47 protein-coding genes (1 of these 47 running past the window's edge) are annotated in these 57529 nt (G+C 67.9%); 18 read left to right on the top strand and 29 right to left on the bottom strand.

Annotated features, from left to right (window positions below):
* Window positions 1–61: 61 nt before the first annotated feature.
* The 3 genes from MRBLWO13_RS07910 to MRBLWO13_RS07900 form a co-directional block, all read right to left on the bottom strand.
* On the bottom strand, window positions 62–1825 hold the full coding sequence (locus MRBLWO13_RS07910) for an iron ABC transporter permease (protein WP_341977700.1): 1764 nt from the start codon (window positions 1823–1825) through the stop codon (window positions 62–64).
* 185 nt (window positions 1826–2010) lie between these two features.
* Entirely contained in the window at window positions 2011–3060 is a 1050-nt protein-coding gene (locus MRBLWO13_RS07905; RefSeq protein WP_341977698.1) for an aminotransferase class I/II-fold pyridoxal phosphate-dependent enzyme, read from the bottom strand.
* 105 nt (window positions 3061–3165) lie between these two features.
* Window positions 3166–3846, bottom strand: a complete 681-nt coding sequence (locus tag MRBLWO13_RS07900) for an FCD domain-containing protein (protein ID WP_341977696.1) — start codon at window positions 3844–3846, stop codon at window positions 3166–3168.
* Between the two features lie 159 nt (window positions 3847–4005).
* On the opposite strand from MRBLWO13_RS07900, the gene MRBLWO13_RS07895 reads away from it, so the two are divergent.
* On the top strand, window positions 4006–5217 hold the full coding sequence (locus MRBLWO13_RS07895) for a M20 family metallopeptidase (protein ID WP_341977694.1): 1212 nt from the start codon (window positions 4006–4008) through the stop codon (window positions 5215–5217).
* 57 nt (window positions 5218–5274) lie between these two features.
* On the opposite strand, the gene MRBLWO13_RS07890 is transcribed toward MRBLWO13_RS07895, so the two are convergent.
* The gene (locus MRBLWO13_RS07890) at window positions 5275–6891 is read right to left on the bottom strand and encodes a thiamine pyrophosphate-binding protein (RefSeq protein WP_341977692.1); all 1617 of its coding nucleotides are present in this window, start codon (window positions 6889–6891) and stop codon (window positions 5275–5277) included.
* A 143-nt stretch (window positions 6892–7034) separates the two neighbouring features.
* On the opposite strand from MRBLWO13_RS07890, the gene MRBLWO13_RS07885 reads away from it, so the two are divergent.
* On the top strand, window positions 7035–8201 hold the full coding sequence (locus tag MRBLWO13_RS07885) for a helix-turn-helix domain-containing protein (protein WP_341977690.1): 1167 nt from the start codon (window positions 7035–7037) through the stop codon (window positions 8199–8201).
* Between the two features lie 105 nt (window positions 8202–8306).
* Window positions 8307–9683: an aldehyde dehydrogenase family protein gene (locus MRBLWO13_RS07880; RefSeq protein WP_341977689.1), complete on the top strand. Its 1377-nt coding sequence runs from the start codon at window positions 8307–8309 to the stop codon at window positions 9681–9683.
* A 66-nt stretch (window positions 9684–9749) separates the two neighbouring features.
* Here the strand turns inward: MRBLWO13_RS07880 and MRBLWO13_RS07875 are convergent, their stop codons facing one another.
* From MRBLWO13_RS07875 to MRBLWO13_RS07835, 9 genes are all read right to left on the bottom strand, one after another.
* A complete protein-coding gene (locus tag MRBLWO13_RS07875; protein WP_341977687.1) occupies window positions 9750–11414 on the bottom strand; it encodes an FAD-dependent monooxygenase in 1665 nt (554 codons plus the stop codon).
* A 9-nt stretch (window positions 11415–11423) separates the two neighbouring features.
* Complete coding sequence (locus MRBLWO13_RS07870; RefSeq protein WP_341977685.1) at window positions 11424–12068, bottom strand: 4-carboxy-4-hydroxy-2-oxoadipate aldolase/oxaloacetate decarboxylase; 645 nt, start codon at window positions 12066–12068, stop codon at window positions 11424–11426.
* Window positions 12065–12718, bottom strand: coding sequence for an RraA family protein (locus tag MRBLWO13_RS07865; RefSeq protein ID WP_341977683.1), 654 nt, complete (start codon window positions 12716–12718; stop codon window positions 12065–12067). The genes MRBLWO13_RS07870 and MRBLWO13_RS07865 overlap by 4 nt, the downstream gene beginning before the upstream one ends.
* Window positions 12715–13401: a 4-carboxy-4-hydroxy-2-oxoadipate aldolase/oxaloacetate decarboxylase gene (locus MRBLWO13_RS07860; protein ID WP_341977681.1), complete on the bottom strand. Its 687-nt coding sequence runs from the start codon at window positions 13399–13401 to the stop codon at window positions 12715–12717. The genes MRBLWO13_RS07865 and MRBLWO13_RS07860 overlap by 4 nt, the downstream gene beginning before the upstream one ends.
* Before the next feature lies 1 nt (window position 13402).
* A complete protein-coding gene (locus MRBLWO13_RS07855; protein ID WP_341977679.1) occupies window positions 13403–14419 on the bottom strand; it encodes a hypothetical protein in 1017 nt (338 codons plus the stop codon).
* A gap of 55 nt (window positions 14420–14474) precedes the next feature.
* Window positions 14475–15476: an amidohydrolase family protein gene (locus MRBLWO13_RS07850; protein ID WP_341977677.1), complete on the bottom strand. Its 1002-nt coding sequence runs from the start codon at window positions 15474–15476 to the stop codon at window positions 14475–14477.
* Between the two features lie 154 nt (window positions 15477–15630).
* Window positions 15631–17511, bottom strand: coding sequence for an FAD-dependent monooxygenase (locus MRBLWO13_RS07845; RefSeq protein ID WP_341977675.1), 1881 nt, complete (start codon window positions 17509–17511; stop codon window positions 15631–15633).
* Window positions 17512–17701: 190 nt separating this feature from the next.
* Window positions 17702–19150 carry an aldehyde dehydrogenase family protein gene (locus tag MRBLWO13_RS07840; RefSeq protein WP_341977672.1) on the bottom strand — a complete coding sequence of 483 codons (1449 nt, stop codon included), beginning with the start codon at window positions 19148–19150 and terminating at the stop codon, window positions 17702–17704.
* A gap of 214 nt (window positions 19151–19364) precedes the next feature.
* A complete protein-coding gene (locus tag MRBLWO13_RS07835) occupies window positions 19365–21893 on the bottom strand; it encodes an ATP-dependent Clp protease ATP-binding subunit (RefSeq protein WP_341977671.1) in 2529 nt (842 codons plus the stop codon).
* Between the two features lie 195 nt (window positions 21894–22088).
* On the opposite strand from MRBLWO13_RS07835, the gene MRBLWO13_RS07830 reads away from it, so the two are divergent.
* Complete coding sequence (locus MRBLWO13_RS07830) at window positions 22089–22697, top strand: hypothetical protein (protein ID WP_341977669.1); 609 nt, start codon at window positions 22089–22091, stop codon at window positions 22695–22697.
* The gene (locus MRBLWO13_RS07825) at window positions 22694–22927 is read left to right on the top strand and encodes a helix-turn-helix transcriptional regulator (protein WP_341977667.1); all 234 of its coding nucleotides are present in this window, start codon (window positions 22694–22696) and stop codon (window positions 22925–22927) included. The genes MRBLWO13_RS07830 and MRBLWO13_RS07825 overlap by 4 nt, the downstream gene beginning before the upstream one ends.
* Window positions 22928–22939: 12 nt before the next feature.
* Here MRBLWO13_RS07825 and MRBLWO13_RS07820 read toward each other — a convergent pair whose 3' ends face one another.
* Together MRBLWO13_RS07820 and MRBLWO13_RS07815 are read right to left on the bottom strand one after the other, a co-directional pair.
* The gene (locus MRBLWO13_RS07820; protein WP_341977665.1) at window positions 22940–23521 is read right to left on the bottom strand and encodes a hypothetical protein; all 582 of its coding nucleotides are present in this window, start codon (window positions 23519–23521) and stop codon (window positions 22940–22942) included.
* A gap of 90 nt (window positions 23522–23611) precedes the next feature.
* Window positions 23612–23944: a YbjQ family protein gene (locus MRBLWO13_RS07815; protein WP_341977663.1), complete on the bottom strand. Its 333-nt coding sequence runs from the start codon at window positions 23942–23944 to the stop codon at window positions 23612–23614.
* A 101-nt stretch (window positions 23945–24045) separates the two neighbouring features.
* Here MRBLWO13_RS07815 and MRBLWO13_RS07810 point away from each other — a divergent pair, with 101 nt between their 5' ends.
* A complete protein-coding gene (locus MRBLWO13_RS07810) occupies window positions 24046–24387 on the top strand; it encodes a hypothetical protein (protein ID WP_341977661.1) in 342 nt (113 codons plus the stop codon).
* 138 nt (window positions 24388–24525) lie between these two features.
* Complete coding sequence (locus tag MRBLWO13_RS07805) at window positions 24526–25968, top strand: dicarboxylate/amino acid:cation symporter (RefSeq protein WP_341977659.1); 1443 nt, start codon at window positions 24526–24528, stop codon at window positions 25966–25968.
* 316 nt (window positions 25969–26284) lie between these two features.
* Here the strand turns inward: MRBLWO13_RS07805 and MRBLWO13_RS07800 are convergent, their stop codons facing one another.
* A complete protein-coding gene (locus MRBLWO13_RS07800; protein WP_341977657.1) occupies window positions 26285–28012 on the bottom strand; it encodes a sodium:proton antiporter in 1728 nt (575 codons plus the stop codon).
* Window positions 28013–28051: 39 nt separating this feature from the next.
* Window positions 28052–28675: a phosphoribosyltransferase family protein gene (locus tag MRBLWO13_RS07795; protein WP_341977655.1), complete on the bottom strand. Its 624-nt coding sequence runs from the start codon at window positions 28673–28675 to the stop codon at window positions 28052–28054.
* A gap of 126 nt (window positions 28676–28801) precedes the next feature.
* Here MRBLWO13_RS07795 and MRBLWO13_RS07790 point away from each other — a divergent pair, with 126 nt between their 5' ends.
* Window positions 28802–29842 (top strand): LLM class flavin-dependent oxidoreductase, encoded by a 1041-nt coding sequence (locus MRBLWO13_RS07790; protein WP_341977653.1) that lies wholly within the window; start codon window positions 28802–28804, stop codon window positions 29840–29842.
* A gap of 16 nt (window positions 29843–29858) precedes the next feature.
* On the opposite strand, the gene pheA is transcribed toward MRBLWO13_RS07790, so the two are convergent.
* Window positions 29859–30809: a prephenate dehydratase gene (gene pheA / locus MRBLWO13_RS07785; protein WP_341977651.1), complete on the bottom strand. Its 951-nt coding sequence runs from the start codon at window positions 30807–30809 to the stop codon at window positions 29859–29861.
* 77 nt (window positions 30810–30886) lie between these two features.
* On the opposite strand from pheA, the gene pgm reads away from it, so the two are divergent.
* Window positions 30887–32530 carry a phosphoglucomutase (alpha-D-glucose-1,6-bisphosphate-dependent) gene (gene pgm, locus MRBLWO13_RS07780; protein ID WP_341977649.1) on the top strand — a complete coding sequence of 548 codons (1644 nt, stop codon included), beginning with the start codon at window positions 30887–30889 and terminating at the stop codon, window positions 32528–32530.
* Between the two features lie 104 nt (window positions 32531–32634).
* Here pgm and MRBLWO13_RS07775 read toward each other — a convergent pair whose 3' ends face one another.
* From MRBLWO13_RS07775 to MRBLWO13_RS07765, 3 genes are all read right to left on the bottom strand, one after another.
* The gene (locus MRBLWO13_RS07775) at window positions 32635–33738 is read right to left on the bottom strand and encodes a glycerate kinase (RefSeq protein ID WP_341977647.1); all 1104 of its coding nucleotides are present in this window, start codon (window positions 33736–33738) and stop codon (window positions 32635–32637) included.
* Complete coding sequence (locus MRBLWO13_RS07770; protein WP_341977645.1) at window positions 33735–34832, bottom strand: LacI family DNA-binding transcriptional regulator; 1098 nt, start codon at window positions 34830–34832, stop codon at window positions 33735–33737. Before MRBLWO13_RS07770 ends, MRBLWO13_RS07775 begins: the two co-directional genes overlap by 4 nt.
* 104 nt (window positions 34833–34936) lie before the next feature.
* Window positions 34937–35965: a hydroxyacid dehydrogenase gene (locus MRBLWO13_RS07765; protein ID WP_341978323.1), complete on the bottom strand. Its 1029-nt coding sequence runs from the start codon at window positions 35963–35965 to the stop codon at window positions 34937–34939.
* 114 nt (window positions 35966–36079) lie between these two features.
* Between MRBLWO13_RS07765 and MRBLWO13_RS07760 the strand changes: the two genes are divergently transcribed.
* From MRBLWO13_RS07760 to MRBLWO13_RS07735, 6 genes are all read left to right on the top strand, one after another.
* Window positions 36080–37417 carry a sugar ABC transporter substrate-binding protein gene (locus MRBLWO13_RS07760; RefSeq protein WP_341977643.1) on the top strand — a complete coding sequence of 446 codons (1338 nt, stop codon included), beginning with the start codon at window positions 36080–36082 and terminating at the stop codon, window positions 37415–37417.
* A complete protein-coding gene (locus MRBLWO13_RS07755) occupies window positions 37414–38385 on the top strand; it encodes a sugar ABC transporter permease (protein ID WP_341977641.1) in 972 nt (323 codons plus the stop codon). Before MRBLWO13_RS07760 ends, MRBLWO13_RS07755 begins: the two co-directional genes overlap by 4 nt.
* Window positions 38382–39248 carry a carbohydrate ABC transporter permease gene (locus MRBLWO13_RS07750; protein WP_341977639.1) on the top strand — a complete coding sequence of 289 codons (867 nt, stop codon included), beginning with the start codon at window positions 38382–38384 and terminating at the stop codon, window positions 39246–39248. The genes MRBLWO13_RS07755 and MRBLWO13_RS07750 overlap by 4 nt, the downstream gene beginning before the upstream one ends.
* 25 nt (window positions 39249–39273) lie before the next feature.
* Complete coding sequence (locus MRBLWO13_RS07745) at window positions 39274–40029, top strand: tyrosine-protein phosphatase (protein WP_341977637.1); 756 nt, start codon at window positions 39274–39276, stop codon at window positions 40027–40029.
* On the top strand, window positions 40026–41309 hold the full coding sequence (locus MRBLWO13_RS07740) for an alpha-L-fucosidase (protein WP_341977635.1): 1284 nt from the start codon (window positions 40026–40028) through the stop codon (window positions 41307–41309). The genes MRBLWO13_RS07745 and MRBLWO13_RS07740 overlap by 4 nt, the downstream gene beginning before the upstream one ends.
* 91 nt (window positions 41310–41400) lie before the next feature.
* Window positions 41401–42888 (top strand): polysaccharide lyase 6 family protein, encoded by a 1488-nt coding sequence (locus tag MRBLWO13_RS07735; protein ID WP_341977633.1) that lies wholly within the window; start codon window positions 41401–41403, stop codon window positions 42886–42888.
* A gap of 242 nt (window positions 42889–43130) precedes the next feature.
* Here MRBLWO13_RS07735 and MRBLWO13_RS07730 read toward each other — a convergent pair whose 3' ends face one another.
* Together MRBLWO13_RS07730 and MRBLWO13_RS07725 are read right to left on the bottom strand one after the other, a co-directional pair.
* Window positions 43131–44177: a LacI family DNA-binding transcriptional regulator gene (locus tag MRBLWO13_RS07730; protein WP_341977631.1), complete on the bottom strand. Its 1047-nt coding sequence runs from the start codon at window positions 44175–44177 to the stop codon at window positions 43131–43133.
* 2 nt (window positions 44178–44179) lie between these two features.
* Window positions 44180–45511 (bottom strand): mannitol dehydrogenase family protein, encoded by a 1332-nt coding sequence (locus tag MRBLWO13_RS07725; RefSeq protein ID WP_341977629.1) that lies wholly within the window; start codon window positions 45509–45511, stop codon window positions 44180–44182.
* Window positions 45512–45654: 143 nt separating this feature from the next.
* On the opposite strand from MRBLWO13_RS07725, the gene uxaC reads away from it, so the two are divergent.
* Window positions 45655–47070 carry a glucuronate isomerase gene (gene uxaC / locus MRBLWO13_RS07720; RefSeq protein ID WP_341977627.1) on the top strand — a complete coding sequence of 472 codons (1416 nt, stop codon included), beginning with the start codon at window positions 45655–45657 and terminating at the stop codon, window positions 47068–47070.
* Window positions 47071–47183: 113 nt separating this feature from the next.
* Here the strand turns inward: uxaC and MRBLWO13_RS07715 are convergent, their stop codons facing one another.
* Both MRBLWO13_RS07715 and MRBLWO13_RS07710 read right to left on the bottom strand, forming a co-directional pair.
* A complete protein-coding gene (locus tag MRBLWO13_RS07715; RefSeq protein ID WP_341977625.1) occupies window positions 47184–49136 on the bottom strand; it encodes a chondroitinase-B domain-containing protein in 1953 nt (650 codons plus the stop codon).
* Between the two features lie 62 nt (window positions 49137–49198).
* A complete protein-coding gene (locus tag MRBLWO13_RS07710) occupies window positions 49199–52684 on the bottom strand; it encodes a discoidin domain-containing protein (protein WP_341977623.1) in 3486 nt (1161 codons plus the stop codon).
* 197 nt (window positions 52685–52881) lie between these two features.
* On the opposite strand from MRBLWO13_RS07710, the gene MRBLWO13_RS07705 reads away from it, so the two are divergent.
* Both MRBLWO13_RS07705 and MRBLWO13_RS07700 read left to right on the top strand, forming a co-directional pair.
* Window positions 52882–53013, top strand: coding sequence for a hypothetical protein (locus tag MRBLWO13_RS07705; protein ID WP_341977621.1), 132 nt, complete (start codon window positions 52882–52884; stop codon window positions 53011–53013).
* Between the two features lie 26 nt (window positions 53014–53039).
* Window positions 53040–54521, top strand: coding sequence for an oligopeptide:H+ symporter (locus MRBLWO13_RS07700; RefSeq protein WP_341977620.1), 1482 nt, complete (start codon window positions 53040–53042; stop codon window positions 54519–54521).
* Window positions 54522–54564: 43 nt separating this feature from the next.
* Here MRBLWO13_RS07700 and MRBLWO13_RS07695 read toward each other — a convergent pair whose 3' ends face one another.
* The 4 genes in view from MRBLWO13_RS07695 to MRBLWO13_RS07680 are tightly spaced (at most 12 nt apart) and all read right to left on the bottom strand, a layout consistent with a single transcriptional unit that may run on beyond the window.
* Complete coding sequence (locus MRBLWO13_RS07695) at window positions 54565–55323, bottom strand: TIM barrel protein (RefSeq protein ID WP_341977618.1); 759 nt, start codon at window positions 55321–55323, stop codon at window positions 54565–54567.
* Window positions 55324–55335: 12 nt separating this feature from the next.
* Window positions 55336–56202: a sugar phosphate isomerase/epimerase family protein gene (locus MRBLWO13_RS07690; protein ID WP_341977616.1), complete on the bottom strand. Its 867-nt coding sequence runs from the start codon at window positions 56200–56202 to the stop codon at window positions 55336–55338.
* Window positions 56199–57371, bottom strand: a complete 1173-nt coding sequence (locus tag MRBLWO13_RS07685; RefSeq protein ID WP_341977614.1) for a dihydrodipicolinate synthase family protein — start codon at window positions 57369–57371, stop codon at window positions 56199–56201. Before MRBLWO13_RS07685 ends, MRBLWO13_RS07690 begins: the two co-directional genes overlap by 4 nt.
* Window positions 57371–57529, bottom strand: the end of a protein-coding gene (locus MRBLWO13_RS07680) for a Gfo/Idh/MocA family oxidoreductase (RefSeq protein ID WP_341977612.1). The gene runs 1002 nt beyond the window's last position; 159 of the gene's 1161 nt are visible here — the last part of the coding sequence; its start codon lies beyond the right edge, outside the window — the gene reads right to left on this strand; its stop codon occupies window positions 57371–57373. The genes MRBLWO13_RS07685 and MRBLWO13_RS07680 overlap by 1 nt, the downstream gene beginning before the upstream one ends.

Below are 57529 nucleotides of genomic sequence, written 5' to 3'. Positions count from 1 at the left end.
GGATTGCAGTGGTGCGCAGGTGTTCGTCGGGTTACGGAGGGGGCCTGTGCGCCGAAGGGGGTCAGGATGCTATGTGGGTGAGGGAGGTACGGGAGCGGCCCGCTCTGGCCTGAAGTGTCGAGACGACCTTCAGGCAGACCGCACCGACGATGACGACGACAGTCGCCGCGAGCAGGATGATCATGAACAGCGCGGCACCGGTACTCATCTCGCCGGAGAGGAACAGCTCGTAGGCCGCCATCGCCACCGGTGTGACCTTGGGTGGTGCGAGCAGAAGCGGAACGGCCAGGTTCCCGACGATGAACAGGGCGGCGAGGAACCACCCGGCGAAGAAGCTCGGAAGCACGAGCCTCAGCACGATGCTGACCAGCACGCGCAGGCGATTCGCCCCGGAGATCGCGCCGGCTTCTTCGAGCTCGGGCGAGAGCTGAGCGAGCGCTCCCTCGGCGATGCGACTGGACACCGGGATGGTGGCCACCACGAGCACGATCGTCATCAGGGTCGCAGTTCCGTAGAGCGGCCGGAACGCCGGCACGTACAGGATGGCGAACATGTACGCCAGGGCGAGCACGAGTCCGGGGAGCGCCCAGGGAATCCACACGGCGAACGATGTGTACGACTTGAGGAATCCGCCGCGGCGGGCGACGACGTACGTCGTCAGCAGCGCGACCGCCATGGACCCGAACCCGCCGAGGATGGCCAGTTGGGCTGTCGTCACCAGCGTCCCGCTGAGCTTGGGGTCGGCCAGGATCGCCGCATAATTGTCGAGTGACAGCCCGAGGCTCATCACCCCGTAGATCTTCTGCATGCTGCCGATGATCATCGCGATCAGCGGCAGGATCAGGTTCAGGAGCATGAAGATCGCGATCAGCACGGCGAAGACCCAGCGGACCGGGCCGAGCTCTTGCGGCTCGCGCCTCGAGGTCTTCCCGGTCAGCGTGGTGAAGCTCCGCCCGCGCAGCATCGCCCGCTGCAGCAGGAAGAGAATCAGGACGAGGACGATCAGGATGAGGGCGAGGGCGAAGGCGCGGGTGTATTCGGCGGGGACCGAGTCCCGGATGTAGCGGTAGATCTGCGTGGAGAACACATAGATGCCGGCCTGACGCCCGATCATCTGCGGGCTGTCGAACGCCTGGAACACCAGCACCGCGATGAGCAGGGCAGCACCCGTGATCGCCGGCCCCACCGACGGCAGAGTGATCGTGAAGAACGTGCGCAGTGTGCTGGCGCCGCTGATCGCGGCCGCCTCGTCGAGCGACTGGTCACGGTTCTTGAAGGCGCCGAGCATGAGCAGATACGCGAACGGCATGTAGCCGAGCGAGAGCAGCATGATCAGTCCCGGCCAGGACTGGATATTGATGAAGCCTTCCGGGAGGCCGATCATCTGACCGAGCTGATTGAGCAGTCCGTTCTGCTTGTTCCCGAGCATCAGCCATCCCATGGTGTGGAACAGCGGTGGGATGAAGAGGTTGATCACCATGAGCGGCGTCAGCCACTTGCGCCCGGGGACATTGGTGTTGGCACCGACCCAGGCGAACATCGCTCCACCGGCGACGGCGATCGTGCCGCAGACGACGACCAGGATCGTCGAGTGCAGAAGTGTGTCCCAGGTCATCTCCGAGGCGAATGCGTTGATGAAGCCCTGGAGGGTGAAGGGCGCATCCGACGTGGGAAGACCGTCCCGGAAGGTGCCGATGATGATCATCGACACGGGGTAGATGAACACGAGTGCCAGCACGGCGACGAACACGGCCCAGAGGCCGCGGCTCGTGATGGAGCGTCGCAGCGATGCCCGCCGATCGCGCTCGAAATCCGTCGCAGTCACTGCCAATCCCTTCACGCAAGCTGTCTGGGTGTTCGACGCGGGCCGTTCGGGTACGAACCGCATCGTTCGTGATGTCTGTCAGCGTACGAACCGAAGTGCTGACGCTTCATCGGTGCCGACTCTGAAGTCCTTCTCCGAGCATCCGACACAGTGTCGGATGCTCGGGCGGATGCTGTGTCGGATGCTCAGAGAAGGGCGGACAGTGCCGCGTCGTTCTCGGCGGGAAGCCCCACAGTGACGCGGACCCCTCCCGCATGCGGGAACGGGCGGGCGAGCACACCGTGTTGTTCGAATCGGGCGAGCATCGCGGGAGCGTCGCCGTGCAGGAAGAGGAAGTTCGACTGGCTCGGCAAGAACGAGACGCCGGCGGCGCGGAGCGCTTCTTCCATGCGGGTGCGCTCTGTGACGATCGTCGCGATCCGCCCCGCGGCGACGGACTGCCCCTCCGGGCTGAAAGCCGCGATCACCGCGGCCTCTGCGACGCTGTTCAGAGCGAAGCCGACGGACGTCCGCCGCAGCGCCTCTGCCGTGCGTGGCGTCGTCGCCGCGTATCCGGCACGCACCCCGGCGAGGCCGTGGGACTTCGAGAGGGTGCGAAGGATGACGAGGTTGGCGAACTCGTCGAGGAGAGCGATCGTCGCGTCCACGGGTTCGTCGGTCACGAATTCGCGGTAGGCCTCGTCGAGAACGACCAGGACGTTCGAGGGAATCTCACGCAGGAAGGCCCGGATGCCGTCGACTCCGACCAGGCCGCCAGTGGGATTGTTCGGGTTGCACAGGTAGACGATCCGCGTCTCCGACGTGATGGCCGCAGCCATTCGCGGCAGATCCATCGCTCCGTCTTCGGCGAGATCGACCGCGGTGCTCTGGGCACCGGCGAGCGCGAGCGCGGCCGGATACGCCTCGAAAGAGGGCCAGCAGTAGACCCCGTGCACGCCGGACTCGCAGACGAGGCGCGCGAGACCGTGCAGCAACGAGCCGGAACCGTTGTCGATGGCGATCCGCCCGACGTCGAGGCCGAGCGAAGCGGCGATGGCCGCGCGCGCCTGGGTCCGGTGATAGTCGGGGTATCGATGCGTGGAGCGAGCGGCCTTCTCCATCGCCTCGACGATCACACCTGCGGGCTCCCACGGCATCTCGTTCTGGGAGAGACGGATGGGGGGCGGATTGTCTCTGCCAGGTCGATTCGGGGTCGCGAGCATCGTGTCGACCACACTGCGGAATTCAAGCGTCATGAGGTTCCTCCTCGGGCGAAGGCTATTGTTAATAATGAATATGATCATTATTCATCGAAGGCGCTCCTGTCAACCCGAAACACCGAAGCGGAGGCCGCCGGGGGCTCAGGAAAGGACAGCCGCCATCGAGGACCCGCGGTGACGCTCGACAGCCGACGCGGCCAGCACATGGTCGCGGCGGACCACGGCGGCGGCGAAATCGAGGTGGGTCTGCAGGCGCTCAGGGGTGCTCGGCGCGGTCGCCCCATCGAGTTCCTCGACGGTGATGTAGTCGACCAGGTTCGTGTACAGACTGCGCAGTAGTTCGTTCGGCGTGATGCGTGCGATTCGCGCATGCAGCGCCCAGATCGCGGCCGGGCCCTCGGGCGTTCCCCAGACCGATTCGACGAGTTGCCCCGAACGACGGACGTCGGCGATATCCGCATCGTTCGCGAACTCGATCGCGTCGTGCAGCACGGTTCCATCGAGCGCATCGAGTACCCGAAGGCAGTTGGTGACTGTCGCCGTTCCCTCACGCAGGCTCAGCAGTTGGTCGCTCAGCTGCGTGAACGGCGAACGATCGGCGACGAAGATCCCTCCACCAGGGCCGGGCTTGGCGTCGACGATCCCCCGTGAGCGCAGGAGCTGGATGGCTTCGCCGAGCGTGGCCGGCGCGACGCTGAAACGGGCGGCCAATTCCTGCCGACGCCCGATGAAGTGCCCCGACTTCCAGCCCTCGGCCGTGATCTCCGCCTCCAGCGCCCGAGCAACCTGAACGGCGACAGCGGCGTTCGTGATCGGCGCCATGGTTCTTCCCTTCGATTCCTGCAACGACGCACCACCCAGGGTCCGCGTGCCTCTCACATTAGACATAGATCGTGAGTTCAGCGCCCTTCGCCTATTGATTATATTGATATATGTTAATCGGTCGAATGTCGACGCAGATCCGTCATGAGGGAGTATCGAATGCCCGAAACCCGCCTTCGCGCCGACGCCGCCGCGCTGATGCCGGAGCTCAGAGATCTCCGGCGCATCCTGCACCGACGGCCGGAAACGGGCTTCGCACTCCCCCGCACCCGCGCTGTCGTCGTTGCAGCCCTGGACGGGCTCGGCCTGCAGATCACCACCGGGCCCGATGATTTCACGTCGGTCGTGGCCGTGCTGCACGGATCGCTTCCCGGCCCGTCGGTGCTGATCCGCGCCGACATGGATGCGCTCCGGATCGACGAGTGCACCGGGCTCCCGTTCGCCTCCGAGGTCCCGGGAGCGATGCATGCGTGCGGCCACGACCTCCACACGGCGGCGCTGGTCGGAGCGGCACGGCTGCTCAGCGCGAGACGGGACGAGATCCGCGGGTCCGTGGTCTTCATGTTCGAACCGGGCGAAGAGGCCGGCGGCGGCGCGCGGCGCATGATCGACGATGGCGTGCTCACGGCCGGAGGCACGCGCGTCACTGCGGCCTACGGCATTCACGTCCTGCCCGGCGTGAGCGGCGTCTTCTCCACCCGACGAGGCGCCTTGATGGCCGGCGCGAACACCCTCACCGTCCGCGTGATCGGACGAGGCGGCCACGGATCACGGCCGCACCAGGCCGTCGATCCGGTACCGGCCGCCGCGGAGATCGTGCTGGCCCTGCACGCGTTCGCGACGCGCCGCTTCTCCCCGTTCGACCCGGTGACGCTCTCGGTGACGAAGATGCGGGCCAGTGACGTCGTCAACGTCATCCCCGACGAAGCGAGCCTCGGCGTCACGATCCGCACCCTCTCGACGCGAAGTGTGGACGTGCTCGCCGACGAGCTCCCCGTGCTCGTCGAGGGCATCGCCGCCGCACACGGATGCCGCGGAGAGGCGGAGTTCCGCGCCGTATATCCGGTGACCGTCAACGACCCGACGGCGGCGACCTACGCCCTCACCGTTCTCGGCGACCTCTTCGGCCCGGCGCGCGTGGAAGAACTGGAGCATCCGGCGATGGCATCGGAGGACTTCTCGTACGTGCTGAACGAGGTGCCCGGCGCGTTCATCTTTCTCGGCGCGACACCGGAGGGCACCGACCCCGCAACCGCCGAGATGAATCATTCGCCGCGCGCGATCTTCGACGACGGCGTTCTCGGCGAGCAGTCCGCCGCCCTCGCCGCGCTGGCGCTGAGCCACCTCGGTGCATCCGCGGACCGCGACTGAGGCCGAAGAGCGCGCCCGACCTTGACAGGTTGAACGCGCCCTTCTCCGGACGGGCCGCTAGTGCTTCTTCGGCTCGTGGATGAACGGCCAGGGCGACGGGAAGACGTCGACCGGCACCTTGATGATGGCCGGCTGGCGGGCCGCGATCGCGGCGGCGATGCCGCGCTGCACGGCATCCGCATCGTCGGCGAGGGTGAAGTCGATGCCGAAGGCCTGTGCCAGCAGCTCGAAATCCGGGTTCGTGAGATCGGATCCGATGAATCGTCCTCCGTAGGTGTCTCGCTGGATGCGCCACACGTTTCCGAACCGGTTGTCCTCGAACAGCACCGTGATGAGCGGGATGCCGTATTTCTTCGCCGTGGCGAACTCCTGCAGCGACCAGCCGATGCCACCGTCGCCGGTGACCACGACGACCGGGCGGTCTCCGGCGCCGACGGCGGCGCCGAGTGCGGTCGGCATCGCATAGCCGAGCGTGCCCTGGTAGCCGGGCCAGACGTAGGATCGCGGCGCCTGCACCGGGTAGCCGTAGGTGGAGACGTACCCGATCTGGGTGAGCTCGTTGACGAAGATCCCGTCGGCGGGAAGCGACGCGCGGATGGCGTCGACGAACGCCATCTGCGGAGCGACCTGAGCGCGCACCCGCGCGTCACCGTCTTCGCGGAGGCGACGCAGCTCCGCCCCCCAGCCCTCCTGCCGCCGCACACGGGCGACGAGCGCCTCCAGGACGGCGGTGGCGTCTGCATTCACAGCGATATCGGGACGACGAGGTGCAGTCAGATCGGCCGGGTCGACGTTCACCAGCGCGAGCCGCGCCTCACCGATGTTCAGTTGCTGACCGAAAGGCGTCAGGAAGCGGCTGCCGAAGGACACCACGGCATCTGCCGTCTCCCGCAGTTCCCACAGGGAGTACGCCGAGAGCGCGTGCGGGTCGCGGGCGTCGATCGCGCCTCGCCCGTTCTCACTCATGACGACCGGCGCGTCGAGCAGGTCCGCGAGGCGAGCGAGCATATCGAAAGCCCGCTGCCCCTTGACGCCGCCGCCGACGTGGATCACCGGACGGGAGCTGGCGGCGAGGAGCTGGGCGATCTCCGCAACCTTGTCTTCGGGCGCGACCGGAGCGTCGACGGCGAAGGGCGTGCCGACCTCGAGGTCGGCGACGGCGTGCAGGATGTCCGGCCCGAGTTCGAGCGCGACGGGCCGGGGGCGGCCGGTTCGCATCTGGCGGAACCCCTCGTGCACCAGGTCGGGGATCTCTTCGACACGGGTCGGCCTGGCCGTCCACTTCGTGAGTCCCTGGATCGTTTCGGTCTGCTTCGGAATCTCGTGGAGCGCACCGAGACCCGCTCCGACGAGCGTGCTCGGGATGGTCCCCGCGAGGAGCATGACCTGCGACGAGCAGGCGTATGCCGTCGCCATACCGGCACCCGCATTCAGCACGCCGGGGCCGGGAACGACCATCGCGACACCGGGCTTGCCGGTGACCCGGTGATACCCGTCTGCCATGTAGGTGGTGCTCTGCTCGTGTCGCGGCACCATCAGGTGCACCTCATCCTGACGCCGATACATGCCGTCGGTCAGCCCATCGAGCTGCACGCCGGGGATGCCGAAGACTGTCTCGACCCCCTCGCTGATCAGAGCCTGGGTGAGCGCGTCGCCGCCTGTCATCTTTGCCATACTGGCCGCCTCTCTAGAAATTGACTATATTGAATATAGGTCGAACTTCATGGCGGTCACAACTCCGTCGTGAACATGTCCGCCGCAACTCGAGCGTTTGGCGGATATGAAGGCACTCGTGGGTGAGCACAGAGAGGTGAGCGATGAATCTCGAGGGACATGTCCAGGCGTACGCCGACCGATTGAGTCGGCCGATCATCGTCTTCGACGTCGATTTCAACGTGATCGCGTTCAGCATCCACGACCGAGATGTCGACCACGCGAGACTCGCGATCATCCTGTCCCACAAGGGTTCCTCGCGAGCGCGCGAGTCGATCAAGGAGTACCGGGTCGGGCATGCAGACGGCCCTGTGCGCATCCCGCCTCTGGACGGCGGGCAGACCCGGCACGTCGCACCTGTGCGCCATGAAGGGCACCTCGTCGGCTACGTCTCCTCGACGATCCCGGAAGACACCCCCGACGAGCACCTCATCGAGGATGACGCGATCCGGGAGTCTCGTGCGCAGATCGGCGTCATCCTCGCCGCCATGGCGCTCGGCAACCGCGAAGACGAGGATCGTGCCCTTCGTCTGATCACCGCTCTCCTGGACGGCGATCGCGATCAGCGCACTCGAGCCGCCGACGAGCTCCTGACCGGCGGGCTCGTCTCCCCGGTGCCCCACTACAGCGTGATCACGCTGGCGGCGCCGTCCGGGTTCGACCCGAGTTCTGCGGCGCTGCGTCTCGTCATCGATCGCGCGCTCTCGGCCATCCCGGTGTTCCCCGCTCTCAAGGCCGTCGGCACCGTCGTCGACGGCGAGGCCGTGCTGGTCGTCCCGTACGAGATCGATCGCGACCGACTCGTCGGTCTGCTCGACCTCCCCGCCTTCGCGTCGCTGCGAGCAGGCATCGGCGGGGCGCACGCTCCCCTCGCGGACGCCTACCGCTCACGGAGAGAAGCGCGCATCGCCGCACGAGGTGCCGCGATCGACCCGACCAGGGATCGCGTCGTGCACTGGGAGGACCTGGGTCTTGACCGCATGCTCCTGCAGCTGCCGCTCGAGACGTTGACCCGATCCGACCTCCCCGGCTCCGTGCAGCGGCTGCTCGAAGCCCAATCCGGCCCGGATCTGGCGCACACGCTCGAGGCGTACCTCGATTGCGGATGCGATGCACAGCGCACCGCTCTGGAGCTTCACGTCCACCGGAGCACTCTCTACTACCGACTCGATCGAGTGCGAGCGATCACCGATGTCGACCTGTCTGACGGCCTCATCCGGCGCGAACTGCACACCGGCCTGCGCGTCGCGACACTCGCGGGGCTTCGCTGAGCTGCGAGCCGCCGCCCATGGCTTCCCCTGACAACTGAATATCCGGAATCGACTCCGAGGCCGTTCGGGCTCGCCCGATCTGCCTCCTCAGCGGAAGGACCCGCAATGAACGAACTCCTGGCCACGGTCTCCCTGGATGCCGACAGCGGTCGGCCGATCCTCGACGCGGCGACCAGGGCGGTCATCGGTCACGCACCGGTGCAGACCGTCGCCGACCTCGAGGTGGCCGTCGCCGAGGCATCCGCTGCCCAACCCGCGTGGGCGGCTCTCGGGCACGCGGAGCGCGCCCGCCTGATGCGTCTCGTCGCCGATGACATCGATGCACACGCGGAAGAACTCGGCGAGATCATCACCCAGGAGCAGGGCAAGGTCGCCGGAGCCGGCGAGGCTCACGGCGCGGCGCACTGGCTGCGCGGAGCCGCTGACACGATCCTCGAACCGCAGAAGCTCGCCGAGGGCTCGGAGCTGCACTACGTCCCGCTCGGTGTCGTCGCCTCCATCGGCCCATGGAACTTCCCGGTGATGATCGCGGTCTGGCATATCGCTCCTGCTCTCCGGATGGGCAACACGGTGGTGATCAAGCCCTCCGAGAACACTCCGCTCAGCGTTCTCGCGCTCATCGAGATCTTCCGCCGGCACCTCCCCTCGAGCGTGGTCACTGCGGTGTCCGGCGACCGCGAGGTGGGTGCCGCCCTCGCTGCGCACCCCGACATCGCGAAGATCGTGTTCACCGGATCGACGGCCACCGGCCGACGGATCGTGGAGAGCTCATCGGCGAACCTCGCCCGCCTCACTCTCGAACTCGGCGGCAACGATGCGGGCATCGTGCTCCCCGGGACCGACGTCGAAACCGTCGCCGACAAGCTGTTCTGGGGCGCCTTCATGAACACCGGGCAGGTGTGCGCCGCCCTGAAGAGGCTGTATGTGCACGACTCGGTGTACGAGGAGACGGTGGCAGCCCTCGCCGCGCGAGCGGAAGCAGCACCGCTGGGCTCTGGTCACGACAAGACGAATCGCCTCGGCCCGGTGCAGAACCCGGCTCAGTTCGACATCGTCGCGCGTCTCGTCGATGACGCCAGGACCCGCGGAGCCCGCATCGTCACCGGTGGAGAACCGGCGGCAGACCTCGGACCGCTCTTCTACCGACCCACGATCATCGCCGACGTCGAAGACGACGCCGCGGTCGTCTACGAAGAGCAGTTCGGCCCGGTACTGCCGGTCATCCGCTACTTCGACGTCGACGATGCGGTGCGCCGCGCCAACGGCACGGAGCAGGGACTCGGCGCGTCGGTCTGGGGCGCCGACACGGATGCTGCGACAGATATCGCACAGCGCCTCGATGCCGGCACGGTGTGGATCAACCAGCACGGCGGCGTCGACCCGCAGGTGCCGTTCGGCGGCACGAAGGCGTCGGGGTACGGTCTGGAGTTCGGCGTCGAAGGGCTGAAGGCGATGGCGGCCACCAAGGTCATCCGGTTCTGAACGCAGAAGGGGGCCGGTCGCATCTCGCGACCGGCCCCCTTCGTATCGAATCCGACGTGTACGGATTCAGACCGCGGCCGCGACGAGGGCACCGCGGAGCAGCTCCCACAGATGAGCCGCCGTCTCGGCGTCCGCGGTATCCCCCCGCCAGACCACGTGCTGGTCCTGACGGACGAGTGTGAGCGCACACCGGTACTCCACGGGGAGGAACTCGGCATCTGCCTCGACGAGGGCGAACGGGATGCCACGGCTCTCAGCGGCGGCGGACAGCGCCGCGCCATCGCCTCCGTCGCGCACCACGAGCGTGTATCCGGCCGAGAGCCGGTCGTAGAAGGACGAGCCGTCCGGCAGCGTGAAGTGCGGGGCACGGCATCCGGGAACCGTCGAGGGCGTGTACTCCCCCATCGAATAGCCGGGAGCCTGCTCGTCGTCGTACGCGATGATCGGCGAGGCACCGTAGACATAGCCGTAGTTGAGTCCGGCCGCGGCGAACTGCGGCTCGTTGAGCGCGTGCACGGCGGCTCCGAACTCGGCACGAGCCGCGTCGCCCGCATCCGAGTCATCTTCGAGCGCGTCGGGCAGGCCGGGCCTGGCGAGCTTCCGCTGGTGATTCATCGCGAAGTGCGACACCTGTTCGGTGATCGGTCGACGCTCCGCCTCGTACGCGTCGAGGATGCCTTCCGCCGCCCACCCGTTCAGATGAGCGCCGAGCGACCAGGTGAGATTGAGAACATCGGCGATCCCCGCGTTCATGCCGAAACCGGCGAACGGCACCCACAGGTGCGTCGCGTCTCCGGCGATGAAGACGCGCCCGTCGCGGAAGCGGTCGGCGAGCAGCCGCCTGGCCACCCAGTCCTCCCGAGACACGACCTCGTAGGGGAAGTCCTCGTCGACACCGAGGATCGCCTGGATGGCGGCGTCCCGGTCCACGGCGCCTTCGTGCGCCGCTTCCTCCGGGGAGAGGTAGGTGTGCACGAGGAAGGTCTCTCGACCGTCGATCGCGTAGACGTGACCGAGTCGGCGCGCGTTGAACGTGTAGTAGCCCCAGGCTCGCGGCTCCGCGGCAGTCATCTGCTCGTACAGGTCGACAGAACGGATGCACGTCGACTGCACGTGCTGCAGCACGGCATCACCGCTGAGTGTGGCGCCGATCTGCTTGCGGACGTTCGATCGCCCGCCGTCCGCACCGATGAGATAGCGGCCGCGCAGGACACGCTCGTTCGATCCGTCGAGGTCGGAGATCACGACGGAGACCGACTCCTCGCCCTGCGACAGGGAATGGAACAGCGTCCGATTGAGCAGCGTGATGTTCGGTGACGCTGCGGCGTTCGTGGCGAGGATCGGCTCGAGGAAGGTCTGGTTGATCCGGTGCGGGGGTTCCGGAGTATTCCAGGAGGTGTCAGGTCCGGTGCGCGAGGTGTAGCGCTCGCCGCTCGCCGGAATCGGGATGCGCGCGAACTCACGTCCGGTCAGCGAGGTGCGAAACGCCACGTCCTGCGGGTAGTCCGTCGGTAGACCGGCAGCACGCACCTCGTCGGCGAAGCCGAGTCGGCGAAAGCTCTCCATCGTGCGTGAGGCGACATGGTTGCACTTCACGTTCGGCGGCTCGAGGTACTCCCGCTGCTCGACGACGACGGTGGAGATTCCGCGGGAGGCGAGATCGAGCGCGGCGACGAGCCCGACGGGGCCCGCGCCGATGATGAGGACGTCCGCGTCCAGGACCTGGGTCATGTCTCCCTCTCAGGGGGTCGTGTCGCTGCTCGGCGAGCCGAGGCGACGGAGGTCGTAGACGTCGAGGGTCGTTTCGCCGGCGCGGAGCCTCGCCATGTACGCATCCTCTTTGTCCGCGCGTTCGCGAGATGCGGCGAGGACGTCGTCGTAGCGTTCGGCGGGGAGGACGGCGATGCCGTCACGGTCTGCCACGATCACGTCGCCACGTCGGATGACACGTCCGCGAAGCGTGACCGTCTGACCGACCGTGCCTGGCCACTGCTTGATCGTGCCGCGGATCGAGATCGACGTGCTGAAGGCGGGGAAGCCCAGGGCGGCCAGCTGCGCCGTATCGCGCACGCCGCCGTCGATGACGAGCCCACGGATTCCGCGGGCCTGGGCGGCGACGGTCATGACCTCACCCCAGTACCCGTAGGCGGCGCCGCCTCCGTCGACGACGAGCACGTCGCCCGCGGTCGCCGTTTCGATCCCGTGATGCAGAGCGAGGTTGTCGCCGATCTGCGCCGACACCGGGAATGCCCGTCCGACGAGCTGAGCGCCCTCCCAGGCCGGGTGGAATGCGGGGTCGAGAAAGCAGTCGCTGCGCGACGCCTCGTACAGCGTGGCACTGCCCAAGCGCAGCAGTTCGTCTGCATCGCGATCGAGGTCGCTCACGCGTCGGCCCTCTGCAGATCGTGGTAGCCGAAGCGGGCACGCGCTTCGGCGATCGTCGCCCCGCCCAGAGCCGCGGCGAGGATCGATTCCTCACGGACATGGATCATCTCCGCGGTCTCGAGCACCTGCTCCTCGATGTCTTGCGGGATGGCGACCACACCGTCCGAGTCGCCGAGCAGGATGTCGCCCGCGCGCACGGTGACACCGCCGATCGTGACCGGCCCCTGTTCTTCGGCGACCTCGACGCGGTCCTTGCCCGTGCGCATGAAGCGGCCTCGGCTGAAGATCGGATACCCGATCGACAGCGCGCGGTGCGTGTCACGGCAGACGCCTTCGATCACGGTCCCGGCGATGCCGCGGTGGTGAGCGACCGCCGTGAGGATGTCGCCCCACACCGTGCAGTCGACCCTGCCGTCGTTGTCGAGCACGACGACCTGGCCAGGCTCGACCTGGTCGATGAAGTCGCCGACGGTTCCCGCTGGCACCTGCGCGCTGACGTAACGGACGGTGAACGCCCGGCCGACCATGTGCTGGCCGTCGGCGAGCGGGGCGATGCCGAGGAGGCTGCCGGGTCGGCTGTGCTTGTCGAGCGCGTCGGAGACGGTCGCGGTGCCGAGGGCGGCGAAACGCTCGGTGAGAGTGTCGGTCATTTCTCCTCCGCGGAGTCTGGATCTGCGGTGACGGTGGGGAATCGGGAGTCGTGCATGACCTCGCTGACATCTTGGCCGGCGCGCACGGCCTCGGCCATCCGGGCCTCCCGGTCGGCGATGCGTTGCGCGAGGGCGACTACACGAGCAGCGTCGGATGCGGCTACGAAGACGACTCCGTTGACGTCGGCGACGACATAGTCGTACGACGCGACGGAGACTCCGGAGACCTGGATGCGCTCGTCCATGGCCTGTTGCACGATGCGCCCGCGTGCGCTGACGGGAACGGCAGCGCGCGCGAAGACGGGGAGGCCAAGCGCCTCGCTCTCCTGCACGTCGCGGCACGCGCCGTCGACGATCACCCCGGCCACACCCCGCTGGATCGCGGCCTCGGCCAGCAGACCGCCCCAGCAGGAGACGTCGGTGTGGCCGTGGTTGTCGATCACGACGACGTCATCCCGCTCGGCGATCGCCACGAGCGGCGTGGCGATGTGGGTCACGGGACCGGATGACGCCTTGGGGGCGGCGGTCACGGTGCGCACCCGCCCCGCGACCGTGCGACCAGCCGGCCACATCGCGCTCAGCTCGATCACCGCTCCGGGCAGACCCAGCGTGTCAAGAGCATCCGAGATTGCGCAGCTGTCCAACGCCCGGAGTGCCGCGATGATCGCTGTGGGATCGGTCATCTCAGGCGCGCTCCCAGGTGACGAAGCCCATCGCGTTGCCGGTACCCGCCTCGGTGCGGTAGCAGGGCTCGTAGTCGACGTTGGTGACGGTGAGACCGACCTCGTCGGCGATGCCGGCGACCGCGATCCAGTTGCGGAGCTCTGATGCTCCCGATTGCATCTCGGCTGCCGGAACAGAGGAGAGATATTCGGCGTCGTGGTCCTTCATCGCCTGGAGGAACTCGCTGTCGAGCTTCTCGTCGATCACGAAGTGGCTGAGCCCTCCGGAGGCGACGATGCCGACGCGCAGGTTGCCGGGGAACGACGTGATCGCCCTCGCCACCGCGCGGCCGAACTCGTAGCAGCGCTTCGCGCTCGGCGGATTGGGCTCCCAGAACGTGTTGATGAAGATCGGCACCATCGGCACCGTCGACTGCTCACCCATGAAGCGCTGGTAGATGAAGCCGAAGCCGTGCGGGATCGAATGGTTGTCGTAGCGCCCTGCGGGCACGATCTCGGTCGCGCCGGTATCGAAGTCCTCGGCCTGCGTCGACTGGATGATGTGCTTGCCGAGAGCGCGGTGCGTCGGACGGATGATCGTGTGATCCGGAACGTCTCCCTTCGCCGCCTCGGCGAGCCCCGGCGCCATCTCGTCGAGCTGCGCCTGCGTGAACGGCACGTGCGCGACCTCGTCGCCCCAGAACACCGAGAACGGAGCGAGCCACTCGTCGCCATAGGTCTCCTTGTGGTCGCTGGAGACGATGACGAGCACGTCGACGTTCTGCTCGGCGATGAAACGGGAGAGGTCATCCATCGACGACTGGCAGCTGTCCCAGCGGCGCTGCATCACGTCGTGTGAGATCTCTTCCGAGAAGTCCTCGCGCAGCGCGCTGAGCTGGTCGAACGTGTAGTTGCCTCCGCGGAACTTGAGGCCTTTGCTGCGGCGGTCGGCGACGCCTCGCGTCTCCCACGCCGCAGGGGGCGCGGCCTTCAGCTGCGGTCCGTGCGAGGTGCCGAATCCGGCGACGATCTCGGTCATGGTGGATCCCTTCTCGGTGTTCGGTGTGCGATGTTCGTTGTGCCGTGTGCCGCGCTCAGAGCCGGAACAGGCTGCGGGCGTTGTTCTCGAGCACGTCGGCGCGACGATCGGCGTCGAGCCACTCGATGTCGTCGATGAGCAGGTGGATGTCGTCGAACCAACGGCCCGTGTCCGGATCGATCTGCGAGCCGGTGCCCGGCTTCTCCGATCCGAACAGCACCCGGTCGGTGCCGACGGTCTTCATCAGCAGCTCGAGGCTGTCCTGCGTGTAGAGGCACGAGTCGAAGTAGAACTTGCGGAGCTTGTCGAGGTACGAGACCCCGGTGCGCACGACCGACGGGAGGAAGCGCCCCATCTGGTACGGAATCGCGCCGCCGCCGTGGGCCACGATGACCTTCAGATCAGGGAAGTCGGCGAACACGTTGGACTGGATCATGCTCCAGATCGCGACGGTCTCCTCCTGGATGAAGTGCAGGCTGTACGGCTCACGCGACGGGTACTTGCAGCCGGCCGAATGCAGCAGCATGGGCACATCGAGTGCGCAGAGCTCTTCGTAGAGCGGGTACCAGTACCGTTCGCCCATCGCCGGCGGCACCTCGGTGCCCTCGTAGGGGTCGGAGTTCACCATCGCTCCGACGAATCCGAGTTCGGTGATCGCCCGACGCAGCTCGGGGAGCCACTGCTCGACGCTCAAGTACGGGCTCTGCGGGATCCCGGCCATGCCCCGGAAGCGTCCGGGGAACAGCTCGGTGGTGCGCTGGATGAGGTTGTTCGTCTCCGCGGTGAACCACTCGACGATCTTGGTCGGGCGCTCGGAGTGCATCGCGTGGAACGGACGCGGGGAGAGCAGCTGCAACCCGATCCCGGCGTCATCGATGTGCGTCATGTGCGACACATGCCCGAAGCTCGGATGCGGGGCGTGATACGACGCGATGAGATCGTCGTCGGTGATCACGGGCGGCTTGCCGCCGTGCGACCCACGAGCCGCCAGCAGCGACGCCTTCCACGCGTAGTAGGAATCCGGGGCCGACATGTGGCCGTGGACATCGATGATCACGGTGACTCCTTAGATCTGTGCGGGTCCGGGAAGGACAGGAAGCGGCGTCTACTCGACGCTACGAGAGCGGCATCCGTCGAGAATCGGTGCACTGCGGGAAACTCCCCTGTCGTGATCCGACACGGTGTCCGAAGCAGCGGGATGCTGGCATGCGTCAGCGCACCAGGACGTTCGCCGCGGCCCTGATCCGACGCAGGTACGGCTCGGCCGGGTCATCCGCCGGGGCATCACCACCGCGGAGGATGATGTCGAGAGCGCTCACCAGCTCTGCGGCGGGGTCCGCGGGCAGACTCGCCGCCCGCCAGGCGACCTTGCGGTCAGGTCGTATGAGTAGGGCACCGTCTCCGTCGATCTGACGTGCCGCGGTCCATGCCGCATCGTCATCGGCGATCGCGACGACGGTGACCGGCATGCTTCCGGATGCCGCTGCAGCAGCTTCGCGCCACCGCGGCGCCGCCGACTCCGAGGTGAGCAGCGTCAGCCCGACGGAATCGATGAGGTCGTGGGACGACACGCGACCACCGTCCGCGCCGGTGACACCGCTGAGCCAGACATGCGGAAGGTGATGACCGGGCCGGGATGTCGCATGGAACGTCACGGGGTCGGAGGGATCGCCGGGCACAGGGGTGCCGTCGGGCACGATCGCCCCTGCCGAGTAGTGGTACCCGGCCTCGACGCCGAGCTGGCTGTAGTCGTGCGCGTTGTGCGCGACCTCCGCCGCCACTCGCTCCCGCATCGCCTCACCCTCGGGGGTGTCGCTGACGAAGGTCTCCAGGCCGCGGAAGCCTTCGGCCTCATCGTCACTGAAACCGAGAGCGTCGGCGATCGGAGGGTGCCGGTTGGCGTTCTCGAGCGAGTGCGCGGTGTACCAGGCGACCGTCGGGCGGCGCTCGGCCTGGTAGCTGTCCAGCAGCGCATCCGGTGCCTGCCCGTCGAGCACGGCCGCGATCTTCCAGCACAGGTTCTGGGCATCCTGGATTCCGCTGTTCAGCCCCAGCCCCCCGGTCGGCGGATGCTTGTGCGCGGCATCGCCGGCGAGGAACACCCGACGATCGCGGAAGTGCTTCGCCACGAGGCCGTGATAGCTCCACCGTGTCATCGAGTGCATCGTGATCTCGTGATCGTCGGCCAGCCCCAGCATCCGTCGGATCGAGGCGAAGAGCGCTGCCTCGTCGTTCGGGTCGCCCTCGACCATCCAGGCGGCGACCGAGACCAGCCACTCCTCGGAGTCGCGATTGTAATGGGTGGGTCCGAGCGCCTGGATCGTGCCCCTCCGCCGCGCACCGCCAGCCGGATGCAGGAAGTGGCCGAGCAGCGCATCCGGCTCCGACCACGCAGAGAGGTCCATGCTCACGTGATAGTTGACGACCTCGCGCATGTCGCGCGGGCCCTCCAGCTCGATCCCGAGAAGGTCGGCACTGTCGCGACCACCGTCGGCAGCGATCACGTACTGGGCTTGCACGGTGCGCAGCTCGCCGGTCTCGAGATCCTTGATCGACACGACCGTCGTCTCGGCGTTCTGGTCGATGCCGACGACCTCCTGCTTGCTCCTGATCCGCCCGGGAGCAGCGGCGAGCGCGTGCCGATGGATCAGCGGGTCGAGGCGCAACTGGGGCATGTTGGCGAAGGCACGCGGGCTGGAGGAGCGGTAGCGTTCTGCATCCGGCCCACCGCCCCAGGCGGGCACATCGCCGATCTTCATCCCGTCGAAACGGCCGGGGCCGGTCGCCGTCGTGTACCAGGCGGCCTTGCGCCAGCGATCATGAGCCGGGGTCGCCGCGTAGATGTCGTCGGCGACATCCATGTCGTGGAATGCCTCCATGGTGCGGGGATTGAGCAGATGCGCCCGCGGAAAGCGGAAAACGAAGTCGCGGCGTTCGACGAGAAGGACGTCGATGCCCCGCTGCGCAAGCAGAATCGCGCACGACAGGCCGACCGGACCCCCGCCCATGATCAGGACCTCGGTGGAGTCTGGCCACACGTCGTCGCCGAGCGGCGACAGCGGGGCACGGGGACTCTTCACGGATACGGACACAGGGCTCCTCCTCGGCTACGGAGATCCCAGGCTAGGTTTCGGCCGATCGACGTCGATACGTGACCGCGGAGCGAAAGTCACGCCGTGGTTCCGACACGATGTCGAATCGCCGGCCAGCGTGCGGACACGACGAAAAAGGACGAGCCGACCCCCTCGGCGCAGCTCGCCCTCTCCGTCCGCAGACCGGGTCTCAGTCTGAGATCGTCGGGACCGTCACCCACTGCCAGTAGGTGAACTCGTCCAGGTTCCAGTGACCGCCGTGGCGTCCGCCGTTGCCGGAAGCACCGATCCCGCCCATCGGGATGTGCGCGGCGTCGTAGATGGTCTGACCGTTCAGGGCGACCATTCCCGCGCGCAGTCGCGACGCGAAGCCGAGACCGCGGGCGATGTCACGCGTGTGGATCGCCGCAGACAGGCCGTAGTCGCTCGCGTTCGCCAACTCCAGCGCTTCCTCCGCAGTGGAGAACCGCGTCACCGGGGCCACCGGGCCGAAGATCTCACTCTGGAATGCGGCGTTCGTCGCACCGACGCCGTCGAGCACGGTCGGCGTGAAGAAGACGCCGTCATGCGTGCCGCCGTGCGCCACCCGGGCTCCATCGGCGACCGCAGCATCGACGATGCTCTGCACCCGTTCGGCCTGCACGGTTGTGATCAGCGGGCCCAGCGTCGTTCCTTCGGCGAGGGGATCGCCCAGCCGCATCGCCGCAGCCGCGGCACTCAGCCGTTCCACGTACTCGTCGGCGATGCTCTCGTGCACCAGGTGCCGACCGGTCGCCATGCAGATCTGGCCCTGATGGCGGAACGATCCGCCGACGCCGCAGGCGACAGCCAGGTCGAGGTCGGCATCAGCCATGACGATGAAGGCGTTGTTGCCGCCGAGCTCGAGGATCACCCGCTTGAGCAGGCCTCCGGCCACCTCGCCGACGCGTCGACCGGCCGCCGATGAGCCCGTGAACGAGATGACGTTCGTATGCGGAGAGCGCACGACGGCTTCTCCGGTCTCCGGCCCACCGGGGAGGATGTGCAGCACGCCGTCGGGAAGTCCGGCGCGCGAGAAGATCTCGGCCATGACGGCGCCGCCGGAGAAGGCGGTCTTCACATCCGGCTTCACGATCACAGCGTTGCCCAGCGCGATCGCCGGTGCGACAGAGCGGATCGCGAGCATCAGCGGTGCGTTCCACGGCGCGATCACCCCGACCACGCCGACCGGGATGCGCCTCGCGATGCCGAGTGTCGTCGGGTCGTCGACGGGGAGCACATCCCCCTGCGACATGGTCACCAGGCTCGCCGCCTCGACGAGCTCATCGATCGCCTTGCTCACCTCATGCGCCGCTTTGGTCGGCAGCGATCCGCTCTCACGGATCAGCAGGTGCTCGACATCGTCGCGGATCTCGCGCAGCACCTCGGCGGCGCGGGTCAAGACGCCGGCCCTGGTTCGATATGACGCGCGCGCCCATTGCTTCTGCGCTGCGACGGCCAAGACCCCCGCCTGCTCCACATCCTGGTCGTCCGCGATCCCGACCGTACCGACACGTCCCCCATCACCGGGAGAGGTCACCGCGAGAACTCCTCCGCCACCGGCACGCCATCCGCCGGAGTAGATGAGTCCGTCGGCGGTACTCGGATCCCAATGCGTCATCGCGTTCTCCCGCTCGATCTGAAGTCTCTGGCGATGCTAGCCGCTGCCCGGAGGCGCTGCCTTCGACCACCGGACGAATCCTTCGCCCGCCGCCGCGACACCGTGTCGGCAGTGCCAGCGGATTCCGCAACCCCGCTCATTCCGAACGGCGAACGGACGCGGGAACGACGAAGGGGCGGATGCTGCTCGCATCCGCCCCTTCGTTCGTGAGGTGCTACTCCCCGCTGGCGACCGCCAGGTCGGGGGTGCCCGCGATCGCGCCGCCGGTGTTCACGCCGACCGCGACCCGCTCGCCGCGCGGACCGTGCTCGAAGAGGAACTCACCGTCCTTCGCATCCACCTTGACGTGGTCGCCCGCGTTGAGCTCGCCGTGCAGGATCTTCTCCGACAGGCGGTCTTCGACCTCGTGCTGCATCGCGCGACGCAGCGGACGGGCACCGAGGGCCGGGTCGAACCCGATCTCGATGAGACGTTCCTTCGCGGACTGCGACAGCTCGATGGTCATATCGCGATCGAGCAGACGCTCGCCGAGGCGCTTGGTGAACAGATCGACGATCTGCACCAGCTCGGGCTTCGACAGCTGCGGGAACACGATGATGTCATCGACACGGTTCAGGAACTCGGGCTTGAAGTTGCGCTTGAGCTCCTCGTTGACCTTGCCCTTCATCCGCTCGTAGGTCGTCGAGCTGCTGCCCTCGAGCTGGAAGCCGACAGGTCCACCGGCGATGTCACGCGCACCGAGGTTGGTGGTCATGATGATCACGGTGTTCTTGAAGTCGATCACTCGACCCTGACCGTCGGTGAGGCGACCCTCTTCGAGGATCTGCAGCAGCGAGTTGAAGATGTCCGGGTGCGCCTTCTCGATCTCGTCGAAGAGCACGACACTGAACGGCTTGCGGCGCACCTTCTCGGTGAGCTGGCCGCCCTCTTCGAATCCGACGAATCCGGGAGGGGCACCGAACAGACGCGAGACGGTGTGCTTCTCGCCGAACTCGCTCATGTCGAGCGAGATGAGAGCTGCCTCGTCGTCGAAGAGGAACTCGGCGAGCGCCTTGGCCAGCTCGGTCTTTCCGACGCCGGTGGGACCGGCGAAGATGAACGAACCGGACGGACGCTTCGGGTCCTTGAGGCCGGCGCGCTGACGACGGATGGTCTTGGAGAGAGCGGCGATCGCCTCTTCCTGGCCGATGACCCGCTGGTGCAGGGCCTTCTCCATGAAGACGAGTCGGCTGGACTCCTCTTCCGTCAGCTTGAACACGGGGATGCCGGTGGCCTGTGCGAGCACCTCGGCGATCAGGCCCTCATCGACGACCGCTGCAGTCGCGATGTCGCCGGAACGCCACTGCTTCTCGAGGCGCAGACGCTCGGCGAGGAGGCTCTTCTCCTCGTCGCGGAGGGAGGCGGCCTTCTCGAAGTCCTGCTCCTCGGAGGCGATCTCCTTCTGCTCACGCACGGCGGCGATCTTCTCGTCGAACTCGCGCAGCTCGGGCGGGCTGGACAGGATCGACAGACGCAGGCGGGCGCCGGCCTCGTCGATCAGGTCGATGGCCTTGTCCGGGAGGAAGCGGTCGCTGACGTAGCGGTCGGCGAGGTTGGATGCCGCGACGATGGCGCCGTCGGTGATCTGCACCTTGTGGTGCGCTTCGTAGCGATCGCGCAGGCCCTTGAGGATGTTGATCGTGTGCGCGAGGCTCGGCTCGGCGACCTGGATCGACTGGAAGCGGCGCTCGAGCGCAGCATCCTTCTCGAAGTGCTTGCGGTACTCGTCGAGGGTGGTCGCACCGATCGTCTGCAGTTCACCGCGGGCGAGGAGAGGCTTCAGGATGCTGGCCGCATCGATCGCGCCCTCGGCGGCACCCGCACCCACGAGGGTGTGGATCTCGTCGATGAAGACGATGATGTCGCCGCGGGTGCGGATCTCCTTGGTGACCTTCTTCAGGCGCTCCTCGAAGTCACCGCGGTAGCGGGAACCGGCGATGAGCGAGCCGAGGTCGAGCGAGTAGACCTGCTTGTCCTTCAGCGTCTCGGGCACATCGCCCTTGACGATCGCCTGAGCGAGGCCCTCGACGACGGCGGTCTTGCCGACGCCGGGCTCGCCGATCAGGACGGGGTTGTTCTTGGAGCGGCGGGAGAGGATCTGCATGACCCGCTCGATCTCCTTCTCGCGCCCGATCACCGGGTCGAGCTTGTTGTCGCGCGCGGCCTGGGTGAGGTTGCGGCCGAACTGGTCGAGCACCGCGGATCCGCCCTGGGGGCCCTGCTGCTGGTCGCCGGTGGTGGCTCCGACGCTGGCCGGCTCGCGGCCGGGAGCGCCGGAGAGCAGCTGGATGACCTGCTGGCGCACCTTGTTCAGGTCGGCGCCGAGCTTGACGAGCACCTGAGCGGCGACGCCCTCACCCTCGCGGATGAGGCCGAGGAGGATGTGCTCGGTGCCGATGTAGTTGTGGCCGAGCTGGAGGGCCTCGCGGAGGCTCAGCTCGAGCACCTTCTTGGCGCGCGGGGTGAAGGGGATGTGACCGGTGGGCTGCTGCTGGCCCTGACCGATGATGTCCTGCACCTGCTCGCGCACGGCGTCGAGGGAGATGCCGAGGCTTTCGAGCGCCTTGGCTGCGACACCCTCACCCTCGTGGATGAGGCCGAGCAGGATGTGCTCGGTGCCGATGTAGTTGTGGTTGAGCATCTTCGCCTCTTCTTGGGCGAGGACGACCACTCGACGGGCTCGGTCCGTGAATCTCTCGAACATGCTGTGACTCCTTATTCGCACGGGGCGAAGACGCGTGTAGCGCTTGTACATCGAGAGTAACCAGCGGCGGATGCCGGTATGCCCGTGTTCGCCGTCGGCATAGCGCTCGGCGTTCGTCAGGCGGGGTTGACACCCATATCGATTGTCGTTACGTTAACGGGAATCGATAACAACGATATTCGATAAGGAGTTGAGATGAAGAACCAGCAGCGCGTACTGAGCACCGGCGACACCGTCGCGCTCGCCCTGTTCACCATCCTGGGCATCGGGATCGCCGTGACGTCGGTCTGCATGGCGATCGTTCGCATCGCCGAACTCTCGTCCGGCGGATCCGTCCAGGTGCTCGCCGAGTTCATCGACGTCCCCGCAGAGGCGACGGCCGACGGCGAGACGCTGCCCGTCCTGCTCGACCGTGCGGTCGTCACTGTGACCGACCTCATGCCAACGGGCGTCGTTTTCGGCGTCCTCGGTCAGATCGCCTTCGCGCTCACCATCGTCGGCGTGGTGGTGTGCCTGATCGCACTCAGCCGTAATCTCCTCCGCGGCGTCGTGTTCAGCCGCGTCAACACCGGTCTCGTAATGGGTGGCGGAATCCTCGGCCTGGTCGGATCAGCCGCGTCTCGCTTCTGCGACAACGTGCTGGCCAATGCCGCCATCTCTCAGGTCACAGACGGCGCGTTCGACACCGCCGTCATGTCCGTGCAGCCGTTCCCCTTTCTCCTTGCCGCCTTCGCCCTCGCGATCATCGGCACGGTCTTCGTCGTCGGCGACCGGCTGCGGCGCGAGACCGAGGGACTGGTATGAATCCCGCGCCTCAGGACGAGGAGGACACCGGCATCCACTGCCGACTCGATGAGCTGCTCGCCGAACGGGGGATGACGCTGACCGAGCTGAGCGCTCGAGTCGGGGTGAGCATCGTGAACCTGTCGGTGCTGAAGAACGACAGGGCTCGCGCGATCAGGTATTCGACGCTGCGCGCGATCTGCGATGCGCTCGGATGCGAGGTCGGCGAGCTGCTGGTGCTGGCTCGCTGATCGGCGCCGCGGCTACTGCACGTAAGGGGCGGTGAGCACGGCATCCGCGTACCCAGGCGCGGAGAACCGAATGGTGATGACGCCGTCCCAGAAAGAGGTGCCGCCACTCGGCGTCTCGGCCCCGTACATGATCGGGTTCAGCGTGGAGCCGTCGTAGCTCGATACCACCGGCAGCTGCGTCTCACCGGTGCCCAGCGAAGCCTGGAACACGAAGGTGGGGTGGAGCTGGTCGTCGGCCGCACCCTGCACCGTCGCCCACCCGACGATCCCTGCGTCACCGCCGGCGATATTGCCCTTGTAGAGATAGAGCCCCTGAGCGCCGGAGTTCGACCCCGTGCCCTGCCACGTGACCGTCGCGGACACGATCGTCGCAGCGGCGGGCGCCTGCGGGAAGGACAGCTGCCCGCTGAGCCGGAACTCGGAGCTGAACTCCGGCCCGGTGAAGACGAGCTCCACGCCGGCCGCGTCGATGGCTCCGACAGTGCTCGCGGCGCTGAGCGGAACCGCGAGGGCGGTGGCGATCACCGGGGCCGACCATGCGGCCACGGCGAGAACCGTGCGGCGGGTGGGCTGGGCAGCGTGGTTATCGGTCACCGGGATCCTTCGGTCGGAGCGCATGAGGCACCGCGAGATCCGGTGTGCGATCATCCTATCCACGGGTCGACGGGCCGCCGGCCCGGGAACTCATGCGGGCGTGGCCGCCGCACCCACCGGCTCGACGACGACCGCGGTCCCGTATGCGCAGACTTCGCTGAAGTTGCCGATCGAGCCGGTGTCGAATCGCATCGCGATGATCGCGTTCGCGCCGCGCTGCTGCGCCTCGCCCCACATCCGCGCCATCACTTCCTGACGGCTCTCGTACATCACCTTCGTGTACTCGGGGATCTCGCCGCCGCCGAGAGAGCGGAACGCTCCGGTGAAGCTCTGGCCGAAATCGGTGGACCGCACCGTCAGACCCATCACCTCGCCGAGCACCTGGGTGATCCGATAGCCGGGGATGTCATTCGTCGTCACCATGAACATGAGGCCATCGTGACAGACGGACGCCGCGAATACATGGGCAATTCTCCCCACTCGGCCACCCCTATCAATTCACTGTGAGCCGATACCCTGAACTCATGAACATCGACCGGAAACTGCGCACCCGCCTTCTTCTCGCCCTGCCCATCGCGGCCGTGGCGTTCTCCCTCGCCGCCTGCGCCGGCCCCGCACGCCCCTCGGTCGACAAGGTCGCCGAAGGCATTCACCAGGTCTTCGTCGAGCAGGGCCAGGAAGACGTGGTCACCAAGGACGTCGCCACATGCCTGGCCGAGGTCCTCGTCGACTCGAAGCTCAGCGACGAGACCCTCAACTACATCGCCAACGGCGAGGACAAGCAGAAGGACATCGCTGACCGCGACCTCACCACCAAGCTCATCTCCGAGAACATCCAGGAGTGCGCCGAGAAGTCCGGTAAGTAATCTCCGGCAGCAATCACCGAAGGATGACGGATGCGCACAGCATCCGTCATCCTTCGTCATTTCGACCCTCGGAATGAATGGGTGCTCCTAGCGTTGTCTCCCATGGCGCGCAACCGGCGCGCAACGACTTGGAGTCTCATGAGCACCACCGCCCGCGCCCAGAAAGCGCCAGATACCCGCGGACCCGTCCGGAAGCTGCTGACCTCGTTCGGCTTCCAGATCCTGGCCGCCCTCGTTCTCGGCATCGCCGCCGGCCTGCTGGCCCGCCAGCTCGGCGCCACCGCTGAGGCTCCGAACGGACTCTCCGCCACGCTCGACACGATCGGCGGCTCCTACGTCACGCTGCTCCGCGCCGCCGTGGTCCCGCTGATCTTCACCGCCATCGTCGCCAGCATCTCGAACCTGCGTCGGGTGCAGAACGCCGCCCGCCTCGCCGGGCAGACGCTGCTGTGGTTCGCGATCACCGCGTTCATCGCCGTCACCATCGGCATCGTGCTCGGTCTGGTCATCCAGCCCGGATCCCGTGCGGGTGCAGGCCTCGAGCCCGGCGACCCGTACACGGTCGGCACCTGGTGGAACTTCCTGCTCGGGCTCATCCCGCAGAACTTCCTCGGCCTCAGCGTGAACAGCTCCTTCAACCCCGAGGCGGGCGCCGTCACGTCCAGCGTCGGCTTCAACATCCTGCAGGTCATCGTCGTCGCGACCGTGGTCGGCATCGCCGCACTCAAGGCCGGCAAGAAGGCCGAGCCGTTCCTCGTCTTCACCGAGTCGCTGCTGAAGGTCATCCAGCGCGTGCTGTGGTGGATCATCCGCATCGCCCCGCTCGGCACCTTCGGCCTCATCGGCGCGGCCGTTGTCGAGTACGGCTGGGACAAGCTCACCTCGCTCGCCTGGTTCGCCGCCGCGATCTACATCGGCCTCGCGCTGGTGCTCTTCGTGGTCTACCCGGCCATCGTGAAGGCGCACGGCCTCTCGATCAAGCAGTACTTCTCGGGTGTCTGGCCCGCCGTGCAGCTGGCGTTCGTCAGCCGCTCCTCGATCGGCACGCTGCCCCTCACCGAGCGCGTCACCGAACGCAACCTCGGCGTGCCCCGCTCTTACGCATCGTTCGCCGTGCCGTTCGGCGCGACGACGAAGATGGACGGATGCGCCGCGATCTACCCGGCCATCGCCGCGATCTTCGTCGCGCAGTTCTTCGGCATCGAGCTGAACATCGTGCAGTACCTGCTGATCGTCCTCGTCTCGGTCGTCGGCTCGGCGGCAACAGCCGGCACCACCGGCGCGACCGTGATGCTGACGCTCACGCTGTCGACACTCGGCCTGCCGCTCGAGGGCGTCGGTCTGCTGCTCGCGATCGACCCGATCCTCGACATGGGCCGCACCGCGGTCAACGTCGCCGGCCAGGCGCTCGTCCCGACCATCGTCGCCAAGCGCGAGGGCATCCTCGACGAGGAACTCTACAACGCTCCGCGCGAGGGCCTTCCGTTCGCGGACGACTCCGGCGACTCGGACGACTCCGACGGCGTGCCGGAGACGGATGCCGTCAGTGACAAGGATCCGGAGCCGGTCGGGGCCCGCTGACCCGCCGCGTCACCCCTCGAGAGCGCCTCGTCCCCTGCGGGACGGGGCGCTTTCGGCATCCGGGTGACGGAGGCTCCGACGGCCTGCCGTTCACAATTCAGGAAGAACGCGGCCCGCCGGCATCCGACTCCCTGGAATCACGCGGGCGCCGCCAACCGGGCGCCGCATATCTCCTGAGTTATGAACGGAGGTTCCGCCGATACCGGCTCCACAACTCCGGAGATTCAACTCCGGCCGGCATCCGATCTCCCGAGATCACGCGGGCACCGTACGTCCGGCCCCGCGAATCTCCGGAGTTATGGAGGCGGATGCGCCCCTACGCCCGCCCGGGCAACCGCAGCGCACCCCGAGTGTCGAGCGCGAGCTCCTCGGCATCCATCGCCGCGATCAGCTCGCGCATCACCTCCTCGTTCAGCTTCCCGGCGTCGCGCTCCTGCCGCAGCACCTCGCGCCGCACCTGCAGCCACCCTCGCGACAGCTCCTCGAGCTCGGCGTAGGTCGGATGCGCAGGACCCGAACCGTCTGTGCTCGCCTGTGCGCGATCAGCATCCGTCTCCATCTTCAGCAGGCGCGTCTCGAAGGCGTCGAACTTTGCCGTGCTGCCTTTGCCGTGCTCCGCGATCCACTCGGAACGGCGCTGTTCGAGATACTCCTTACCCGCCTCCTTGCTGCGCGCACGGACTGCGGCGAGCTGGCGTCGGTCCTCCTCGTGCTCCGAATCGGCCACCACCCCGAGAACACGGATGAGCCACGGCAGCGTCAAGCCCTGCAACAGCAGAGTGCCGAGGGTGACGACATACGCGACGACGACGATCGCATGACCTGCGCCTCTGTCCAGGTCAGCCAGATCCGCGGCGGCGAGAGCCGTCGCGAGAGTGACGACCCCGCGCATCCCGGCCCACGAGATGACGGCGTTGTCCTTCCAGGTCAGGGCGGGCGCGATCATCCGCCCGCGCAGCTGCTCCACGGACATCTGCGGCTTTCGCGGATGCTTCCCGCGCGCCAACCGCGCCTGGACTCGCCCCGACTGCACCCGTCGGTCGAAGCGACGCAGCCGCACCTGCTGTTGGAAGCGACCCCACGCATTCGCGGGATACACGAACGCGGGGCGCACCAGCAGGACGGCGAGCAGCACGGCCCCGGACAGCAGCATCACATGAACGACGGATTCGTCACCGAGGTCGCTGATCACTCGAGGGAACTGCAAGCCGATGTAGGCGAATACGAAGCTCTCCAGCAGGAAGTCGGCGGAGAGCCACAGCGGCGCCTCTTGCTGCCTCGTCGTGTAGCTGGTGCTCGGCGAGTTGAAGCCGACGAACAGGCCCATCGCGACGACTGCGAGCACACCTGATCCCCCGACGTGCTCGGCGATCGCATAGGCGCCGAACGGCACGAGCAGGCCGAAGGTGCCGATGACGACGGGATCCGCGATCCGCAGGCGCAGCTGGTGGATGACGATGCCGAAGACCAGGCCGATACCCACGCCGAACACGACGGCGAGCGCGAATTGGCCGATGCCTCCCCAGACGCTGACCGTGGCGCCGAGCACGATCGACGCGAACACCCGGTACAGCGTCAGCGAGGTCGCGTCGTTGATGAGGCTCTCTCCCGACAACACGGTCATCACGCGTCGGGGCAGCCCGAGCTTGCGGCCGATCGCGGCGGCGGAGACGGCATCGGGCGGCGCGACGATCGCTCCGAGGAGCAGCGCGCCGGGCAGGGTCAGCGAGGGGAGGATCCACCAGGCGATGAGCCCGACCACCAGCGTCGTCACCAGCACCAGCCCGATGCCCAGACGACGGATCTGGGGCAGACTGCGCGCGAAGCTGATGAAGGAGACGTCGAGAGCGGCCGAGTACAGCAGCGGCGGCAGCACGAGGGTCAGCAGCAGATGACCGTCGATCTCGAGGTTCGGCACGAACGGCACGAACGACACGGCGAGCGCGACGACCGTGACCAGCAGCGGCGCCGGCCACCCGCGCCAGCGCGCGATGGCGGCGACGATGAGTGCGCCTGTGAGAACGAAGAAGATCCCGGCATCCATGGTCGAAGCGTAGCGGGATGGCCCTTTGCGCCCGATGCGTCACTCCGCGCGGAGCAGCCGGACGACCTCGGTGTCCTCGACCTGGCGGAAGTCCACGTAGTGCATGCCCACCGCCATGAACCCAGCGGGGGCGTACAGGCACACGATCTCGTCCGCCGCATCCGCGAGTTCGGCGAGCGAGTCGGGAGCAGCGACCGGCACCGCGAGCACGATGACGGCGGCGCCCCTCGCCCGCGCGATCGCGCAGGCCGCCCTGGCGGTCGCCCCGGTCGCGACACCGTCGTCGACGATGATCGCGGTGCGTCCGCGCAGATCGACGGCCGGCCGCCTGTCGCGGAACCGGGCGACGCGCTGCCCGATCTCCATCGTCTCCCTGGTCTCGATCTGCTCGAGATCGCGAGGCGCGACGCCGGCGGCCACCCGTTGATCGAGCACTCTCGCCCCGTCCTCGCCCACAGCCCCCATCGCGAACTCCTCATGACCGGGGAAGCCGAGCTTGCGGACGACGAGAACATCCAGCGGCGCATCGAGCACCCGTGCGATCTCCACCGCGACCGGGACACCACCGCGCGGCAATCCCAGCACGACAGGGTCGGTGAGCGGATGCTCCGCCAACCGCTCAGCGAGCATCCGCCCCGCCTGCGTTCGATCTGCGAACCACACCGTCGCCGCCTCCGTCCTCCCCTCCGGATTACCCCTGCGAGGCGGGCGGGTCAAGCCCTTGGCGCGCGCGCATCCGCCTGCCGCCGCGAGGGAATGCCCCGCCGCCCCGCGAGGTTAGGGAGGAGGATGACTGCCACCGCCCTCTCCGTCCTAGACCTCGTTCCGGTACGCACCGGACAGACCAGTGCAGAGGCGGTGGCCGCATCACTGGCCCTCGCCGAACACGCGGATCAGCTCGGCTACCGCCGGTACTGGTTCGCCGAGCACCACAACATGCCGGCGGTCGCGTCGACGTCTCCGCCGGTGCTGATCGCCGCGGCATCCGGTCGCACCCGCCGCATCCGACTCGGCTCGGGCGGCGTCATGCTCCCCAACCATGCCCCGCTCATCGTCGCCGAGCAGTTCGCCGCCCTCGAGGCGATCGCCCCGGGGCGGATCGACCTCGGCATCGGCCGCGCGCCGGGCAGCGACCCCGTGATCACCCAGTTGCTGCGCACGGCCGGCACCACCAGCGACGTCGAACAGTTCCCGCGCCACGTGCAGGACATCTCGCTGCTGCTCTCCGACGATGGCGCCACCGTGCGTTTCACCTCCGGCGGCGAATACACGGTGCACGCGACACCCGCAGCCACCGGCGTGCCAGAGGTGTGGCTGCTCGGATCCAGCGACTACTCGGCACAGCTCGCCGCCGCGCAGGGACTGCCGTACGTGTTCGCGAACCACTTCTCCGGAGAGGGGCTCGAACGTGCGCTCGACCTGTACCGCTCCGGGTTCCGGCCTTCCGAGGCGCTCGCGGAGCCTCGCACGTTCCTCACTGTCAACGCCGTCGCCGCTCCCACCTCGGAGGAGGCGGAGGCCCGCGCCCTCCCGCAGTTGCGGATGATGGCCCGGCTGCGTCTGAACAAGCCGCTCACGGCGCTCGACACGGTCGAGCAGGCGCTGGCGGCGGAGACGGATGCCGCGACCGACCAGGTCGTGCAGGCCGCGCGGTCTCGCTGGTTCGTCGGCACCGGAGAGACGGTCGCCGCCGAGGTCCGTTCCTTCGCCGAGCGATTCGGCGTCGACGAGGTCATGCTTTCGCCCGTGGCCGGAGCCTTCGATGCGGAACCTCTCGCCGAGCCGTTCGGCCGCGCCCAGACGCTGGAGCTCATCGCCGCCGCGATCTGAGGCGCGTGGCGGGCGCCTACTCCTCGGGCTCGCCGCTCAGGATGCCGCGCAGCCAATCCCGCGCCTCGACGAACACGTCGTCGGCGTAGCGCTCCGGGTATTGAACGATCTGCCGGTCGGCACGCGGGTACGAGCCGAGGAACACCACACGGGGGCTGAACCGGCGGATGCCGAGCACGGCGTCCGCCATGCGCTCGTGTTCGATGTGGCCGTCGGCGTCGATGACGAAGCGGTAGCGTCCGAGCTCGTCGCCGATCGGCCGCGACTCGATGAGCGAGAGGTTGATGCCCCGCGTCGAGAACTGCTCGAGCATCTCAAGCAGCGAACCGGGATGGTCGTGCGGCAGCTCGACGATCATGGATGTCTTGTCGGCCCCGGTCGGCGCGGGCGGCCGCGCGGTGCGGGTGACGAGCACGAAACGGGTGACGGCCTGGGCATTGTCGCCGATCTCGGTCGCCAGCACGTCGACGTCGTAGTGCCGCACGATCCCCGGAGGGGCGATGGCGGCCTGCACCGGCAGGGTGCCGTCGAGCATGCCGATGGCGGAGGCGACGTTGCTCGCAGCGGGGACGTGCGAGTGCGCGGGAAGATGCTCGCCGAGCCATCCGTGGCACTGCGCGTAGGCGACGGGATGCGCCGCGATGACCTGCACGTCGTCGAGCGTCGTTCCTCGGGGCGCCACGAGGACGAAGTTCACCTTCACCAGATACTCGCCGATGATGCGGAGCCCCGGGAGCGTCGCGAGTGCATCCTGCGTGGTCGACACCCCGCCCTCGACGGAGTTCTCGATCGCGATCATCGCCGCATGACTGCGACCTTCCAGCACATCGGCGAACGCCTCACCGGCGTTGTGCACGGCGCGCCAGTCCTGGCCGCGGGCTTCGGCGACCTGCTCGAGCGCCGCCTCGGTGAATGTTCCGGCAGGGCCGAGGTAGCTGTAGGTACGGCGTTCAGTCACGCGTTTCACCTTAGCCCTCGGCGCCCTGTGCGTAATCCGCCCGGATCGCGGATGCGGTCCCGCCGCACAGAGGGCAGACTGAGTGCATGACGAGCCGTGCCGGCCTCCCCGCGGAGGAAACTGACCTCATCGATGTCGACGAACTGATCGCCGCCTATTACGACCGCATCCCGAAGCCCGACGTCGCCGCTGAGCGCGTGGCATTCGGCACCAGCGGTCATCGCGGGTCTTCGCTGTCGGGCAGCTTCAACGAGAACCACATCCTCGCGACGACGCAGGCCATCGTCGACTACCGCGACAGTCAGGGCATCCGTGGTCCGCTGTTCCTCGGCCGCGACACCCACGCGCTGTCTCTCCCGGCGGAGCGCAGTGCGATCGAGGTGCTGGTCGCGAACGGCATCGACGTCCGCGTCGATTCCCGCGACTCGTATGTGCCGACCCCGGCGCTCAGTCACGCGATCCTCACCTTCAACCGCGATCTGGCGGCGGATGCTGCGGGCCGAGCCGATGGCATCGTCGTCACGCCGAGCCACAACCCGCCCCGCGACGGCGGCTTCAAGTACAACCCCCCGCACGGCGGCCCCGCCGATACCGATGCCACCAGCTGGATCGCCGACCGCGCGAACGAGCTGATCGCCACCGGCCTCGAGGGTGTCAAGCGGGAGCGCTTCGCCGACGTCGACTGGGACGCGCTCCCCGCCTATGACTTCCGCGACGCCTACGTGCGCGATCTCGCCTCGATCATCGACGTCGACGCGATCCGCAAGGCGGGCGTCCGCATCGGGGCTGATCCGCTGGGCGGAGCATCCGTCGAATACTGGGCGCTCATCGCCGAGGTCTACGAACTCGACCTCACCGTGGTGAACCCCGAAGTCGACCCGACGTGGCGTTTCATGACGCTGGACTGGGACGAGAAGATCCGGATGGATCCGTCGTCGCCCTCGGCGATGGCCTCGCTCGTCGCCAAGAAGGGCGACTACGACGTGCTGACCGGCAACGACGCCGACGCCGATCGGCACGGCATCGTCACCCCGGATGCCGGGCTGATGAACCCGAACCACTACCTCGCGGTCGCCATCGACTACCTGTTCTCGCACCGTGCGGAGTGGCCGCGGGATGCCGCGATCGGCAAGACCCTGGTCTCGTCGATGATCATCGACCGCGTCGCCGAGTCGCTCGGCCGGCGTCTGCTCGAGGTTCCGGTCGGATTCAAGTGGTTCGTGCCCGGGCTGCTCGACGGCTCTGTCGCCTTCGGCGGCGAGGAGTCGGCCGGAGCATCGTTCCTGCGCAAAGACGGCTCGGTCTGGTCGACCGACAAGGACGGCATCCTGCTCTGCCTTCTGGCCGCTGAGATCATCGCGGTCACCGGGAAGACTCCGTCGGAGCGCTATGCCGAGCTGGAGCAGGCGTTCGGAGCATCCGCCTACCAGCGAGTTGACGCGGCCGCGACCCCGGAGCAGAAGGCGACCCTCGGCAAGCTCGCACCGGAGAGCATCTCCGCGACGACCCTCGCCGGCGAGCCGATCACGGCGAAGCTCTCGCACGCCCCCGGCAACGGCGCGGCGATCGGCGGCCTGAAGGTGCAGACGGAACACGCATGGTTCGCCGCCCGTCCGTCCGGCACCGAAGACGTCTACAAGCTCTATGCCGAGAGCCTGCTCGGCCCGGAGCACCTCGCCGAGGTGCAGGAAGAGGCCCGCGCCGTCGTGTCGGCCGCTCTGGGCGGCTGACACCGTCCCCCGACGCCGCCTGACCGCAGTTCAGGGAGAGGTTTCACCGGTTCCCACGGCCTGGAACCGGTCGAAACCATCCCCGAACGCGTGTGACGCTCAGCTCAGGATGCTGCGGCCCGGGCGAGTGCAGCGCCGGCCTCGCGCAGCCAGCGTGCGGGCTCCGCGAGGGCGGCCGCCGGCGACCCGGCGAGGTCGGTGAGCGAAACGGATGCCGCGAACAGCGTCGTATCGGCATCCGCGGTGATCCGACCGGCGGCGAGCATCGCGCGCACTCCGGCGTCCTCGGCAAGGCCCGCGACGAACGAGGGAACCTTGCCGTCTCCGGACTGTCCGTCGAAGGACCCTTCGCCGGTGATCACGATGTCCGCGCCGGCCAGAGCCTCCGCGACGCCGATCAACTGTGCGACCTCGGCAGAGCCCGGCGCGAGAGTCGCGCCCCAGGCCACGAGCGCCGCTCCGGTACCGCCGGCCGCTCCCGAACCGGGGAACGACGCGTCGATGTCGAGCAGCCTGGCGAGCTGCTCCAGACCGGCGTCGACGACGGCGATGTCGCCTTCGACGAGTCCCTTCTGCGGTCCGAACACCGCTGCCGCGCCGCGTGGGCCGGTCAGCGGATTGGTGACGTCGGTGAGCACCCGCACCTCCGGCGCCGGCCGGAGCCCGCTGAGGTCGACGTCGGCGATGTCTGCGAGTCCTCGCGCTCCCGACACGACCGGCGCGCCGGCGGCATCGAGGAATCGGGCGCCGAGCGCGGTGAGCAGACCGGTGCCGCCATCCGTCGACGCACTCGACCCGATGCCGACCACGAGGCGCGAGACGCCGTGGTCGAGGGCCGCGACGACGGCCTGCCCGAAGCCGGTCGTATCGGCATCCCACGGTCGCAGCTCGTCCAGCAGTTCGATGCCCGAGGTGGAGGCCAGGTCGATGACGGCGGTTCCGTCGGGGGCATCTGCAGAGGCGGGCAGCAGCAGCCACGCGGTCTCGACCGGTGTGCCAGCGGGGCCGTCCACGACGAGAGGCATGCGCTGCGCGCCTGCGACGGCCGCTGCGAACGCGGCGACCGTGCCTTCGCCGCCGTCGGCCATCGGGCGGAAGACGAACGATGCGGCGGCATCGACGGACGCCCAGCCCTCAGCAAGCGCAGACGCCGCATCCGCCGCGGTGATCGTGCCCTTGAAGCTGTCCGGTGCCAGTACGACCTTCATCCGAGCTCCTTCTCCGCAGCGCCGCCGGTCGCGAGCGCGGGCGTGCTCGCGCGCACGATGACGTCGAGCGGGAGCGGCCCCTGCTTCCAGTCGGGATCGATCGTCGCGCGGAACGCCTGGTAGCCGACGTCGCTCAGCGGGACGTGCACCGTCGTGAGCGGCGGAGTGACGTCAAGACTCGACGGCACGTCGTCGAAACCGCAGACCGCGATGTCCGCGCCGATCTCGCGTCCGGCGTCGCGGATGGCGGTCATCGCCCCGATCGCGACGACGTCGCTGATCGCGAAGACGAGCGTGCCGCGGTCGATGCCGTCTGCCAGCGCCTTCGCCATGGTGTCCGTTCCCGATTCCCGCCGGAAGTCGCCCCGGTAGACCTTCTGCACCGCGCCGCCGCCTGCACCGAAGCCGCGACGGAATCCGTCGAGTCGCGCATCGGAGGTGTCCACCCCCGCCGCGGCGGCCAGGGCCACCGCCGAACGGTATCCGAGATCGGCCATCCGGCGTCCGAGCGCCTCGGCACCGGCGGCGTTGTCGATCTGGACGCTGCGCTCCCCCGCCTCACCTGCGCCGAGAGCGACGACCTGACCACCGAACCGGGCGAACTCCGCCAGCTCCTGTCTGGTCTCCTGCTCCATGGGCTCGTGCGTGCGCGACGCCGCCAGGATGAGCCCCTGCGGTCGCTGACCACGCAACGCCCGCACGATCCGCTTCTCCCTGGCGGGGTCGCGTTCCGTGATCGCGATGGTCACGACGAGGCCGTGCTCGTCGGCACCGCGCGCGACACCCGAGGCGATCAGGCCGAAGTAGGGGTCGGCGATGTCCGCGACGAGCAGCGCGATGACCGGCGAGGTCCCGCGGGCGGTGGCCTGCGCCGACACGTTCGCTGTGTATCCGAGTTCTTCGGCTGCCTGCTCGACCCGTTCCCGGAACGACTCGGCGACTTTCCGCTCCGAGCCGTTCAGGACGCGGGATGCCGTGGCCAGCGACACTCCGGCGACGCGCGCGACGTCTTCCAGCGTGGGAGCGCTGTGTCGGCCCGGCCGTGTCGCGCGAACGCGGAAGGGGCTTTCCGGAGTCGGCTCGGACGTATCCATGAACCGAGCATAGCGGCGTCGCCCACCCGGACCCGGCGCGTCCCTCCATCGTGGCAATCGGTTGCCGGACCAATCGCCGAACCCCGCGCCCTTCCGCCTCCGAATCAGGCCATGCGCTCGAGGGTGCTCCGCGCGATCGCGTGCTGCAGCGGCCGGCCTCCGACCAGGCGTTCGAGCTCCTCGGCGACGAGCTGCCCCATCGCTCCACGATCAGTGCCCATGGAGCCGGCCACGTGCGGCGTCAGCTCGACGTTCTCCAGGTCCCAGAGCGCCGAATCCGGCGCCGGCGGCTCCTGCGCGGTGACGTCCAGCAGCGCGGTCAGGTCGGGCCGACGGCGGAACACGTCGACCAGGTCAGCCTCGGCGATCAGGCCACCCCGCGCGGTGTTGATGAGCGTGGCACCCTCCGGCATCCGCTCCAGGAGGCGGGCGTCGATCATCCCCTCCGTCGCCGGGAGGAGAGGCGCGTGCAGGCTCACGACGTCGGCCCGGTCGAACAGCTCGTCCAGCGACACGAGGGAGACGCCCAGCTCGGCAGCAGCCGCCGCATCCGCGAACGGGTCAGCGGCGAGCAGGATGAGACCCGAGCCGCGCAGCCGCTCCGCCACTCGCCGTCCGATCTCCCCCAGAGCGACCAGGCCGACGACGCTCCCCCTGGTACCGGAGGCGGCCTGGGCTGCAGCGAGAGTGCGCTCGGAACGATACCGGCGGCGGGATGCCGGCACTCCGCGAGCCGCGAGGACGATCTGCGCAGCGGTCATCTCGGCGACCGGCTCGGCGTTGGCGGAGGCCGCGGAGACGATCGAGAGTCCGCGCGCCCAGAAGTCATCCGTGATCAGGTGCTTCACGGATCCCGCACCGTGCAGCACTGCCCGCAACCGCGGTGCTCGAGCGAGCAGTTCGGCATCGATGACGGGCGCACCCCAGCCGGTGAGGAGCACGTCGGTGTCGCGCAGGGCCTCCGGATCGGCCGCGAGCTCCTGCGCCGTGAGGAACGGGCGCTCCAGGTCCGCGATACGGTCGATATCGGCCAGCACGTCGGCGGGATAGACATCCCCCCGACGCCGCTCCTCCATCACCAGACGCACCCGAAACTTGTCATCCCTGTCGACCACTTCGTCTCCCGACTTCATCACGATTGAAAGCGAAACATCCGATCAATGATTGACAGTGTTCGCATCCCTAGGTTAGATTCGCCATCGACGTCTTGCAAAGTGGCAAGCGTTTGCCAAAACCCTGGAGAAACCATGCACACAAAGATGAAAGCAGCCGCAGTCCTGGGCGTCGTCACGCTTGCGCTCGCCGGCTGCTCCAGCGCAGCCGCCCCCGAAGGCGACAGCTCGGGCGTCAAGCAGGACGAAGAGGCCGTCCTCGAAGTCTGGACCCGCACCACCCCCGGCAGCCCCAGCGAGGCTGCGACGATCCGACAGGTAGAAGCATTCATGGAGGCAACCGGCTACAAAGCCGAGGTCACCGCGATCTTCGATGACTTCGAGATCAAGCTCGCCCAGCGCGCCGGCCAGAAGGACCTGCCGGACATCGTGCTCAACGACGTCAGCCAGCTCGGCACGATGCAGTCGCAGGGCATCCTCCGCGAGGTCGACCTCAAGGACATCAAGAACTCGAAGAACATGACAGCGCAGGCCCTCGAGGCCGGCAAGGCCATCGACGGCAAGACCTACGGCATCCCCTACTCCGCTCAGGCGAACGCGCTCATGATCCGCAGCGACTGGTTGGCGAACCTCGGACTCGAGGCACCGACCGACTGGGACGAGATGCTCGCCGTCGCCGAGGCGTTCACGAAGAACGACCCCGACGGCAACGGCCAGGCCGACACCTACGGACTCGCCGTTCCCGGTTCGACCAAGCGCGGCTACGCCTCCTGGTACTTCTCGAACTTCCTCTGGGCCGCGGGCGGCGACTTCATCACCGGCTCCGGCGACGAATGGCTGCCGTCGATGACCACGGACGAGGCGATCGAGGCGACGACCTGGTTCCGCGACCTGCAGTGCACGGCCGGCGTCATCCAGCCGGGAGCCCCGAGCATGGACACCCCGCCGACGAACGAGGCCTTCGAGTCCGGCGTCGCGGGCATGTACGTGACCGGCCCCTACATGATGCCGCGCTTCGACAAGGTGCTCGGCGCCGACAAGTACACCGTGGTCCCGGCGCCTGAGGGCCCGAAGGACGCCTCGGTGCTCGCTGAGGGCGGCACGGTCTACCTGATGGCCGGCTCCGAGAACGAGAAGGGTCAGACGGCTTTCGCCGACTGGTACGTCGGCGAAGAATCGCAGACCTACGGCATGGAGGGCACGGATGCCTTCGCCATCCAGCTCCCGGTCAACGAGAAGGTCGACATCAGCGAGGTCCGCGACGACCCCCGCTGGGAGACGTTCGCGACCGCCTACAAGGAGAGCGGCCACTACGCGCCGACCATCCCGAGCTGGACGCCGGTACGCCAGATGAGCGCTGACACCATCAACGCCCTGCTCGCTGACTGCTCCCTCGACGTCGAAGAAGAACTCACCAAGCTCGACGGCAAGCTGACGGCCGAGCTCCTGACGCAGGGAATCCTCAAGCAGTGACAATCCACACAGCCGACGCCGTGAACACGGCAGACGCTCCGAAGTCGGCGGCGGGGACCAGCGTGTCCCCGCCGCCCGCCCGGCGGCGTGGCCGCCATCGCGTACAGGGACAGTGGTGGGTCCCGTGGGCCTTCCTCATGCCCGCCCTGCTGCTGTTCCTCGTCTTCCGCTACATCCCCATGGTCCAGGCCATCGGCATGTCGGTCGAGAACGTCCGCCCTTACCTCGGCAACGAGTTCGTCGGGCTGAAGAACTACGAGACGATCCTCTCCGATCCGGCCTTCCGAGACGCGACGGTCAACACCCTCGTCCTGGCATTCGGCCAGACGCTCGGATGCCTGGTGCTCGGCTTCCTGCTGGCACTCCTCCTCGAGGGCCAGACCCGCAAGCTCTCCTTCATCCGCTCCGCCGCCTTCCTCCCGGTGGTCGTTCCGATGGCCGTGATCGCCGAACTCTGGCGAATCATGTACCACCCGACCGACAACGGGTTCCTGAACTCCATCATCGGGATCGTCGGCCTCGCCCCCAGTGAGTACATCAACAGCCCGGACTCGGCCATGTGGTCGATCATGCTGATGGGCATCTGGCGCGGCGGCCCCTACGACATGATGATCATCCTCGCGGGACTCGCCGGCATCGACCGAGGGCTCTACGAGGCCGCGACCGTCGACGGTGCGAACCGCTGGCAGCGCATCCTGCACGTCACTCTTCCGGGCCTGCGCCCGGTGTTCTCGATCCTGTTCATCCTCGCCGCCATCCGCGGCTTCCGGGTGTTCACCGAGGTGTACCTCATGACCAACGGTGGCCCCAACGGCGCCACCGAGGTCGTGATGACCCTCCTCTACAAACTCGGCCTGGAACAGCAGAAGCTCGGCGTCGGTTCGGCGGGAGCCGTGCTGCTGTTCCTCGCGACGCTGGTGCTGACCCTCGCGGTGCAGCTGATGCTGCGAAGGAAGAAGGACGCATGACCGCCGGAACGGATACCGCTCTCGGACTCACCGAGAGCCGCACCATCGTCGGTATCGGCGTGAAGGTGCTGCTGTACGCGGTCGTCGTCGCACTGTTCGCCGGCCCCCTGCTCGCGCTGCTCTCCGGCGCCTTCAGCGAGGTGACCGACCCGACAGAGCTCAGCATCATTCCGAACCGGCCGACGCTGGAGAACTTCTCCGTCGCGTTCGACTTCGGCGTGCTCGGCTACCTCATGAACTCGTTCTTCGTCGTCGGCTTCGGCCTGCTCCTGCAGGTGATCGTCTCGGTCCTCGCCGGTTACGCCCTCGCCCGCAAGAAGTTCCGCTTCTCGGCGCTGGCGCTGGTCGCGATCCTCGCGACGATGATGCTGCCCGATGAGATCCTCGCGCTGCCGCTGTCGATCCTGTTGGCCGACATCCCCTTCCTGCACATCAACCTGATGGGCACCCTCGCGGGCATGATCGTGCCGATCGGCGCCTGGGCGTTCTCGATCCTGGTGATGACCGAGTTCATGAAGGACGTGCCCCTCGAGCTCGAGGAGGCCGCGCGCATCGACGGTGCCAGCGAGCTGCGCGTGTTCGCACAGATCATCGTGCCGCTGTGCAAGCCGGCCATCGGCGTCATCGGGGTCTTCGGATTCACGATGATCTGGGACCAGTACCTGCTGCCGCTGCTCGTCTCGACCTCGAGCGACACGTACACGCTGCCGCTGGCGCTGCGCACTCTGCGCATCGAACCGGAGGTCACCCCCGGCGTGGTGATGGCGGCATCGCTGCTCGCGCTCGCCCCCTCGGTGATCGTGTTCCTCCTGTTCCAGCGCTCGTTCGCTCGCGGACTCACCTCCGGCGCGCTCAAGGGCTGATCGAACCATGACGGGCGAGCGAGCGATGACAGCGACGACGGAGCCGACGGCGATCGTCGAGATCGACGGCGTGACCGGCTTCCGGGATGTCGGTGGCATTCCCGCAGACGGCGGGGTGATCCGCACAGGGCGACTGTTCCGCTCGGGTCACCTCGCCGGGCTCGGTGCGCAGGGCGCGGATGAGGTCCGCGCCCGCGTGCGCCGCATCGTCGACCTGCGCGCCGATGACGAGGTGGCGGCCGATGTCACGGCGGTCGCCGGCGTCGAGATCACCCGACTGCCTCTCTACCTCGGCTCCACGCGCTCGTTCTTCCTCGAGGACTACAGCCTCGGCGAGATCTATGCGCACCTGCTCGGCGGCGGATCGAACCGGCTGGTGGATGCTGTGCGGATCATCGCCGCGGGCGAGCCGACCCTCGTGCACTGCACGGCCGGCAAGGACCGCACCGGGGTCACGATCGCGCTCGCCCTCGCCGCTGTCGGCGCGGATCGAGAATCCGTCGTCGCCGACTACGCCCTGACCGGCGACCTCATCCCCGCAGAACACCGCCGAGCGACCTCGGAACGGCTGGCGAAGAAGTACCCGCAGTCGAGCCACGCCTGGATGCTCGCCACCGAATCCCCCGCCGAGGTGATGCGCGAGACTCTCGCGAACCTCGATGCCGAGTGGGGCTCCGCCGCCGACTACCTGATCGCCCACGGCCTCACCGCCTCGGAGCTGAGCGCGCTGCGCGCCGCCCTCGTCGAATCCGCACCCACAATCCCGGGAGCCTCGTCATGACAACATCCGCCGATCTCGAGTGGTTCGCAGAAGCGCGCCTCGGCATGTTCGTGCACTGGGGGCTCTACTCCCTCGCCGCCCGCCACGAATGGGTCAAGAACCGCGAACACATGACGGACGCGCAGTACGCGCCGTACTTCGACCACTTCGACCCTGATCGCTACGACCCGCGCGCCTGGGCGCGCACCGCGAAGGATGCCGGTGCCGGCTACGTGGTCCTCACGGCCAAGCACCATGACGGCTTCTGCCTGTGGGATTCGAAGCTCACCGACTACACCTCCGTGAACACCCCGTTCGGCCGCGACGCAGTGGCCGAGTTCGTCGAGGCATGCCGCGCTGAAGGCCTGCGCGTCGGCATCTACTACTCGCTCATCGACTGGCACCACGACAGGTTCCCCGTCGACGGAACCCACCCGCAGCGCGACGATGAGGAGTTCAAGGCGGCGACGGCCGACCGCGACATCCGCGACTACCAGCGCTACCTGCACGGGCAGGTGCGCGAGCTGCTCACCGGCTACGGCCAGATCGACTACCTCTTCTTCGACTTCTCGTACACGCACCGTCCTGACTACTGGGGTGGCAAGGGCGCCGCCGATTGGGATGCCGAGAACCTGCTCTGCCTGGTGCGTGCACTGCAGCCGGGCTGCATCGTGAACGACCGTCTCGGCATTCCCGGCGACATCGTCACCCCCGAGCAGTACCAGCCGCTGAAGCCGATGGAGCGCGACGGCGCTCCCGTGGCCTGGGAGGCATGCCAGACCCTCAACGGCAGCTGGGGCTACGACCGCGACAACCTCGACGTGAAGAGCTCGGAATCGCTGATCAAGCTCCTCATCGACGGCGTCGCGAAGAACGGGAACCTGCTGCTGAACGTCGGGCCCGACGGCCGCGGCCGGATCGACCGCACGGCGCAGCGCACCTTCGACGACATCGCCGCGTGGATGGACGACCACGCCCGCTCGATCCACGGTGCCGGCGCCGCTCCCTGGCAGGCCCCGAACGATGCGCGATACACCCTGCGCGGAGACCGCCTGTACGTGCACCTCTTCTCCTGGCCGTTCAAGCACCTGCACCTGCCCGGACTCGCCGGCAAGGTCCGCTACGCCCAGTTGATGTCGGATGCGTCCGAGCTCGTCCCCTTGCACATCGACCCGAACCGTCAGGCGCAGAACACCTTGATGGGCGGGCTGCCCGATGGCACGCTCACGCTCCAGCTTCCGGTGCAGCGCCCCGAGACCCCCGTCCCGGTGATCGAGCTGTTCCTCACCGAGACCCCCTGACCGCACCTCTCCCCCACCCCACCCCTGGGTCCCTGACCCTGAACCCTGGTCCCTGAGCTCGTCGAAGGGGCCGCCTCAACGAGGAGGAAACATGAAGCGTCGTACGTTCATCCTGTCCGCTGTCGCCGGTGCGGCAGCGATCGCGATCCCGCAGCAGGCGGGAGCATCCGTGTTCGGGGGCCCTGCCTCGGCATCCGTGGCCTCGCGCATCGCACCGCTGCTTCCCGGTCGCGGGCCGTACTCGCACGTCTCGTCGCTGGACGAGCTGCGTACCGCGATCTCCGCGATGACCAACGGTGGAACGATCATCGTCGCCGACGGCACCTACGCGGTGCCCGACGGCGCTCCGATCAGCCTCGCCGGCGCCGGCGGCCGCTGGAACAAGCCGCTCACGATCATGGCCGCATCGATCGGCGGCGTCACCCTCACGGGCGCACAGAGCTTCACCTTCGATGCCACGCACGATCTGGCGCTCCAGGGCTTCGTCTTCACGCAGTCGACGACGTTCGAGATCCCGGCGAGCTGCACGGCGATCACGCTCAGCCGCAACGAGTTCGTGCTCGCCGATATCGAGGGCATGCACTGCGTGATGGTGCGCGCCGACAACACGGTCATCGAGTACAACCACTTCCACAGCAAGTCGACGCTCGGCATCTTCCTCGGCGTCGAGGGCGCGGGGTCGACCGAGATGGCCGAGAATGTGCACATCCACCACAACTACTTCTCCGATCACAGCTTCGCCGGCGACAACGGCGGCGAGCCGATCCGTCTCGGCGTCAGCCCGCGCGCGCTCAGCAGCGCCCACGCACTGGTCGAGTTCAATCTCTTCGAGCGCACGAACGGCGACCCTGAGGCGATCTCGGTGAAGTCCAGCGACAACACGATCCGCTTCAACACCATGCGCGACAGCGGCGGCGGCATCGTGCTGCGTCACGGAAACCGCACCGTCGTGGAGTCGAACCACATCATCCGCGGCCAGCGCGGCATCCGCATCTACGGCAACGACCACGTCATCGTCAACAACTACGTCGGCGAGACGGCAGACACGGCACTGGTGCTCGGCGCCGGCACGCTGCGCGATCACTACGAGGGAGAGCCCGCCAACTCGCGCAACAAGAACGACGCGGCCGACCGCGTCCGCATCGCGCTGAACAACTTCGTCGGCAACACGGGCGGCATCTCCGGAGAGACGCACCGGCCGATCGAGCCGAACGACTGCGTGATCGTCGACAACATCATCCAGGGCGACGTCGGAACGCTCGCCAAGGTGCCCGTGTCGAACGGCTTCACCTGGTCGGGCAACGTTCTCTGGGGCGCTGCCGCCGACGGAGATCTGCCGACGACCGGCTTCACCCGCGTCGACCCGCAGCTCGAGCGGGACTCCGCCGACGTGTGGCGGATCAGTGCATCGAGCCCGGCCATCGACGCCGCGACTCAGGATCACTCCGGCCAGGTGCGAGACGACATCGGCGGCCGCAAGCGCATCGGCGCCGCCGACGTCGGTTGCCATGAGTCGAGCTCGGCGATCGCGAAGCGCGCACCGCTGACCCCGGCTGACGTGGGACCGCTCGCCCCCTGAGCCCCCCCGCGACCGAGGTCGGCGTCCTCCCCCGAGACGCCGACCTCGGCCCGGCCTCATGCCGGCCCCTGCGATCGCGCCGCTCCGGTCCCACTTGACGTCTTCCCCCGCATCCCACACCCGCACGAACTGCGACCGGAATCGGTTTCGAGGCCAGCGGCAAGTACTTCGCTCCCGCGTTTGGCAATCGCTTGCCACACTGTGAAACGTTGCAGAAAGCGAATGCCGCAAGGGCCGCCCGCTCAGCCGGCGGCGATTCCCGTCGAGCCGCGGACGACGAGGCTGGTCGCCAGGTCGAATCCGACGGGAGGAAGAGAGCCCTCGGTCACCCGGCTGAGCAGCGCAGCCATGGCGTGATCGCCCTCCTCCCGCAGCGGCGACTTGACCGTGGTGAGGGGCGGCGACGTGAAGTCGGCGCCGAAGATGTCGTCGAAGCCCAGCACGCTGATGTCCGCCGGGATCCGGATGCCGGTCTCGACGAGCTCCTGCATGAGACCGATCGCGATGAGGTCGTTGTACGCGATGACCGCCGTCGCTCCGCTGTCCCTGGCCGCCATCGCCGCGCTGCGCCCGCCGACGACCGTGGGCGCGACCGGTGCGAGCTGCAGCAGCTCGATGTGGGCCCACTCGCAGCGTTGGGAGAGCAGCTCGCCGCGGTGCCGAGCCATCCAGGACAGCGGAGGACCCGGCACGTATGCGATCCGGCTGTGCCCGAGGCTGCGCAGATGCCGCACGGCCTCGGCGATGCCGTGCTGCACGTCCGGGACCACGGACAGCACGTCCTCGACCAGTCGGTTCACCACGGCGATGGGCTTCTGCCGCGCCAGCGCGCGGATCTGGTCATCCGACATGCGGGGAGTCGCGAGGAGCAGGCCGTCGACCATGCGCAGCATCCGCTGGGCGCTCTCGTACTCGCGCTCGTCCGACTCCTCGGACTCGGTGAGCACCAGGGTGTATCCGGCCCGGGCGGCAGCAGCCTCGGCGCCGCGGATCACGTCGAAGAACACCGGGTTCGTGATGTCGGAGACGACGAGACCGATGATCGAGGTGCGCCCTGTCGGCAGCGCTCGGGCCATCGGATTCACGTGATAGTTGAGCGATTCTGCAGCCGCTCGGATCCGCCGTTCGGTGACGGCATTGACTCTGCCCGGCCTGTTCAGCGCCCGGGACACCGTCGACGGGTTCACGCCGGCCAGCTTGGCGACGTCGTAGATCGTCACACTCTCCGAGCCGGCCGCCGGTGCCCGCTCCGCTCGCAGCTCGGCGTCGGCGGTGCCGTCTTCGGCCATGCTCAGCTCCTCACTGCACCGGCGCTTCGGGGGGCGCCGGTGGGGTCACCCTCCAGCCTACGGAGTTCGCGCCCGATCACGGTGAGCATTGCGTCCGCGGCGGATGCGTCCTGAACCCCGGAGAGCAGCGCTGCGGCGTCGTCGGCGGACTGACCGCCACGCAGGCACCACGCGGCGATGACGGACGCCGGCACCTCCGCGTCCGCACCTGACCGGATGGCGTGCTCGAGCACCGGCACGATGCGGTGCGGCAGCTTGTGCGCGCCGTCGAGTGCGATCTGCGCCAGCTGATGGCGGATGCGCGGATTGGCGAACCGCTGCCGCGTGGCGTCGATCGCGTCCTCAAGTTCATCGGCGGGCAGAGCACAGCTCGAGGCCGCGATCGCCCAGTAGTCCTCGACGAGGGAGCGCAGGTAGGGATCGCCGAAGGCGCCGGCCACATCATCGAACCCGTTGCGCAGTCCGTGATAGGCCAGCAGCGAATGCGCCCCGTTGAGGATGCGCAGCTTGCGCTCCTCGAACGGCGCGAGATCGACGGTCAGCCGCGCACCGCCCCGCTCCCACGCGGGTCGCGGACCGACGAAGCCGTCTTCGATCACCCACTCCGAGAAGGGTTCGGCGACGACGGTCCCCTCGTCGCGGATGCCGGTCGCCTGCTCGACCGCGGTGACGTCGGCAGCCGTCGTCCGCGGCGTGATGCGGTCGACCATCGAGGAGAGGAAGGCGACGTTCTCGTCGATCCAGTCCGGCAGGGTCGCATCGAGCACGGCGGCCGCAGCGAGCACGACGGACCGCGCGATCTCGCCGTTGCCACTGAGGTTGTCGCAGCTGATGACCGTGAGGGGCGGCGCAGCTGCCGCGCGGCGGGCGGCGAGACCGAGAGCGAGACGCACCGGCGCCGTCGCGATCGGAGCATCCGGGGACTGGATCGCATTCCGGAGGTCGGCGTCGATGACGGCGGTGGTGTCGAGCCGGCCGTCGGCCCCGAGCCGATACCCGGCCTCGGTGATGGTCAGCGTGATGACGGCCGTCTGCGGATCGGCGATCACGGATTCCCACTGCGCGCGTTCGGCGCCGTCATGGGCCGAGCGGATGCTGGTGATCTGGGTGAAGTCATCCCCGTCGGCGCTGCGGGTGATCAGCGTGTATGCGCCCTGCCGCGCCTGCAGGATCTGCGCCTGCTCTGGCGATCGTCCGGTGAAGGCGGCGATGCTCCACGGATCGTCCTGATCGGTCGCACGGTGCGTGTACCAGGCCTGGTGTGCACGGTGGAACGCACCGACGCCCAGGTGGGCGATGGTGTGTTCGTCGATGCCCTGTGGACGCTGCGACATGCCGTCTCCTCGTGTTCCCCGCCGACTTCAGCGTCGACTTCGGAACCATTCTATGGCAAGCGGTTGCCATCGTGGGCGAGGCCGGGTAACGTCAACCGTGGCGACGACCGTTCCGTCGCCGCGCACGACCCCCGAAGGACAGCATGCCGACCACGATGATGCACCCGGACCGCCTCTTCCCCAGCGACCCGGCCACCCGGGATATCGCCCGGGATCTCTATCTCCGCGTCAGCGATGCCCCCATCTGCTCCCCGCACGGCCACGTCCCGGCCGCGATGCTCGCCGAGAACGCGCCGTTCGCCTCGCCGACCGACCTGCTGATCACCGGTGACCACTACGTGACCAGGGTGCTGCACGGAGCCGGCGTTCCGCTCGGCCAGGTGCAGGCCCCCGCGGGGGCGCCGCCGGTGGACCCGCGGGAAGCATGGCGCGTGCTCGCCGCGAACTGGCGCCTGTTCCGTGCCACCCCCGTGCAGTACTGGCTGGAGTATCAGCTCGGCGAAGTGTTCGGGGTCACCACCCGGCTGACCCCCGACACGGCCGACCTCGTCTACGACGAGATCGCCGAGCGACTGACCGACGACGCCTACCGGCCGCGCGCCCTCTTCGAACGGTTCGGCGTTGACGTGCTCGCCACCACGGATGACCCTGCCGACGATCTCGCCGCGCACCGCATCCTCGCCGAGGATCCGACGTTCCGCGGCCGCGTGCTGCCGACATTCCGGGCCGACCGCAGCATGGACCCGGCCGCCACCGGCTGGATCGCCGCGCTGGATCGCCTCGCCGCCGCATCCGATATCGCCTGTGATACGCACGCGGGCCTTCTCGCCGCGCTGCGCGCCCGTCGCGCGTACTTCCGCGCCGCTGGCGGCACGGCCACCGACACGGGCGTGGCGGATGCCTGGGCTCTCCCCTTGGACGACGCCGAGGCCGAGCGCATCCATGCTGCAGGCCTGCGCGGAACAGCCACTGTCGCCGAGGGCACGGCCTACCGCCGCGACATCCTCTACCGCCTCATCGAGATGTCCGCCGAGGACGGCATGGTGATGCAGCTGCATCCGGGCGTGCACCGGAACCACCATGAGCCCACGCTCGAGCGCCACGGCGCCGACACCGGCCACGACCTGCCCCTGCCGACCACGTTCACCGAGCCGCTGCGACGGGCGCTGAACGACTTCGGCACCGACACACAGCTGCGGCTCGTGCTGTTCACCGTCGACGAGACCGCGTTCTCGCGAGAGCTCGCTCCGCTCGCCGGCTTCTACCCCAGCGTGTACGTCGGAGCTCCGTGGTGGTTCCTGGACACTCCGGATGCCATGGAGCGCTATCGCCGCTCGATCACCGACAGCGCCGGCTTCGCGAAGACCTCCGGGTTCATCGACGACACCAGGGCATTCTGCTCGATCCCCGCGCGGCACGATATGGCACGCAGAGCGGATGCCTCGTACCTGGCCTCCCTCGTCGCCACCCACCGGCTCACCGAGGCGGATGCCGCCGACATCGCCGACGACCTGGTCCGGCGCATCCCCTACGACACGTTCCGCATCCCGCAGGCCTGAGTCGCGGCATCCGCCGCCCGCCGCTACGGTGCGCCCACCGCACATCCGTCCACAGGGATGGAAAAGGCCGGTGAAGATCGATCTTCACCGGCCTTTTCCATCTCTCCCTGCGACTACGGGGCGGTCGGCCCCACGTTCGACGTGGTCAGCGGAGCGCGGGTCGCCGCGTTGCTGGTGACCTCATGCGCACCGACGTCGTAGGTGCCGGAGCGCTGGCGTCCCTCGATGTCGTCTGTGGCCCAGGTCCCATGGTTGGTCATGAACGCCGCGTTCACCGCGGGACTCGACGAGCCGATCTTCCACACTCCGGCCGAGTCCTGAGCGAGCTGCGGGTTCACCCGCGTGTAGCCCACTGTCGGGATGTTCCCATTGGCGGCCGAGCCCCACAGGATGTTGCCGCGCCAGTAGAAGTCCTGCATGAGCGGCACATCTGCGAGGTTGCCGGTGGCGCCCTGGAAGATGTTGTCCACGATGGTGACGTTGAGCGGCTTGACCGTGCGGTGCGTCTCGCCGGCGAGGCCGTTGACGTTGTTCGCCACGGTGTTCAGGCCGATACGAACACGGTCGGGGGCATCGTACTTCTTCCGCGAATCGGCGCTCTCGCCCACGAAGTGGTCGCGCACCGTGCCCGAGCCGACGACGATCGCACCGTCGTCGTTGCTGATGCCACTCACGTAGTTGTTCATGATGACGTGGTCGTTGCCGTAGATGCGGATGCCGTTGTCACCGTTCAGGATGTAGTTCGACAGCACCTTGTTGTCGTTGCCGTGGCGCAGCACGATGCCGCCGACGCTGTCGCGGATCGTGTTGTACCGGATGGTGTGCCCGCTCGACTTGACCGAAATCGTCTCCGGGTCTCCATTGGCGTTCTCGAACAGGTTGTACTCCACGATCGCGCCGCCGCTGGAGAGCGCCTTCGGGCTGGTGCCGAGCCGGATCGACTCGCCGCCGTTGGTGCCGGTGAAGTTGTGGTCGGAGAAGTAGTTGTGGTGGATGTGGGAGTTCTTGGCGACGGTGTCGCTGCCGGGGCCCTCGATGCCGAGGTAGACGCCGAGCGAGTCCTTGCCGTGGAACCAGTTGTACGCGATCTCCGAGTCGTCCGAGCGGACGATCAGGTTGTGCTCCGCCGCGTCGGAGAACGCGAACTCGTTGCGGACGAAGTCCACCGCCTTGCTGCTCGAGCCCACGTCGATCGTCGTCGACTGTGTGAACTTGAAGCCCTGGATGCTGACGTACTGCACGCTCGAGAAGCTGAAGCTCGACGCGCCGGTCAGCGTCACGCCGCCGACGGTCTCGGCTTTGATGGTCACCGGCGCGGACGAGCTTCCGGAGGCGCTGGATCCGAGGCTCACCGCGGAGGAGACGCTGTAGCTGCCGTTCTTCAGCACGATCGTGTCACCGGGGTCGGAGCTGTTGATCGCGCTCTGCAGCTGCGAGATCGAGGTGACGAGGGTCTGCCCGGCGGGAACGGTCGGGGTCGGGGTGGGCGTCGGGGTGGGAGTGCCGCCGCCGGTGCTGCCGAAGACCTGCAGTTCGTACAGGGAGTAGCCGTAGGCCGTACCGCGCGCGGTGCCGTGGACCCGCAGGTAGCGGCCTGTGCCGTTGAGGCCCGTGATGTCGTCGGTGCCGCCGTTGCCGGCCGTCTCATCCTTGAGCGTGGTCCAGGTCGTGCCGTCGACCGAGATCTGCACCTTGTACTTGCTGGCGTAGGCGGCCTCCCAATTCAGGAGCACGCGCGAGACCGTCGCACCCTCGCCGAGATCGACCGTGATCCACTGCGGGTCGACGTACTCGACGCTCGCCCATCGCGTGGTGGTCGATCCGTCGACGGCGTTGCTCGCCGGGAAGGAGGAGGTCTCGACCGAGGAGGCCGTGGTGGGACGTCCCTGCGAGATGAGGGTCTCGGCGAGCGGACCGACCTCGGTCGCGCTGAGCGGGCCGGCCTGGCCGAACGCCGTCGCCGGGACTGTTTCCTGGGCGCTCGCGTGCGCGGCACTGCCGACCACGACCGCTCCGGTCACTGAGAGCGCCGCCGCGGCGGCGGCCGCGACGACACGCTGTGTCATGTTCAACATTCAGACTCCGATCTTCATTGATTCAGTGGGGGTTGACGCACGAGGCTCACCCATCACGGTGTCACCGTGACGTTCGTGAGCCCCGTGACGGCGTTCGCGACGGTGTTCGACGCGTAGACCTTGTTGGGGTTGCTCGAGCACTTCGACGTCGACGAGATGAACACCGCGTACTTGCCCACACCGCCGAGGTTCGAGGTGTTGGAGCGCCAGATGTTCCCGCACCCGTAGCCGGTCAGCGGGTTGTGCGTCTCATAGCCGTTGACGAAGGTGCCCGGCGAGGAGAAGGTGCCGGTGTTGTTCTCGATGAGGTAGCCGTTGCCCTTCACGTCGATCCAGGAATCGGCCGAGTTCTCGCCGGAGATGCCCTTGCCGTCGAACTTGTTCCCTCGGATGACGCCGCCCTCGGTGCCTTCCTTGATGTCGATGTGCTCAGCGGCGATGCCGGGCCCGAACGTGTTGTCGAGAACCTGCACACGGTCAGAGCGGTCTCGCCCGCTGGAATCTCCGTAGCAGTCGAAGTTCGAGTTCGCGGAACCGAGGTAAACGCCCTCGCCGTAGCCGGGCTTGACCAATCCGACGCGGGTGATCTCCGAGTTCCGGATGGTCCCGTCGGCCGAGGAACGACGGAAGTGCACGCCTTCCTCCTCGATGTCTCGCACGAGCACGCCGTCGATGCTGACGTGGGTGGCCGTGTCGAGCACGATCCCCTTCTTCGACTCCGCGACCGTGACGCCCTTCACGTTCCAGTACGACGCACCGAACAGCCAGAGTCCGTAGCCGGAGTTCCAACCGGATGTCGGCTGCGGGCATCCGGACAGCGTCCCGGACGTGCCGTTGTTGATGATGATCGCGCTGCGCGGACCCGTGAGAGTGATCGGCTTGGCCGCCGTACCGGAGTCGGTGGCGATGAAGCTGCCGCGGTACGTGCCGGCCGCGAGTCGGATCGTCTGCCCTGGCTCGGCCGCAGTCAGAGCGGCACTGAGCTCGGCGGCGGTGTCGACATCGACGATGTCACCGCTACCGGGGCCCGGGTCGACGGGGCCGCCCGGTGTTCCTGCCGTGCCGTAGACCTGCAGCTCCCACAGCGAGTAGCCGTAGGTGGTGCCGCGCGCGGTGCCGAATACGCGGAGGTACCGGCCCGTGCCGGCCAAGCCCGTGAACTCGTCCGTGCCGCCGTTGCCTGCGGTCTCCGTCTTCAGAGGCGTCCAGGTCGAGCCGTCGGTGGACATCTCCACACGGTATTTCGACGCGTAGGCGGCCTCCCATTTCAGGACGACCTTCGAGACCTTGGCCCCGGTGCCGAGGTCGACTGTGATCCACTGCGGGTCGACGCCTTCCGTGCTCGCCCAGCGCGTGGTCATGGAGCCATCGACGGCATGGGACGCGGGGAACTCGGAGGTCTCCACGGAGGATGCCGTGACCGGCTTCCCCTGCGAGATGAGGGTCTCCGTCGGGTTCGACGTCGGTGTCGGTGTCGGTGTCGGTGTCGGTGTCGGTGTCGGTGTCGGTGTCGGTGTCGGTGTCGGTGTCGGCGTGGGTGTCGTGGTCGGCGTCGGCGTCGGCGTGGCTGTTGGCGTTCCGCCACCGCCTCCCGTGACGGACTTGAGGAACAGCGAGTCCCCAGCATCCGTCAACTCGTCATGCACGCCGTGCCCATCTCCGTAGTCCAGCGTCTCGCGAGACGCCCAGTCGGTGATCGGGGTGCCGCCTTGATCGAGGTGGTGCCAGCCGGTGCCGTTCCAACCGAACTGGAGAATACGGTGCCGGTCGGGCAGATAAGGCGTGTAGGCCGCCGCGTCGTCACCCAGCTGCTTGCTCATGTCGTTGTTGAAGAAGACGTTCATCGGCCCGGACGAACCAGACCACTTCACCGCCTTCTGGCCGGCACCCCACCAGATCGGGAACCAGTTCGAGTCGTCCGGCCCGCCGCCGCCTTCCTCACCGCAGTTGGAGCTGCAGTTTCCGGAACGGTGCGCATAGGGCACGGTGACCTTGTTGAGCTCGAAGAGGTTGTTGCGCTCCCACCCGCCGTGCAGGTTCAGGTCGGAGTCGAAATCGTTGCCGATCACGACGTTGCCCGATGCCGCCCACTGGAACGTGAAGTGGCGGAGGTTGCGAGAGATGTTGTCGGCGTAGAGCGAGTCCCAGACGCGCGAACCACGGAAGTAGCCGTTGCCGCCCTTGCCCTTGTTCCACGAGCCGTCGAGCTTGTTGTCGACGATCTGCAGGTTCTTCGCCTCTTCGGTGACGATCGGATGCGATCCGGTCATCTCCGCGCGGATGCCGCGCACCCACGAGTCGGCAGCCCACTTGAACACGATGCCGTGCATCGCCTGGTCGGGAGCAAGGTTGCCGTAGTTGTTCTTCGCGTCTGCGGCATCCGCCCCCTCGATCACCTGGGTGAAGGCGAGCGACTCGATTCCGACGCCGACGACGGGATCGACGATCGGCGATGCCTTCGAGGCATAGACCTTGCCGCCGATACCGGCCGATCCGTCGGAGGTCGAGTTCACCGGAACGTCGTATTCGAGCGGCTTGTCGAGCGTGATGGTGCGGGCGGTGGAGTCGCTCGCGACGATGCGGAAGATCTGCTGGCGCATGTGCAGGTTCTGCAGCGGATGCGTGGCCTGCACCGCCTCCTGCTCTTCGTAGAACTTGATCGAGTTGGCTGCTCTGATGTTGACGAGAGCGCCGACCCCGAGAGTCGTCATCGATCCCGTCGTGGCGAGGTGCACGACGGTGTCACCGGCACGGGCGGAGTAACCGGCATCGCCGTTCTTGGCGCGCAGCGCGACGCCGACCTTCCAGTGCACGTTGACGGTGCCCTCGAAGAGGTCCTTGCGGTTCGCGGGGGCGGCGGCGTAGTCGCTCGCATACGCCGTGTGCACGCCGCGCGACTGCACGCGGAACAGACCGCGTCCCGGCCACAGCCAGCCGCCGGTGCCCTGACCCGAGGTCATCGCGTCCTTGTCCCACTCGGATCCGTCGGGGGTGATCGTGTCGTAGCGGGTGGCGGCATCCGGTCGATAGACGAGCGTGGTGCCGGTCGCCGCATCCGATCCCGCACCACGGATGACGAGGTAGTCGGCGTCGACGTGCAGCTCGCCGGTGACGTCGAGCTGCCCTGCCGGAAGCGTGATGCGGCTGAGGTTGTCGAAGCCGGCTGTCGGCGAGCAGCCGGTGCGGATCGCGTCGATCGCGGCTTGGATCCCCGCGGTGTCATCGACGCCGTCGCCGGCGGTCACGCCGTGTGTGCTGGTCATCTCGGCCGCCGTGATGTCGCATGCCGCGCGGGGGGCGAGGGCGGCGGTGTTCGGGAGCTCTGCACCGCCGCGGTAGCCGGCCTTGCTCCAGTCATAGAGGCCGGTGATCGGGGCGCGCCGGTTGCCTGCGCTGAGATCGAGACCCTCGGTGATGCCCGGCTCTGCGGCGGATGCCGGAGCAGTGGCGGACTGCACCGCCAGGCCGAGCGGGATCGCGACGATCACCGCGGCGAGCGCGGCGATGGATCTGCGGACGGAAGGATGAGCGTGCGACATCGGTGTCTCCTACTCGGCGGGAACTGCTTCTCGACGGTTCGTGCGCCACGTGATTAGTAAACGTTCTTACCGTTCAGTAGCGTGCCGCCTCAGAGTATCTGGCAAACGGTTGCCATTCAATGGAGAAACTGATCTTTTTCACGGCGCCCCTCTCGCGGCCGCGCCACGACCGTTGTGGGAAATCATGAAATGTCGCCGTGATGTTGGCCGACAACAACAAGGCGACGGCGGCGCGACCGCCCACACTTTGGTACATCGCGATGCGCCGTCGACGTGAACTCGTCAACGATTCCCGGCGCATCGATGAGCTCGCGGCAGTGCAGCCGTGAGACGCCGAGCCCGGAGGTTGAAGAACATGTCCCAGACTGCAGAGCGAGAAGACGACGCGACAGTCGAGGCCCGGCCCCCGCGAACGATCCTCGGGCACCCCATCGGCCTCGCCAACCTCCTCGGAGTCGAACTGTGGGAGAGGTTCTCGTTCTACGGCATGGTGACGATCCTGCCGTACTACCTCTACTACTCCCTCGACGAAGGCGGGCTGGGCATCCCGCAGCCCGCCGCACTGGGATTCGTCGGGGCGTACGCAGGATTGGTGTACCTGTCGACCATGCTCGGCAGCTGGCTGGCGGATCGCGTGCTCGGAATGGAGCGCATGGTCTTCTACGGCGGGTTCGTCGTGATGCTCGGTCATGTCGCACTGGCACTGCTGCCGGAATTCGGTGGCGTCTCGACCGGGCTGGTGCTCGTGGCGATCGGAGCCGGGGCGCTCAAGGCGAACGCATCGTCCCTGCTCGGCACGCTGTACGCCCGGGATGACCGGCGAACGGACAGCGGATTCTCGATCTTCTATCTCGGCATCACTGTCGGTTCCTTCTTCGGACCGCTGCTGACCGGCCTGCTGAACGACTCGCGCGGCTTCCACTTCGCGTTCGGCGCAGCGGCGGTCGGCATGCTCCTCGGGCTCGTGCAGTACGTGGCTTTCCGTCGCAACCTCGGCACGGCCGGAAAAGCTCCAGGCAACCCGCTGCCGCGCACTGCGATCACGAGAACGGTCGTACTCGCCGTCGCGGCCGCCTCGGTCGTCGCCGCCGCGTTGCTGACCGGGGTGGTGAATCTGTCGAACCTTGCGCAGGTGCTGAGCATCGTCGTTTCACTTGCGGCCGTCGTGTACTTCGTGGTCATCCTGACCAGCCCGAAGGTGACGAAGGACGAGCGCTCCAGGGTCCGGGCTTTCATCCCCATGTTCCTGTCCATCACCGTCTTCGCTGCTCTGTTCACCCAGATGTTCACGGCATTCGCCGCCTACTCCGACGAGCGGATCGACTGGAACATCTTCGGGTGGACGGCCCCGTCATCCTGGCTGTTCCTCGCGGAGACCGTCTGGGTGATGCCGCTGCTCGCGATGGCCAGCGCGATCTGGGTCCGCCTGGGGGACCGTGCTCCGTCCACGCCGACGAAGCTCGGCGTGGGAATCATGCTCAGTGGAATCTGCTTCCTGCTGTTCCTGCCGTTCGCGGGCGGCACCGGCAAGACGACCCCGGCCCTGTACGTCTTCCTCATCCTCCTGATCCTCGCCGTCGCCGAGGTGCTCGTCGCGCCGATCGGACTCGCGGTGACGACGAAGCTCGCGCCTCAGGCCTTCCGTGCGCAGCTGATGGCGCTGTACTTCATCGCCTCAGCCCTTGGATCCTCGCTCTCCGGCGTGATCGGAAGCTTTTACCACTCGACGAGCGAGTTCGCCTATTTCCTGGTGATCGGCCTCGCGGGCGTCGCCGCGGGCGGCCTGATGTTCGCCTTCGGTCCGTGGATCCGTCGCCACCTGGGGCGCGTGCGCTGACACCGGATGCCGTTCACCCGCCGTCCCTCGCCGATTCTGAAGATCAGCGGGAAAGGTATCCGCGCAAGGCCGCGGCTTCGGAAGCGAGGAGGTCCGGGTCGGCGTCGGGAATGAACTCGAGCAGGGCGTCGCGTGGAGGGCGCTCGGCGGCGGATGCTGCCGCGAAGAACCGACTCCACAGCTCATCGCGGGCGCGCAGCGGCAGCCTCTCATTCGTCGGCCACCAGGAGAAGACATGCGCGGCGCTCGTATGCGCCGCGATCGCGCGGTACTCGGCGAGCGCGACATCATCGGGCGCCGCGACCGTCGGCTGCCAGTAGGTGGTGAGCGCGGCGCTGCCGACATCGGCAAGGAGCCGCAGCGTCGTCGGCGCCGTGTCGGCGAGGGTTCCGGAGTGGAACTCGAGCGCCAATCCGATCCCCCTCGCGGACGCCTCGGACGTCGCCGACTGGAGCCGCGCGACGGTGCCGGCCCAGTCCGCCTGGGTCGCCTCACCCGAGCCGACAGGGCCGGCCCAGATACGGATGCGATCGGCTCCGAGCGCCTCGGCGCTGTCCAGGATCGGAGTGAGCTCCTCCCCCGACCCCGCCCGGAAGTACGAGCCGTACGAGCAGACGGCGAGTCCGGCATCCACCGTCGCCCGAGCGACCTGCGCGGCGCGCACGGCGTCACCGGGCGGGACGTGCACGTCGCCGCCCCACTCGATCACCTCGAGCCCGGCGTCCGCCGCCAGCCCCACGATCCGCTCGGGCGGGAGCTCCCGGAAAGTCACCGAGCACAGCCCCGGCCTGATCGTCGTCATACGTTCATCCTGTCAGGGCAGGTGCGGGGCGACTACGGCGCCGAACGCCTCGGCGGTGCGACGGACGACATCGGCGGGAGCATCCGCCCAGATGTCGGCGTTGAAGAGCTCCACCTCGATGTCGCGGACGTACCCGGTCTCGATCACCGCACGCGTGAGCGCACCGAAGTCGATCACACCATCACCCATGTAGTGCCGTGACAGCAGCACGTCCGCGGCCAGCGGCGTCTTCCAGTCGCACACCTGGTACGTGGCGATGCGCCCCTCGCGGCCGGCTCGAGCGATCTGCTCGAACACCTGCGGGTCCCACCAGATGTGGAACGTGTCGACGGCGGCTCCGACCACATCGGGGTCGAAGTCGGCGGCGATATCGAGTGCCTGACCGAGAGTCGAGACGACGGCACGGTCGGAGGCGTACATCGGATGCAGGGGCTCGATCGCAAGCGTCACGCCCGCCGCCTTCGCATCCGGTGCGAGCGTGCCGATCGCGTCGCGCACACGCTCTCGCGCGCCGACGAGGTCGCGGGACCCCTCCGGCAACCCGCCGGCGACGAGCACCAGCACGGCCGTCGATCCTTCGGCGCCCGCGGCGGCGAGTGTCGCGGTCTCCTCGATCGCCCGGCGGTTGTCATCGAGCGCGGCATCCCGCTCCGGCCCCTCCGGCAGCGTGAAGAAGCCGCCACGGCAGTGGGTCGAGAAACGCAGACCGGAATCGGACAGCATCCGCGCGGCGACGTCGAGGCCGACCGCGTTCACCGGCTCGCGCCAGAGTCCGATGGACTGCACTCCGGCTTCGGCCGTGACCTGAAGCGCCGTGGCGAGGTCGGCGTACTTGATGGTGGCCTGGTTGATCGACAGACGCGGGTGGGCGGCGCTCATGCGTCCACTCCGTTCACGCGCAGCATCCCGTGCCAGCGCTCGCGCGCGAGCTCTGGATTCTCCAGGGCGAGCGAGGCGTTCGCGAGCTCGACGATGCGGCTCAGGTGCGGCAGGCTGCGGGCGGAGTGCAGGCCGCCGACCATCTGGAACGCGGGCTGGTGCCCGTTCAACCAGGAGAGGAACGCGACGCCCGTCTTGTAATAGAACGTCGGCGCGGCGAACACCTGACGGCTGAGCTCCTCGGTCGGGCCGAGGATCTCCAGGTATCGAGCGGGGTCGCCGGCGTCGAGCGCCTGGATCGCTGCGGATGCCACCGGAGTGATCGCCGCGAATGCGCCGAGCAGCGCATCGGAGTGGCTGTCGCCCTGTCCGACGGTGTCGCCTCCGATGAGGCCGACGTAGTTGAAGTCGTCACCGGTGAACATGCGCACGCCCTCGGGCAACTGCGATCGCACCGAGATCTCGGACTCCGCGTTCAGCAGGCTCATCTTCACACCGGCGACCTTGCCTGGGTTCTCGCCGATGATCTCCAGCAGCACCTGGGATGCCGTCTGCCAGTCGTCCGCGCCGAAGTATCCGGCCAGCTCCGGGTCGAAAGCGGTGCCGAGCCAGTGCAGCACGACCGGAGTCGTGGCCGTCTCGAGGACCGCGCGGTACACGCGACGGTAGTCGGCGGCATCCTGCGCCACCCTGGCGAGATGGCGGGAGGCCATCAGCACAGGACCTGCGCCCTGCTCCTCGGTGAAGTGCAGCTGCTCCTTGTACGCGTCGATCACCTGATCGAGCGAGATGCGGGAATCAAGAACGTGATCGGTGTTCACGCCCACGACGACCGAACCGCCCTCCTCACGGGCGACCTCGGCGCTGCGGGAGATCAGCTCGCGCGTGGCCGCGGCATCCAGCCCCATGTTGCGCTGCGCGGTGTCCATCGCGTCGGCGACGCCGAGGCCCCACGAGTAGACGTTGCGGCGGAACGCGAGAGTCGAATCCCAGTCGATGTCGGCCGGCTGACCCGGAGTGTTGTCGGCCGAGACGCGCGGCACGACGTGCGCTGCGGCGTAGGCGACTCGGCTCCGCAGCGGAGCCGTCGGTCGCGCATAGGCTCCCGCGGCGTTCAGCGGCGCTTCGGACAGGGACCCGTCGGCGGCGAGAAGCGTCAGCCCTGCCATCAGAGGGACAGCTTCTCGATGGCGACCTTGCGTCCTTCGGCACTCGAGATGAGACCGGCCTCCGCGAACTGCACGCCCTTCGCACCCGCGAGCAGGTCGAACGGGTAGACGGTGCCGAACACGTACGACTCCAGGTACTCCTCCCACTGCTGGCGGAA

The sequence above is a fragment of the Microbacterium sp. LWO13-1.2 genome (assembly GCF_038397725.1).
In the GTDB taxonomy this organism is placed as follows: Bacteria; Actinomycetota; Actinomycetes; order Actinomycetales; family Microbacteriaceae; genus Microbacterium.
The sequence above is the reverse complement of the archived record's forward strand: the minus strand, read 5'-3'. Positions and strand labels throughout refer to the sequence as shown.

Bases quoted from the DNA above. Each gene is read 5' to 3' on its own strand.
- MRBLWO13_RS07875 (WP_341977687.1), bottom strand. From the start codon at position 11,414: ATGACCCAGGTCCTGGACGCGGACGTCCTCATCATCGGCGCGGGCCCC.
- MRBLWO13_RS07895 (WP_341977694.1), top strand. From the start codon at position 4,006: ATGCCCGAAACCCGCCTTCGCGCCGACGCCGCCGCGCTGATGCCGGAG.
- MRBLWO13_RS07790 (WP_341977653.1), top strand. From the start codon at position 28,802: ATGACTGCCACCGCCCTCTCCGTCCTAGACCTCGTTCCGGTACGCACC.
- MRBLWO13_RS07885 (WP_341977690.1), top strand. From the start codon at position 7,035: ATGAATCTCGAGGGACATGTCCAGGCGTACGCCGACCGATTGAGTCGG.
- MRBLWO13_RS07760 (WP_341977643.1), top strand. From the start codon at position 36,080: ATGCACACAAAGATGAAAGCAGCCGCAGTCCTGGGCGTCGTCACGCTT.
- MRBLWO13_RS07835 (WP_341977671.1), bottom strand. From the start codon at position 21,893: ATGTTCGAGAGATTCACGGACCGAGCCCGTCGAGTGGTCGTCCTCGCC.
- MRBLWO13_RS07775 (WP_341977647.1), bottom strand. From the start codon at position 33,738: ATGAAGGTCGTACTGGCACCGGACAGCTTCAAGGGCACGATCACCGCG.
- MRBLWO13_RS07710 (WP_341977623.1), bottom strand. From the start codon at position 52,684: ATGTCGCACGCTCATCCTTCCGTCCGCAGATCCATCGCCGCGCTCGCC.
- MRBLWO13_RS07765 (WP_341978323.1), bottom strand. From the start codon at position 35,965: ATGAAGTCGGGAGACGAAGTGGTCGACAGGGATGACAAGTTTCGGGTG.
- MRBLWO13_RS07880 (WP_341977689.1), top strand. From the start codon at position 8,307: ATGAACGAACTCCTGGCCACGGTCTCCCTGGATGCCGACAGCGGTCGG.
- MRBLWO13_RS07770 (WP_341977645.1), bottom strand. From the start codon at position 34,832: ATGGATACGTCCGAGCCGACTCCGGAAAGCCCCTTCCGCGTTCGCGCG.
- MRBLWO13_RS07800 (WP_341977657.1), bottom strand. From the start codon at position 28,012: ATGGATGCCGGGATCTTCTTCGTTCTCACAGGCGCACTCATCGTCGCC.
- MRBLWO13_RS07695 (WP_341977618.1), bottom strand. From the start codon at position 55,323: ATGACGACGATCAGGCCGGGGCTGTGCTCGGTGACTTTCCGGGAGCTC.
- MRBLWO13_RS07690 (WP_341977616.1), bottom strand. From the start codon at position 56,202: ATGAGCGCCGCCCACCCGCGTCTGTCGATCAACCAGGCCACCATCAAG.
- MRBLWO13_RS07725 (WP_341977629.1), bottom strand. From the start codon at position 45,511: ATGTCGCAGCGTCCACAGGGCATCGACGAACACACCATCGCCCACCTG.
- MRBLWO13_RS07860 (WP_341977681.1), bottom strand. From the start codon at position 13,401: ATGACCGATCCCACAGCGATCATCGCGGCACTCCGGGCGTTGGACAGC.
- MRBLWO13_RS07685 (WP_341977614.1), bottom strand. From the start codon at position 57,371: ATGGCAGGGCTGACGCTTCTCGCCGCCGACGGGTCCCTGTCCGAAGCG.
- MRBLWO13_RS07830 (WP_341977669.1), top strand. From the start codon at position 22,089: ATGAAGAACCAGCAGCGCGTACTGAGCACCGGCGACACCGTCGCGCTC.
- pgm (WP_341977649.1), top strand. From the start codon at position 30,887: ATGACGAGCCGTGCCGGCCTCCCCGCGGAGGAAACTGACCTCATCGAT.
- MRBLWO13_RS07900 (WP_341977696.1), bottom strand. From the start codon at position 3,846: ATGGCGCCGATCACGAACGCCGCTGTCGCCGTTCAGGTTGCTCGGGCG.
- MRBLWO13_RS07735 (WP_341977633.1), top strand. From the start codon at position 41,401: ATGAAGCGTCGTACGTTCATCCTGTCCGCTGTCGCCGGTGCGGCAGCG.
- MRBLWO13_RS07700 (WP_341977620.1), top strand. From the start codon at position 53,040: ATGTCCCAGACTGCAGAGCGAGAAGACGACGCGACAGTCGAGGCCCGG.
- MRBLWO13_RS07750 (WP_341977639.1), top strand. From the start codon at position 38,382: ATGACCGCCGGAACGGATACCGCTCTCGGACTCACCGAGAGCCGCACC.
- MRBLWO13_RS07810 (WP_341977661.1), top strand. From the start codon at position 24,046: ATGAACATCGACCGGAAACTGCGCACCCGCCTTCTTCTCGCCCTGCCC.
- MRBLWO13_RS07715 (WP_341977625.1), bottom strand. From the start codon at position 49,136: ATGACACAGCGTGTCGTCGCGGCCGCCGCCGCGGCGGCGCTCTCAGTG.
- MRBLWO13_RS07805 (WP_341977659.1), top strand. From the start codon at position 24,526: ATGAGCACCACCGCCCGCGCCCAGAAAGCGCCAGATACCCGCGGACCC.
- MRBLWO13_RS07890 (WP_341977692.1), bottom strand. From the start codon at position 6,891: ATGGCAAAGATGACAGGCGGCGACGCGCTCACCCAGGCTCTGATCAGC.
- MRBLWO13_RS07740 (WP_341977635.1), top strand. From the start codon at position 40,026: ATGACAACATCCGCCGATCTCGAGTGGTTCGCAGAAGCGCGCCTCGGC.
- uxaC (WP_341977627.1), top strand. From the start codon at position 45,655: ATGCCGACCACGATGATGCACCCGGACCGCCTCTTCCCCAGCGACCCG.
- MRBLWO13_RS07730 (WP_341977631.1), bottom strand. From the start codon at position 44,177: ATGGCCGAAGACGGCACCGCCGACGCCGAGCTGCGAGCGGAGCGGGCA.
- MRBLWO13_RS07745 (WP_341977637.1), top strand. From the start codon at position 39,274: ATGACAGCGACGACGGAGCCGACGGCGATCGTCGAGATCGACGGCGTG.
- MRBLWO13_RS07865 (WP_341977683.1), bottom strand. From the start codon at position 12,718: ATGACCGACACTCTCACCGAGCGTTTCGCCGCCCTCGGCACCGCGACC.
- MRBLWO13_RS07815 (WP_341977663.1), bottom strand. From the start codon at position 23,944: ATGGTGACGACGAATGACATCCCCGGCTATCGGATCACCCAGGTGCTC.
- MRBLWO13_RS07905 (WP_341977698.1), bottom strand. From the start codon at position 3,060: ATGACGCTTGAATTCCGCAGTGTGGTCGACACGATGCTCGCGACCCCG.
- MRBLWO13_RS07855 (WP_341977679.1), bottom strand. From the start codon at position 14,419: ATGACCGAGATCGTCGCCGGATTCGGCACCTCGCACGGACCGCAGCTG.
- MRBLWO13_RS07825 (WP_341977667.1), top strand. From the start codon at position 22,694: ATGAATCCCGCGCCTCAGGACGAGGAGGACACCGGCATCCACTGCCGA.
- MRBLWO13_RS07840 (WP_341977672.1), bottom strand. From the start codon at position 19,150: ATGACGCATTGGGATCCGAGTACCGCCGACGGACTCATCTACTCCGGC.